51 protein-coding genes and 1 tRNA gene (1 of these 52 running past the window's edge) are annotated in these 57,671 nt (G+C 38.1%); 35 read left to right on the plus strand and 17 right to left on the minus strand.

The window, feature by feature from the left end; genetic code table 11:
- The 4 genes from AC1M9B_RS10275 to AC1M9B_RS10290 form a co-directional block, all read left to right on the plus strand.
- Positions 1–446 (plus strand): DUF2345 domain-containing protein (locus AC1M9B_RS10275; RefSeq protein ID WP_481609041.1); only part of this gene is annotated, 446 nt, incomplete at its 5' end.
- Positions 418–1,068 (plus strand): hypothetical protein, encoded by a 651-nt coding sequence (locus AC1M9B_RS10280; protein ID WP_481609042.1) that lies wholly within the window; start codon positions 418–420, stop codon positions 1,066–1,068. The genes AC1M9B_RS10275 and AC1M9B_RS10280, both read left to right, overlap by 29 nt.
- Positions 1,061–3,538 carry a T6SS effector BTH_I2691 family protein gene (locus AC1M9B_RS10285; RefSeq protein ID WP_481609043.1) on the plus strand — a complete coding sequence of 826 codons (2,478 nt, stop codon included), beginning with the start codon at positions 1,061–1,063 and terminating at the stop codon, positions 3,536–3,538. The genes AC1M9B_RS10280 and AC1M9B_RS10285 overlap by 8 nt, the downstream gene beginning before the upstream one ends.
- A gap of 7 nt (positions 3,539–3,545) precedes the next feature.
- On the plus strand, positions 3,546–4,634 hold the full coding sequence (locus tag AC1M9B_RS10290; protein WP_481609044.1) for a hypothetical protein: 1,089 nt from the start codon (positions 3,546–3,548) through the stop codon (positions 4,632–4,634).
- Between the two features lie 27 nt (positions 4,635–4,661).
- On the opposite strand, the gene AC1M9B_RS10295 is transcribed toward AC1M9B_RS10290, so the two are convergent.
- From AC1M9B_RS10295 to AC1M9B_RS10325, 7 genes are all read right to left on the minus strand, one after another.
- Positions 4,662–6,077, minus strand: a complete 1,416-nt coding sequence (locus AC1M9B_RS10295; RefSeq protein ID WP_481609045.1) for an efflux transporter outer membrane subunit — start codon at positions 6,075–6,077, stop codon at positions 4,662–4,664.
- Positions 6,078–6,089: 12 nt separating this feature from the next.
- The gene (locus tag AC1M9B_RS10300) at positions 6,090–8,066 is read right to left on the minus strand and encodes a MacB family efflux pump subunit (RefSeq protein WP_481609046.1); all 1,977 of its coding nucleotides are present in this window, start codon (positions 8,064–8,066) and stop codon (positions 6,090–6,092) included.
- A gap of 2 nt (positions 8,067–8,068) precedes the next feature.
- The gene (locus AC1M9B_RS10305) at positions 8,069–9,421 is read right to left on the minus strand and encodes a MacA family efflux pump subunit (RefSeq protein WP_481609047.1); all 1,353 of its coding nucleotides are present in this window, start codon (positions 9,419–9,421) and stop codon (positions 8,069–8,071) included.
- Positions 9,422–9,544: 123 nt separating this feature from the next.
- Entirely contained in the window at positions 9,545–10,531 is a 987-nt protein-coding gene (holA, locus tag AC1M9B_RS10310) for a DNA polymerase III subunit delta (RefSeq protein ID WP_481609048.1), read from the minus strand.
- 6 nt (positions 10,532–10,537) lie between these two features.
- Positions 10,538–11,101 (minus strand): LPS-assembly lipoprotein LptE, encoded by a 564-nt coding sequence (locus tag AC1M9B_RS10315; RefSeq protein ID WP_035270158.1) that lies wholly within the window; start codon positions 11,099–11,101, stop codon positions 10,538–10,540.
- 243 nt (positions 11,102–11,344) lie between these two features.
- On the minus strand, positions 11,345–13,966 hold the full coding sequence (gene leuS / locus AC1M9B_RS10320) for a leucine--tRNA ligase (RefSeq protein WP_481609049.1): 2,622 nt from the start codon (positions 13,964–13,966) through the stop codon (positions 11,345–11,347).
- A 122-nt stretch (positions 13,967–14,088) separates the two neighbouring features.
- Positions 14,089–14,448, minus strand: coding sequence for a DUF4124 domain-containing protein (locus AC1M9B_RS10325; RefSeq protein ID WP_481597929.1), 360 nt, complete (start codon positions 14,446–14,448; stop codon positions 14,089–14,091).
- A gap of 554 nt (positions 14,449–15,002) precedes the next feature.
- Here AC1M9B_RS10325 and AC1M9B_RS10330 point away from each other — a divergent pair.
- The 20 genes from AC1M9B_RS10330 to AC1M9B_RS10425 all read left to right on the plus strand — a co-directional run bounded on the left by AC1M9B_RS10330 (position 15,003) and on the right by AC1M9B_RS10425 (position 34,539).
- Positions 15,003–16,730, plus strand: coding sequence for an acetolactate synthase 3 large subunit (locus tag AC1M9B_RS10330; RefSeq protein ID WP_035265632.1), 1,728 nt, complete (start codon positions 15,003–15,005; stop codon positions 16,728–16,730).
- Positions 16,727–17,218 carry an acetolactate synthase small subunit gene (gene ilvN / locus AC1M9B_RS10335; protein WP_035265631.1) on the plus strand — a complete coding sequence of 164 codons (492 nt, stop codon included), beginning with the start codon at positions 16,727–16,729 and terminating at the stop codon, positions 17,216–17,218. The genes AC1M9B_RS10330 and ilvN overlap by 4 nt, the downstream gene beginning before the upstream one ends.
- A gap of 104 nt (positions 17,219–17,322) precedes the next feature.
- On the plus strand, positions 17,323–18,339 hold the full coding sequence (gene ilvC / locus AC1M9B_RS10340) for a ketol-acid reductoisomerase (protein WP_035265630.1): 1,017 nt from the start codon (positions 17,323–17,325) through the stop codon (positions 18,337–18,339).
- A 72-nt stretch (positions 18,340–18,411) separates the two neighbouring features.
- On the plus strand, positions 18,412–18,939 hold the full coding sequence (locus tag AC1M9B_RS10345) for a DUF2971 domain-containing protein (RefSeq protein WP_481609050.1): 528 nt from the start codon (positions 18,412–18,414) through the stop codon (positions 18,937–18,939).
- A 112-nt stretch (positions 18,940–19,051) separates the two neighbouring features.
- Positions 19,052–19,252 (plus strand): hypothetical protein, encoded by a 201-nt coding sequence (locus tag AC1M9B_RS10350; RefSeq protein ID WP_481609051.1) that lies wholly within the window; start codon positions 19,052–19,054, stop codon positions 19,250–19,252.
- A gap of 400 nt (positions 19,253–19,652) precedes the next feature.
- On the plus strand, positions 19,653–20,651 hold the full coding sequence (locus AC1M9B_RS10355) for an XAC2610-related protein (RefSeq protein WP_481609052.1): 999 nt from the start codon (positions 19,653–19,655) through the stop codon (positions 20,649–20,651).
- A 109-nt stretch (positions 20,652–20,760) separates the two neighbouring features.
- Positions 20,761–22,038 (plus strand): glycosyltransferase family 4 protein, encoded by a 1,278-nt coding sequence (locus tag AC1M9B_RS10360; RefSeq protein WP_481609053.1) that lies wholly within the window; start codon positions 20,761–20,763, stop codon positions 22,036–22,038.
- A 155-nt stretch (positions 22,039–22,193) separates the two neighbouring features.
- Positions 22,194–23,465 (plus strand): glycosyltransferase family 4 protein, encoded by a 1,272-nt coding sequence (locus AC1M9B_RS10365; protein ID WP_481609054.1) that lies wholly within the window; start codon positions 22,194–22,196, stop codon positions 23,463–23,465.
- Between the two features lie 19 nt (positions 23,466–23,484).
- Complete coding sequence (locus tag AC1M9B_RS10370) at positions 23,485–24,036, plus strand: phosphatase PAP2 family protein (RefSeq protein ID WP_481589259.1); 552 nt, start codon at positions 23,485–23,487, stop codon at positions 24,034–24,036.
- A 111-nt stretch (positions 24,037–24,147) separates the two neighbouring features.
- Positions 24,148–24,348, plus strand: coding sequence for a Fe-S cluster assembly protein IscX (gene iscX / locus AC1M9B_RS10375; protein WP_035265625.1), 201 nt, complete (start codon positions 24,148–24,150; stop codon positions 24,346–24,348).
- A 109-nt stretch (positions 24,349–24,457) separates the two neighbouring features.
- The gene (gene ndk, locus AC1M9B_RS10380; RefSeq protein ID WP_035265623.1) at positions 24,458–24,889 is read left to right on the plus strand and encodes a nucleoside-diphosphate kinase; all 432 of its coding nucleotides are present in this window, start codon (positions 24,458–24,460) and stop codon (positions 24,887–24,889) included.
- 122 nt (positions 24,890–25,011) lie between these two features.
- The gene (rlmN, locus tag AC1M9B_RS10385; RefSeq protein ID WP_481591681.1) at positions 25,012–26,247 is read left to right on the plus strand and encodes a dual-specificity RNA methyltransferase RlmN; all 1,236 of its coding nucleotides are present in this window, start codon (positions 25,012–25,014) and stop codon (positions 26,245–26,247) included.
- Between the two features lie 56 nt (positions 26,248–26,303).
- The gene (gene pilW / locus AC1M9B_RS10390; protein ID WP_081403237.1) at positions 26,304–27,104 is read left to right on the plus strand and encodes a type IV pilus biogenesis/stability protein PilW; all 801 of its coding nucleotides are present in this window, start codon (positions 26,304–26,306) and stop codon (positions 27,102–27,104) included.
- Positions 27,095–27,895 carry a helix-turn-helix domain-containing protein gene (locus AC1M9B_RS10395; RefSeq protein ID WP_035265612.1) on the plus strand — a complete coding sequence of 267 codons (801 nt, stop codon included), beginning with the start codon at positions 27,095–27,097 and terminating at the stop codon, positions 27,893–27,895. Before pilW ends, AC1M9B_RS10395 begins: the two co-directional genes overlap by 10 nt.
- Positions 27,896–27,913: 18 nt before the next feature.
- Positions 27,914–29,035 (plus strand): flavodoxin-dependent (E)-4-hydroxy-3-methylbut-2-enyl-diphosphate synthase, encoded by a 1,122-nt coding sequence (gene ispG / locus AC1M9B_RS10400; RefSeq protein WP_092767631.1) that lies wholly within the window; start codon positions 27,914–27,916, stop codon positions 29,033–29,035.
- A gap of 3 nt (positions 29,036–29,038) precedes the next feature.
- Positions 29,039–30,334 (plus strand): histidine--tRNA ligase, encoded by a 1,296-nt coding sequence (gene hisS / locus AC1M9B_RS10405; RefSeq protein WP_481609055.1) that lies wholly within the window; start codon positions 29,039–29,041, stop codon positions 30,332–30,334.
- A gap of 29 nt (positions 30,335–30,363) precedes the next feature.
- Positions 30,364–31,065, plus strand: coding sequence for a YfgM family protein (locus AC1M9B_RS10410; protein WP_481609056.1), 702 nt, complete (start codon positions 30,364–30,366; stop codon positions 31,063–31,065).
- Entirely contained in the window at positions 31,065–32,213 is a 1,149-nt protein-coding gene (bamB, locus tag AC1M9B_RS10415; RefSeq protein WP_481609057.1) for an outer membrane protein assembly factor BamB, read from the plus strand. Before AC1M9B_RS10410 ends, bamB begins: the two co-directional genes overlap by 1 nt.
- 170 nt (positions 32,214–32,383) lie before the next feature.
- Entirely contained in the window at positions 32,384–33,796 is a 1,413-nt protein-coding gene (gene der / locus AC1M9B_RS10420; protein ID WP_035265604.1) for a ribosome biogenesis GTPase Der, read from the plus strand.
- A 98-nt stretch (positions 33,797–33,894) separates the two neighbouring features.
- Entirely contained in the window at positions 33,895–34,539 is a 645-nt protein-coding gene (locus AC1M9B_RS10425; RefSeq protein ID WP_481607940.1) for a 4'-phosphopantetheinyl transferase family protein, read from the plus strand.
- A gap of 38 nt (positions 34,540–34,577) precedes the next feature.
- Here AC1M9B_RS10425 and secF read toward each other — a convergent pair whose 3' ends face one another.
- The 7 genes from secF to queA form a co-directional block, all read right to left on the minus strand.
- Positions 34,578–35,555 carry a protein translocase subunit SecF gene (gene secF / locus AC1M9B_RS10430; protein ID WP_481596076.1) on the minus strand — a complete coding sequence of 326 codons (978 nt, stop codon included), beginning with the start codon at positions 35,553–35,555 and terminating at the stop codon, positions 34,578–34,580.
- A 7-nt stretch (positions 35,556–35,562) separates the two neighbouring features.
- Complete coding sequence (secD, locus tag AC1M9B_RS10435) at positions 35,563–37,464, minus strand: protein translocase subunit SecD (protein WP_481609058.1); 1,902 nt, start codon at positions 37,462–37,464, stop codon at positions 35,563–35,565.
- 53 nt (positions 37,465–37,517) lie between these two features.
- Positions 37,518–37,847 (minus strand): preprotein translocase subunit YajC, encoded by a 330-nt coding sequence (yajC, locus tag AC1M9B_RS10440; protein WP_035265599.1) that lies wholly within the window; start codon positions 37,845–37,847, stop codon positions 37,518–37,520.
- A 97-nt stretch (positions 37,848–37,944) separates the two neighbouring features.
- Positions 37,945–39,075 carry a tRNA guanosine(34) transglycosylase Tgt gene (tgt, locus tag AC1M9B_RS10445; protein ID WP_035265598.1) on the minus strand — a complete coding sequence of 377 codons (1,131 nt, stop codon included), beginning with the start codon at positions 39,073–39,075 and terminating at the stop codon, positions 37,945–37,947.
- A 285-nt stretch (positions 39,076–39,360) separates the two neighbouring features.
- Entirely contained in the window at positions 39,361–39,936 is a 576-nt protein-coding gene (locus AC1M9B_RS10450; RefSeq protein ID WP_481591688.1) for a LemA family protein, read from the minus strand.
- A gap of 18 nt (positions 39,937–39,954) precedes the next feature.
- On the minus strand, positions 39,955–40,929 hold the full coding sequence (locus tag AC1M9B_RS10455; protein WP_481609059.1) for a hypothetical protein: 975 nt from the start codon (positions 40,927–40,929) through the stop codon (positions 39,955–39,957).
- 70 nt (positions 40,930–40,999) lie between these two features.
- Positions 41,000–42,037, minus strand: a complete 1,038-nt coding sequence (queA, locus tag AC1M9B_RS10460; protein ID WP_180028870.1) for a tRNA preQ1(34) S-adenosylmethionine ribosyltransferase-isomerase QueA — start codon at positions 42,035–42,037, stop codon at positions 41,000–41,002.
- 182 nt (positions 42,038–42,219) lie between these two features.
- Here queA and AC1M9B_RS10465 point away from each other — a divergent pair.
- The 4 genes from AC1M9B_RS10465 to AC1M9B_RS10480 all read left to right on the plus strand — a co-directional run bounded on the left by AC1M9B_RS10465 (position 42,220) and on the right by AC1M9B_RS10480 (position 47,713).
- Positions 42,220–42,306, plus strand: a tRNA-Leu gene (locus AC1M9B_RS10465).
- 358 nt (positions 42,307–42,664) lie between these two features.
- A complete protein-coding gene (locus tag AC1M9B_RS10470) occupies positions 42,665–43,945 on the plus strand; it encodes a sensor histidine kinase (protein WP_180028869.1) in 1,281 nt (426 codons plus the stop codon).
- A gap of 65 nt (positions 43,946–44,010) precedes the next feature.
- Entirely contained in the window at positions 44,011–46,752 is a 2,742-nt protein-coding gene (gene glnE, locus AC1M9B_RS10475) for a bifunctional [glutamate--ammonia ligase]-adenylyl-L-tyrosine phosphorylase/[glutamate--ammonia-ligase] adenylyltransferase (protein ID WP_481609060.1), read from the plus strand.
- 34 nt (positions 46,753–46,786) lie between these two features.
- Positions 46,787–47,713: a branched-chain amino acid transaminase gene (locus AC1M9B_RS10480; protein WP_035265589.1), complete on the plus strand. Its 927-nt coding sequence runs from the start codon at positions 46,787–46,789 to the stop codon at positions 47,711–47,713.
- Positions 47,714–47,750: 37 nt separating this feature from the next.
- On the opposite strand, the gene AC1M9B_RS10485 is transcribed toward AC1M9B_RS10480, so the two are convergent.
- Positions 47,751–48,920, minus strand: a complete 1,170-nt coding sequence (locus AC1M9B_RS10485; protein ID WP_481609061.1) for a nucleotide sugar dehydrogenase — start codon at positions 48,918–48,920, stop codon at positions 47,751–47,753.
- A gap of 168 nt (positions 48,921–49,088) precedes the next feature.
- On the opposite strand from AC1M9B_RS10485, the gene AC1M9B_RS10490 reads away from it, so the two are divergent.
- The 7 genes from AC1M9B_RS10490 (at position 49,089) to AC1M9B_RS10520 (ending at position 56,062) form a co-directional block, all read left to right on the plus strand.
- The gene (locus AC1M9B_RS10490) at positions 49,089–49,859 is read left to right on the plus strand and encodes a glycosyltransferase (protein WP_481609062.1); all 771 of its coding nucleotides are present in this window, start codon (positions 49,089–49,091) and stop codon (positions 49,857–49,859) included.
- A 26-nt stretch (positions 49,860–49,885) separates the two neighbouring features.
- Positions 49,886–50,629 (plus strand): hypothetical protein, encoded by a 744-nt coding sequence (locus tag AC1M9B_RS10495; RefSeq protein WP_481597944.1) that lies wholly within the window; start codon positions 49,886–49,888, stop codon positions 50,627–50,629.
- 3 nt (positions 50,630–50,632) lie between these two features.
- Entirely contained in the window at positions 50,633–51,436 is an 804-nt protein-coding gene (locus AC1M9B_RS10500; RefSeq protein WP_481597945.1) for a glycosyltransferase family 25 protein, read from the plus strand.
- A 19-nt stretch (positions 51,437–51,455) separates the two neighbouring features.
- Positions 51,456–52,520, plus strand: coding sequence for a glycosyltransferase (locus tag AC1M9B_RS10505; RefSeq protein WP_481609063.1), 1,065 nt, complete (start codon positions 51,456–51,458; stop codon positions 52,518–52,520).
- A gap of 22 nt (positions 52,521–52,542) precedes the next feature.
- A complete protein-coding gene (locus tag AC1M9B_RS10510; protein WP_481609064.1) occupies positions 52,543–53,421 on the plus strand; it encodes a glycosyltransferase family 2 protein in 879 nt (292 codons plus the stop codon).
- A 15-nt stretch (positions 53,422–53,436) separates the two neighbouring features.
- A complete protein-coding gene (locus AC1M9B_RS10515) occupies positions 53,437–55,338 on the plus strand; it encodes an acyltransferase family protein (protein WP_481609065.1) in 1,902 nt (633 codons plus the stop codon).
- Between the two features lie 244 nt (positions 55,339–55,582).
- On the plus strand, positions 55,583–56,062 hold the full coding sequence (locus AC1M9B_RS10520; protein ID WP_481609066.1) for a glycosyltransferase family A protein: 480 nt from the start codon (positions 55,583–55,585) through the stop codon (positions 56,060–56,062).
- 517 nt (positions 56,063–56,579) lie between these two features.
- Here AC1M9B_RS10520 and AC1M9B_RS10525 read toward each other — a convergent pair.
- Both AC1M9B_RS10525 and aspS read right to left on the minus strand, forming a co-directional pair.
- Positions 56,580–56,798 (minus strand): hypothetical protein, encoded by a 219-nt coding sequence (locus tag AC1M9B_RS10525; RefSeq protein ID WP_481593534.1) that lies wholly within the window; start codon positions 56,796–56,798, stop codon positions 56,580–56,582.
- 108 nt (positions 56,799–56,906) lie between these two features.
- On the minus strand, positions 56,907–57,671 hold the final stretch of the coding sequence (gene aspS, locus AC1M9B_RS10530; RefSeq protein ID WP_035265578.1) for an aspartate--tRNA ligase. 1,020 nt of this gene lie beyond the right edge of the window; the window shows 765 of its 1,785 coding nt (coding positions 1,021–1,785); its start codon lies beyond the right edge, outside the window; the stop codon is at positions 56,907–56,909.

Raw genomic sequence — 57,671 nt, forward strand, 5'->3', positions numbered from 1 at the left:
GGCAGATCAACCAGATTGCACAAGGAAGCATTAACACCAGCACGCAAGACAGCATCATCGGACATGCCAGCAAAAAGATCAGCTTATTTGCCGCTCAAGAAGGAGCACGATTGTATGCAGGGAAAGGGAAGATCGAGATTCAAGCTCAAGGGGATGGTGCTGATCTGATTGCAAGAAAGGGTGTGCAGATTATTTCGACGGAGGATACGATTTATATCACTAGTCCGAATGAAATTAATCTAACCGCAGGCGGCTCACAAGTGAAACTAAATAGTTCTGGGATATTACCAACGACTGGCGGGAAGTTTGAGGCGAAAGCGGGGCAACATAAGTTCGTAGGACCTGTGGTAAGTAATAATATAAATTTAAGTTTACCAAGTCTTATGTGTGAGTATAAAGCATTAGATGCATCAGACAGTGGAAGTGCCGCAATTGAACTCGATTGATACAATAAGCCAAATTACTTTAGATTTTAATCAATTTACTGAGGCTAATTATGCAATCTTAGAGTCTGGTTTTTGGCCAGAACTGCATAAACTTTTTGATGAATTTGGTTTAACATATTATTTTGTGGGCTTAAATGTTTTTAAAAATAAAAATATTTGCCCTATATTAATTGATTTGAACAAAATTTCTTTTGATAAGAAAAAAATGATATGGGATGATTTAATTTCAATTACTACGCATTCCTATTTTTCTGAATTTGATAAAATTTATTTGTTGCAAAATTTAATAGAAACTAAATTGAATTTTGATGAGTTTTCTTTATTTCTTGATTCTATTATATCCTTTAATAAAAAAAATGTTTTTAGGGTTTACGATCCGAGAGTTGCTCTTCATTTAGCTGCTGTATTTCCGAATTTTTTGAATCTATCAAATAAAATTGAACGTTGGAGTATATCTATAAATGGTGGTTGGTACAGGTTAAATCTTTCGAAAAAAAATAATTTTAAAATAAATCTAAGTGATGTTGAAATAATCAATGAGAAACTTAGATATGAAGTAGATAATTCAGTATTAGATGTAAATTTAATATTGAGTAAAATATATGGTGAATATGATGTCTAAACTTCCAGACAATTCAAATTGTAAAACATGTAATAAAAAGGGATTGCCAATATATTTAACTAGAATTGGATATCACTCATCTACAAATAGAAAGTTAATTATAAATAAGCCTAATAATTATCCAGATCTTTCTGGCAAAGGTTCGTATGAATTAAAAAGTCTAAGAAATTTAGGGTATATATATGTTTATGATGAGTTAAAACCTAAAGAGATAACCTGTTATAGCAGACATGGTTTAACAAATACATTAAAAGTTAGTCAATTATCATCAACTAATAACACAATATGTAAAATTTGCTCCACTGATGGCAGTCGAGTACTAAATGGAATGTTAATTACCGTTCCTCAAGCTAACACTAAACGCAATGTCTGGATATGTTTTAGTGCACATAAATGGACAAAAAAAACTATCGATAATCATATCAAAGATTCAAAGTTTCGTAGTCATATGACTAAGATATCAATAGGGTCTACTACAGGTTTAGAATATGTTCCAATTAATAAAATAATGGAAATTCAAGATGAGGTAATAAGTAGATTCAAAAAAAACTTATTTAATACAGCAGAAAGATTGAATAAAGGAAAAGGATTATTGGTTGCATTACATGATCCAGTCATGTTATTGGCAGAAATTGAAACTGCTGTTGAGAAAAAATATGTAGCAGTTAATTCTATTAAAGGATACGAAAAGCAATCATTTACTCATCAAACTTTATTAGCTCTTGAAGAGGGTGTAAGAGAAGGGCTTGTATTAAATTATAAGTTTGGTGAGGTTAGAGATAAAGAGACTCAAAGATCTCGAGCTGCAGATTTAGTTTTAAAATCTGGTGATGTATGGAAAAAAAGTGACTATGATTTTGAAATTAGCAAACATCAGGATTTGAGAAAAAAGATCGAAGAAGAATGGAGAAAATATCATAGTAAAATTGATCATTCAGAAAGAAAGGAATGGCTGAAAAAATTTTCTGATGAAAAGAAGAGGCTACATGAAAATAATGTTTTACCCTTGTCAAAAATTTATGAAAAATGGTTGGATTGTAATAGAGTAGTAGCATACTTTTCTAATCAGTTTGATTCATCTGATATGAATAGTGGCATAGCTTACGGTAAAGAAATTATTTTGATGTTAGGTAGTATGGGGGTGCTTGATAATATTCAAAATAAATTGTTAAAGATGATGAGCTACAATGAATTCTCTTCAAAAAATTATATGCTAAATGTTTTTGTATTGAATCAAGATGTTTTAAAGGCGAAGGTGAGAGATTCATTTAAAAAACTAAAACCAGAAGTTGAAAATAAGTTTAGAGATATACCCTGGGATGGGCTTTGGGGAAGTTTCGCAGGTGCATTTCAAAATACTGTTGAGGGTCATGTTGATAAATTAGGTAGTGGTTTTGCAGTCGTTTTTGGTTCCTTATATATACTGTTAGCTCAAGGTATATTAAATGGATTAAATACAGGTTTAGCCGCAATCAGTTATGCTGGATTGTACAGAGTGAAATTCGAACCATTTATTACAAATAACATCAGAACAAGTAAATTGGCTTCAGTGTTAAGAAAAGAGATGATTCTAGCAGCAGCCAGAGAAAATCCTGCTTTAGCGCAGAGTATTAAAACAGATCCAAGAAATTTAAAATTCATGATTGATCAACATATTTTGGATTTAGCAACAAAAACAAATTTGAAAAAACATGTGGTGAAAAGAAACCTTGTAATTGTAAAAGGAGTTTTTAAGAACGTTACAAGTTTTGAACAAGCTTTAAAAGCGGTGACAGTAGATAATATAGATCTTAAAAATGCAGTCTCAAGTGACTTTGATCTGCAATGGCGTGATAGAGTAAAAACGTCAGTTCAAGAAACTCTAAATAGATCTGCCCCCAATGTAACTAAGATGTTTTTAGCTGGTAGTTCTTTAATTATTGGTGCATTCCAAACTTGGGTTTTTGTAAAGTTATGGGATGATGCCTATGGTGATGAAGTGATGGCGCATGATGCCCAGAATAATAGTTACAGAGCTTATGCAGGTGCGATGGCAGCAATTGCTTCGTTTGCACAGTTTGGTGATGCTCTTACAAAACAAGCTGGATTTATGAAAACTTCACTTAATCTAAGTGCTAGATTGTTAGGAGGAAGTGCATCTATTGCTGTCGGCATCATGGATTTATTAGATGCTCCGGATTCTTTTGCAGAAGGTAATTACACATTATTAAGTATGCAAATGGTAAATGGTTTTTTAGGTGTGGGGCTAGGATATGCATTATTGAGAGGATTAACTGTTTTCGGGGTTTATGGATTAATTATCGCAGCTGTAATGATTGGGTTATCAATTATGATAGCTAAATATAAGGACAATGCTCTTCAAGATTGGGTGGAAAGGAGTTCATTTGGAACTTTAAGAAATCAAAGGTATAAAACTTTAGATCAATTGAAATCTCAGTTTGATATATCATTAAAAGCAATTGCAGCATAGGAATAATATGATTAATCACAGGCTTTATGGTGTAACCACTAAATACCCGAAAAAAAAAGAAAATTATCAAGGTGGATATTATCCTATAAAAGATTTACCGATTGTAGAACCAACTGATTATGGCTATATTCGAGAGCTAAACGAAAATTATATTGAATTTTATGATAAAAGTTTTTTTGCAAGAGGTGGTGTTGTTGGGTTGGGTTTAATTTGCCTATTTTTTTTATTAACGCCACTAACTTATTTATTACCTGATCTTTTTACAAAAACAATAAGTGATGATTTTTTTATAATATTATTTTTAACAATATTTGTTATTGCTGGATGTTTTTTATTTAGTTGGTTTGCTGGATATAAAAACTTTATTTCATTTCGTCAATTTCCCATTAGATTTAATCGGAATTTAAAAAAAGTATATTTCCCTAAAATTGATGATAAAGAGTTTGTTGTTGATTGGGATGATTTAAATGTGACTGTAGAAAAAATAAATATAAAGTCAGATATCGAATATCATGAAATTAAATTTAAGTCTAAGGAAGATATTGAGCAACCTTTTTATTTAGTTAGAAAAGTCAGTGATGAAAAAGATCTTTTAAAATTTTCATCTTGTTGGCAATTTGTAGTGAATTATATGGAAGGTGAAGAATATAAACATATTAAGAAAAAAAATTATTATTCAAAAGTGTTTGGTATAATTAAAAAATCTTGGTATACACTCTTTGATAATGATTATGTTTTCAAGGAAAATAACGTTAATTCGAAATATGAATATGTGGTTGATGAGGTTGGAAGTTTAAAAAGAAATAAAATTATTGACTATGCTCGATCTTTCTTTTTCTTTTATTATCTTATTTCATTATTAGGTAATCTATTTATTCATGTGTTTAATAGAAGTTATTCTTTTAAAGATGATCATGATGCTTGTGAGGTTGAAGGTGTTAGCTTAAATTCAAATAAATTTGGACTCACTCACTATTTAATATGTATTCTATGCGCTTATATAGGGTTATTGTGTTTTACTTCGTTTATTGAATTCATTATGCAAACACGAGGACGTGGGTTTGATAATTATTTGAAGTTTTGGAATTTTCTATAATAAAAAAGCCCTTTCGGGCTTTTTTGTTTAAGGCAATTGCTGAATCGGACTTCCACCCAATGCTTGCAATAACGTCACATAAGCATTGTACTGAGTTTGTTTGGCTTGAACCAAACTTAAACGTGCTTCACGTGTCGTGCGCTGGGCATCGATCAAATTTTTCAGCGCCACAGCACCATTTTTATAACGGACTTGGGTGAGTTGTTCCGTTTTCTCAGCGAGTTGAACATTACGTTCTTGTAAAGCGACTTGTTTGTCTATTTCATTACGTGCGGATAACGCATTTTCAACATCGGCAAATGCTTTATATAGCGTCTGACGGTATTGAATAATAGACTTTTCATATTCAAGTTCATTGACACGCAAATCACGCTTCATGTCATTCCATTGCAGGAAAGGGAGCGTAAGACCCGCACCCAATATCGCAGCAGGATTCGACAGCACGTTGCTGAGTGATGTGCTTGCGCCTCCTGTGCTAATGCTGCCAGTTAAATTAATCGAAGGATAATAGCTGGCCTTATTGGCATCTTTGTTCGCCAATGCTTTACGTAAACGTAACTCAGCTGCCTGCAAGTCAGGACGACGGGATAAAAGTTCAGCAGGTAAGCCCGATTGAATTTGAGGTAGGGCAGAACGTGGTAAGCGCTGTGGCTCCGCAATATTCAACTGTTGAACAGGTTGATTCAGTAAAACTGCAAGAGCAGTCCGTGTTTCAACTTTTTGCTGTTCGATCTGGCTTAACGTAGCTTTTTGACTTTGAACTGCTTGTTCGGCTGAAGTCAAATCAAGTCCAGAGACAGCCCCAGCACGATATTGGGTACGCACCAATTCATAAGTTTTCTGCGTACTCGCCAAATTTTGTTGAGCCACAGATAGGCGTTCATTAAGATATCCCAATTGCCAATACAATTGTGCAGTTGTTGCAATCAGGCTTTGTGCAGTGGCTTGTAAATCTTGCTCAGTCGCAAGTGCTTCCCATCGAGATGCTTCAGTTTGATTGGCCAATTTACCGAATAAATCCAGCTCATAGCTTAAGCCAGGATAGTTCAGTGAAATACCATTTGAAGAATCACCATCACCATCTAAACTAAAACGATGACCGACCGATGCACCTGCATTGCCAATACGCACACCTTGCTGACTTTCAGATTGCTTGGCTTGAATGCGTGCTTGTTGCAAATTAATCCCAGCAACAGCTAAATCAGTATTACGGGCAATCACTTGTTCAACCAATTGGTTGAGCTGTGCATCACCAAATAATGTCCACCATTGATCATGAAAAGCCTGTTGGTGGATATTTTGGCTGTGTTGTTGGCTGTTTTGAAAGCCCTGTGGAATATCGGCTGCAGGAGCTTGATAAGGCGTTTTCACTACAGCCGCACAGCCGACTAAAGAGCCTGTTAATGCTAAGGTCATGAACAGTTTATGAAGTTGATTACGCATAGTTATACCTTATTATTCTCTTGACAGTGCATCGACAGGATTTAAACGAGCAGCATTTCGTGCTGGGATAAAACCGAATACGATCCCGATTAAACTTGAACAAACGAATGCAGCTATTATTGATGTGGTTGAATACGCCATTTGGAACGTGCCACCAGCAAAGTGTGTAATCAGCTGACCAATTCCCAGTGATAATAACACCCCAAGGATACCGCCTAAAATACACACTAATACGGCTTCAATCAGGAATTGTTGCAAAATATCGCTTTGTCGAGCACCCACGGCCATTCGCACACCAATTTCTTGCGTTCGTTCAGTGACAGACACCAACATAATGTTCATGACACCGATACCACCAACGACTAAAGAAATCACAGCAATCGCAGAAATGAGTAAAGTCATTGTAGCGGTAGTTTGCTGGATGGTTTCACGAATACTGTCCGCATTTTGAGTGAACACGTCTTGCGCCCCGTGGCGTTGAACGAGTAAATTCAAGATTGCATTTTCAGCAGCAGTGCTTGAATATTCATCTTTTACACGAACGATGATGCTTCTCACATTCGACTGTCCAAGCATTCGACTCATGACGGTTGAGTAAGGGAGATAGACATTAAGACTATCTGAATTACCCATTGCACCTTGTTGAGCATCTACGATACCAATAATACGACTAGGTACACTGCCCAATAGAATTACTTGTCCAATAGGATCCGTACCATCGCTAAAGAATGTCTTTTGGGTATTGGTATCAATCACAACATCTTGGGCTTGTTCAGTAACACTATGTTTGTCAAATGGTTGACCTGATTTAAACGTTAAACCACGCACATAGAAAAAGTCTTCACTCACGCCATTGACTGTCGTGGATGCCTCTACATCTTTATATCTTCCCGTGACAGAACTATTGACTGAAGGACTGACTCCATCGACATAAGGCTGTTCCGCTAATGCATCAGCATCAGCAGGGATTAAGGTCTTGGCCTGAGAAGATCGGGAGTTATCACCAAAACCACGTCCTTGGTAGACCGTAATGGTATTGGTGCCCAAACTACTAATATTTTCTAAAATTTGTTTTTGTGATCCATTACCAAGTGCGACAACCGAAACGACAGATGCGATCCCGATAATGATTCCGAGCATGGTCAAAAAAGTACGCATTCGATGAGCATTCATGGCCAGAAGCGCCATGCGGAAAGCTTCACCTAAACGGTCTAAAGCTGAACGCCAAGACGATGTTTTCTTTTGCTCAGCACGAATCAATTCTTCACGTTCAAAGCCATCATCAATCTCAGGAACATTGGGTTCATCAGAAATAATATTACCGTCTGAAATCTCAATAATACGAGTCGCATTTTTGGCAACATTGTGATCATGAGTAACGAGAATGATGGTATGACCTTTGGCATTCAGCTCGCGTAAAATACGCATCACTTCAATACCGCTGTTTTTATCTAATGCCCCAGTAGGCTCATCGGCGAGAATAACATCACCGCCATTCATCAACGCGCGAGCAATCGAAACACGCTGTTGCTGACCACCTGAAAGTTGACTTGGGCGGTTTTGGGTTTTTTCACCTAGCCCTAAATCGGACAAAAGTTGAACCGCACGATCATGGCGTTCAGAAGCATCAGCGCCGGCATAGATCGCAGGGACTTCGACATTACCAGCTGCATTTAAGTCACCAAGTAAATGGTAGCGCTGGAAGATGAATCCGAAATATTCACGGCGTAATTGAGCAAGTTCATCAGGTTCTAGCTCACGTGTTTCGCGGCCCTTAACCTTGTAGCTACCATTGGTCGGTTTATCTAAACATCCTAAGATGTTCATCAGTGTTGATTTTCCTGAGCCTGACTGACCTACAATGGCAACCAATTCTCCAGGATAAATCTCAAGATTTACCCCTTTTAGAATTTGCACAGTAGATTCACCAGCAGGGAATTCACGGGTCAGGTTTTTGACCTCGAGTAGAGGTGTTCTCATCTGACTCATAATTACATTCTCATTGGACCAGCGCCACCACGTGCGCCACGTTTAGCTGAGTCATTTGATGAATCAGAGCCATCCGCAATTACAACTTTATCGCCTAATTTTAAACCGCGTAAAACTTGTGCTGTTGCACGGTTATTTAGACCGATAAGAACAGGGGTCGGTTTGGCTGTGCCATCTGCTTGAAGTACGCGTACCATAGCCATGGAAGCTTTACCTTGATCGACTAATGCCTTTTCCTCAGCGGTTAATTCTAAACGCTTAGGACGATCAGCTGATGAACGTTCGGCACGCCCTTCACCACGAGCTTGTTCATTACGTTCTTGGGCATTTGAACCCGCATTTGCACCACGCTGGCGAGCAGGACGATTAGAGCTTTGAACAGCAGAAGATGGAATAGTCAGTGCATTCTTTACTTCATCTAACACGATATAAACTTGAGCAGTCATATCAATACGCAATTTTCCATCTTCATTAGGAACATCGAATAGAGCGTTGTAATACACAGCTGTGCTTGATGAAGATGAATTTGAGTTGTTGGTTTCTGTATTGATGGAGTTAGGTGCAGGTTCAACTTGACGCAGTGTTGCGTAATGCTTTTTCTCGCTATTACCTAAAGTAGTGAAATAAACAGTTTGACCTTCCTCAACACGCATAACATCTGCTTCAGAAATTTCAGCCTTAACCGTCATGGTGTCAAGTTTTGCTAATTTCACGATGGTTGGCGCGCTTTGATTCGCGTTCACTGTTTGACCTTCTTCAGTCACAATTGCCACAATTGTGCCATCCATCGGAGCAACGATACGGGTATAGCCTAAATCTTCTTTAGTCGTAGCCAGAGATAAACGAGATTGCTCGATTTGAGCATTCATCGCGACGATATCGGCTTGAGCAGTTTTATAACTTGCTAATGCGGACTCATATTCGGCACGAGAAGTTGCATCTTGGGCATACATGGCTTTTTGGCGATTATATTCCGCCTCAACTTTAGTCAGATTTGCTTGTTTGACTGCCAATTGAGCCAACTGATTTTTAATACTGGCTTCAGCTGTTTTTAGATCATTTTCCTGACGAACGGAATCGATTTGAGCAATCAGTTGACCTTGTTTAACTTGATCGCCCAGTTGTACATACATTTTTTTCACCTGACCTGAAACCTGTGCACCAACGCTAACCATTTTGGTCGCTTCTAATACACCTGTTGCAAGGACAGAGTTTTCAATATCACCACGTGTCACTTCAGCGGTAATAAACTGAGGTTGCTCATCTTTAGGTTTAAAAAAATACCAAGCTAAAGCGATAGCTGCAATCGTAATGATCGCGATGATAATCAATTTCGTTGGTTTTATTTTTTGCATGGCGATATTGAAAAATGACAGAAATTGAGAGAATTATAATGATGAAATAAGGATAAAAAGTGTATTTTTCTTAAATAAAATCAATAATCATTCTTATATTTATAAATAAACCTTGCTGGTTAACTAAGCAAACAAGGTTTTTCCACATAATTCAGCAATCGCTTGTTGTATGAGGTGTTCTGGATTTTCAATATTTTTGCCCTTGATGGCAGCATCGATTCTTAATAGCAACTGTGGCCATGTGAGAAATTGCTTGGGATTAAGACGTCTCAAGGCTTGTTGGTAAAGACTGACTTTGGTTTTCCAAATGCCGAGTTGTAATGCATTTTGTGGTTGCTCAAAGAGTTGCATTAATAAGCGCATTTCTTTGCTTACCGTCCATAATACCAAACTATGTGGTTCGCCAGCTTCGACTAAATATTGATATATTTTAATCGCTTGGCTTAGGTTGCCTGAAATCAATGCATCGCTTAAGTCAAAAGTGGTATAGCGTGATTGATCTTGTAAGCATTCGAGCAAATGTTGCATTTCAAGATGCTGTACATCGGGGAACGTGTCTGCCAGACGCATTAAGCTGTTTTTAGCAGCCAATAAATTATGTTCGTGGTGGACTTCGAGCCATTGCCATGCATCTTGGCTCAGTTGAATCCCAATTTTATCAGCTTCTATGCTGAGTATACGCTGACGATCTTGCGCATAAGTTGCTGTAAGAGGAACCAAGACGCCATTGGCTTCAATCGTTTGAAAAAACGCCGACTTTAAGCTACTGCTATCTTGCTTAGGCATAATGATCAACAACAAGTTGTGTTCATTATGCTGGATATAATGCTTGAGTAACTTTAACGCATTGGCATCTGGCTTAATGTTGCCATGGACCTCTACTGCGAGATTTTGTGAAAAAAGAGAAAGGCTGTTGAGTGCATTAAATACATTTTTCCAATCAGCAACGCTTTGGATGTCATAGCGTTCTCTTTCCACGTGATTGATGATCCAACTTTGACGGAAAGCATCTAAAAGATTTTGCTCAAGTAAAGGTTCTTGACCATGTAATACCCATGCACCACGTGCTTCGTTTACACGTTTTAATGCTTGTAGATAATCTAACTTCATTCTGAGTTACGGATTTTCAGAGGCAGTAGGTTCAAAAGTTTGTTGCACAGGTAACAGTACATTTGCTTCTGCTTTTGGCAGACGGTTTGCAGCAATTTGACGAGAGATCTGTTGAGCGACATCGTCAATTAAGATTTCACTGAGATATTTATTTTGTTGATCATCCGTGTTCACGGTTGCAACATTATATTGATATGTGCGTGTCGCAGTTAAAGTTCGAGGTTTTGTTACCAAGTTACCTTGACGATCTTCGATTTGGAAAGTCACAGAAAGTCTAAGTAGAACTTCAATGAGTTTGCCGTTGAGCTCGTGGCGAATTGGCTTATAGTCGATGATACGTAATACATATGCATCGTTGGAATTACTCAGTTGCACACCTGCAGCAGTGAGATAAACACTGAGTTTACGTTCTAAATCAGAAGTATTGGCAGGGAGTGCTAATTCAAGCTTTGTATAAGCCAGTGGTGTTGAAGTTGGATTGGTCCCTTTTAGATGAAATCCACAGCCGACCATAGTTGCGCTTAAGCCTAAAGTTAGAACAGCAATAGCTAAACGTTTGCTCAAATGCATTGTAGATCCTCTGTGTATTTCCTGAGACTCAGGATAAATTTTGAATATTCTGATTGTATGTGCAAAGCCCGTTGACTGGCAACGGGCTTTGTTTGGGAATTGTGAAATCCTTATATTCCCATCTTTTTAAAAGAGGTGAGAAGCAATGCTTCGCAAGGGAAATTAAATCCCTCCAAACCTCCCTTTCTTGCGCTTTGATCTAAAGCTGTGCTTTATATCTTACTCAGGGAGGCTTTAAGGTTCTTAAACCACCAAATTCACTAATTTATTCGGAACAACGATTTCTTTCTTGGTTGGACCTGTTAAGAATTGTTGTACTTCAGGCAATGCTTTTGCTTGCGCCAGAATGTCATCTTTCGATGCATCTACAGACACTTCAAGTTTGCCACGAAGCTTACCGTTCACTTGAACCACAATGGTTTGTGTATTACGTGTTAATGCAGATTCATCCACTTGAGGGAATAATGTTGCATTTAACTCGATACCAAACTGCGCCAATAACGTTTCACTTAAATGCGGTGCAAATGGAGCAAGTAAAGTTAAAAGCGTCGTAATCGATTCACGTGCAACAGCAACATCGTTATCATCTTTCGCTTCAAACTTATTGTTTGCATTCAGAAGTTCCATCATCGCTGCAATCGCAGTGTTAAATGCATGACGACGTTCGATGTCATCACCCACTTTTTGGATGGTTTCGTGAGTCTTACGACGTAAGTCTTGAGCCGCAGTTGAAAGCGCAGCTTTATCAATCGCTGATGCAGTATTACCTTGTTCAAGGAAACCAGTTGCCAAGCGCCATACACGTTTTAAGAAACGGTTAGCACCTTCTACACCTGCATCAGACCATTCTAAAGATTGATCTGGTGGCGCAGCAAACATCATAAATACACGTGCCGTATCTGCGCCGTATTGGTCAATAATAGATTGTGGGTCGATACCGTTATTTTTCGATTTCGACATTTTTTCTTGACCGCCAACGATAACGTCTTGACCATCACCTTTGTATTTTGCAGATGTGATACGACCTTTTTCATCACGCTCAAGTTCGATATCCGCAGGGTTGAACCACGTTTTCTTACCTGATTCAGATTCGCGGTAATAGGTATCAGCAAGTACCATACCTTGCGTTAACAAGTTGGTGAATGGTTCGTTACCTTGTACTACACCTTCATCACGCATCAATTTGTGGAAGAAACGTGCATATAACAAATGCAGAATCGCGTGTTCAACACCACCGATGTATTGGTTTACAGGCAACCACGTTTGACCCGCTTCAGGTTTAACCATACCACCAGTATAGTCAGGAGATGCATAACGCGCATAGTACCAAGATGATTCTACAAATGTATCAAGTGTATCTGTTTCACGACGTGCGTCGCCGTTACAGCTTGGACATTTCGTTTCATAGAACTCAGGCATCTTGTTGAGAGGGTTACCTGAACCATCTGGCACAACGTCAGTTGGAAGTACAACAGGAAGTTGATCTTCAGGTACTGGCACTTGACCACAAGTTGGACAGTTAATCATTGGAATTGGACAACCCCAATAACGTTGACGAGAAACACCCCAGTCACGTAAACGGAATTGAACTTTTACATTGGCAAGACCTTGAGGTTCTAGTTTCGCTAAGAATGCATCGAATGCACCTTGGAAATCTAAACCGTCAAATTCACCTGAATTAACCAGTTTGCCGTCTTTTGAGCCGTACCATTCTTGCCACTGAGTTGCATCAAAGTCTGCATCATCAGCACCTTTAGCATCAATCACTTGCTTGATGGTTAAACCATATTTATTGGCAAATTCAAAGTCACGTTCATCGTGTGAAGGCACCGCCATCACCGCACCTGAACCGTATGACATCAATACATAGTTTGCGATCCAAACAGGAACTTCTTCACCTGTTACAGGGTGCTTAACTGACAAACCTGTTGCCATGCCTTTCTTTTCAGCAGTAGCGAGGTCGGCTTCTGCCACAGAACCCATACGACATTCTTCAATAAATGCAGCCAATTCAGGGTTAGTTTCAGCAGCTTTAAGCGCCATAGGGTGTTCTGCTGCAACTGCAACATACGTCACGCCCATTAAGGTATCGGCACGCGTGGTAAAGACTGTTAAGCCATCTGCATAAATTTCAGGATTTGCTGAAGGGAAGGTGATTTCCATCCCTTGTGAGCGACCAATCCAGTTACGTTGCATGGTCAACACTTGTTGTGGCCAACCGTCTTTTAAGGTATCTAAATCGTCAAGTAATTCTTGTGCATAATCGGTAATGCGGAAGTAGTACATTGGAATATCACGTTTTTCAACCAAGGCACCTGAACGCCAACCACGACCATTTTCTACTTGTTCATTTGCAAGTACAGTTTGGTCTACAGGGTCCCAATTTACCGTTGAAAGCTTACGGTAGATTAAGCCTTTTTTATAAAGCTGAACGAATAACCATTGTTCCCAGCGATAATATTCTGGTGTACACGTTGCAAATTCACGATCCCAATCAACCGCAAGACCTAATTTTTTAAGCTGATTACGCATGTAATCGATATTTTCAAAGGTCCATTTTGCAGGTGCAACTTGGTGTGCAATCGCAGCATTTTCAGCAGGTAAACCAAACGCATCCCAACCCATAGGTTGTAATACAGTTTCACCTTTTAAACGGTGGAAGCGGCTGATCACATCACCAATCGTGTAGTTACGTACATGACCCATATGCAGTTTGCCACTTGGGTAAGGGAACATCGAGAGGATATATCGACGTGGACCTTCTACAGTGTCGGCAACTTTAAAGGCTTTGCGAGATTCCCAGTCCTGTTGAACTTGGGGCTCAATCGCACTGGCTTGGTATTCAGAGTCAATGTGAGTAGTCATATACGTAATACAAGAGAACGGTTAAAAAATTTAGCGCACAGCATAGCGCAAAACGCACCTAAAAGTGAATTTTACAGACTGAAAATGGATGCAAAACTTAAATTAAGATCAAAAAGACAATTTCACTCATTTGAAACTTGAGTTTCGCTTAATGGAGCAGCATTTGTGTTTTGTGACTCAGTATTTGAAGCACCGTTTGTGTGCTGTTGCGTTGGTATCGTTTGAGTCTGTGAGGTTTGAGGAGCTTCGCTCGGGTTTGTATTGGTATTGACTGAGGTTGTTGGTGCTTTCCAACCATATGTTTCAACTTTACCTTTCTTTTTTGCTGATTTTGGTGGCGGGGTAGTGGTGTAGTGGGTTGAACCATTTTGATCGACCCATTTGTAATATTCTTTTGCCTGCACCATAGATGAATAAATAGAAACGAAAACAACCGTTGATGCTAAACAAGAAAGTTTTAAAGATGATGCTAGTGAATTCATGACTTCACCTATAAAGAAATATGAGGGGAGTGAGTTCTTTTACACGTTTATATCGCAGCATTTTGCTGGATACTGATGAAGGTTAATTGGTTTTATTTTAATCAAAAAAATCATTTTGCGTATAAATTGTTTTATATAAATATTAAAAATAAATGTTTGAAATTTTTTTTATAAATCATCCAGCCAAAAGTTATCGTTTGAAAAATAATCGGTTGGTAAATAAACAATAAAAAGGTTTCGGCAAACCTTGACTTTGGTCGTGAAAAAACTAAAAATGCTGCTCTAGTTTTATATGTTTTGTTCGATCACCCTTCGAATAAATATCATGGCTTGCAATAACGTTGTCTCTAAGCCGAGACAATGAAATAGCAGAAATATGTTTATCCCAACATGTTGAATATGCAGTCGCAACTCAAACGGTTGTGATCGAAAAATTTTATTATTGCAGCAAAAACGATGAAATATGTGTGCTATAACAGTGCATACAAACGAATGAATGAAACACGACTTATGTCTCCCATAACCGTCGTGGAAATAAGATTAGGGTGAATACGTTGGAACTTTTATCTGGTGGTGAAATGCTTGTTCGCGCATTGGCGGACGAAGGCGTTGAACATGTTTTTGGATATCCAGGCGGCGCAGTTTTACACATTTACGACGCGCTATTCAAACAAGACAAAATTAATCATTACCTCGTGCGTCATGAGCAAGCTGCTGGTCATATGGCAGATGCATACTCGCGCGTAACAGGTAAGACAGGTGTTGTACTGGTGACTTCGGGTCCAGGTGCGACTAACACTGTGACACCAATTGCGACAGCTTACATGGACTCAATCCCAATGGTGATTTTGTCTGGTCAGGTTGCAAGCCATTTGATTGGTGAAGATGCATTCCAAGAAACGGATATGGTTGGTATTTCTCGTCCAATCGTGAAACACAGTTTCCAAGTGCGTCATGCGAGTGAAATTCCAGCGGTTATTAAAAAAGCTTTCTATATCGCGTCATCAGGTCGTCCAGGTCCTGTGGTTGTTGATATTCCAAAAGATGCAACAAACCCTGCTGAAAAATTTGCATACGAATACCCTGAAAAAGTAAAAATGCGCTCTTACCAGCCGCCACATCGTGGTCATACTGGTCAGATCCGCAAAGCTATTGATGAATTGATCAATGCTAAACGTCCTATTATTTATACGGGCGGTGGTGTTGTTCAAGGCAATGCATCACATTTATTGACTGAATTAGCACATCTATTGGGTTATCCAGTAACCAATACATTGATGGGGCTAGGTGCATTCCCTGGTAATGATCCTCAATTTATTGGTATGTTGGGTATGCATGGGACATATGAAGCGAACATGACCATGGGTCACGCTGATGTGATTCTATGTGTTGGTGCGCGTTTCGATGACCGTGTAACCAATAATCCTGCAAAATTCTGTCCAAATGCGAAAGTGATTCACATTGATATCGATCCTGCGACGATTTCAAAAACAATCATGGCGCATATCCCAATCGTGGGTGCGGTAGAGCCAGTTCTTCAAGAAATGTTAGCGCAATTAAAACAGCTGAATATTTCTAAGCCGAACCCTGAAGCTATTGCGGATTGGTGGAAACAAATCAATGAGTGGCGTCAGGTTCATGGTTTGAAATATGAAAAACCAACTGACGGTACGATGAAACCTCAACAAGTTGTTCAAGCTTTAGATAAAGTAACGAACAGCCAAGCAATCATCACTTCTGACGTTGGTCAACATCAGATGTTTGGTGCGTTGTATTACAAATACACACGTCCACGTCAATGGATTAACTCAGGTGGTTTAGGCACGATGGGTGTTGGTCTTCCATATGCGATGGCGGCTAAGCTTGCATTCCCTGACCAACAAGTTGTTTGTATTACAGGTGAAGCATCCATTCAGATGTGTATCCAAGAGCTCTCAACATGTAAGCAATATGGCCTAAATGTTAAAATCTTGTGCTTAAACAACCGTGCTTTAGGTATGGTGAAACAATGGCAAGATATGAATTATGAAGGTCGTCACTCAAGTTCATATGTTGAGTCATTGCCTGACTTTGCGAAGTTGATGGAAGCTTACGGACATGTAGGTATTCAAATTGATCATGCGGATGAGCTTGAATCGAAGCTTGCAGAAGCAATGGCGATTAATGATAAATGTGTATTCATCAACGTGATGGTTGACCGTACTGAGCATGTTTATCCGATGTTAATCGCGGGTCAATCTATGACAGATATGTGGTTATCTAAAGGGGAGCGCACAGCATGAGACATATCATCTCTGTTCTCATTGAGAACGAATCTGGCGCGCTTTCACGTTTAGTGGGTTTGTTCTCACAACGTGGTTATAACATTGAAACTTTGAACGTTGCGCCAACAGAAGACCCAACAATGTCTCGTTTGACATTGACGACTTATGGTGATGATCACAAGATTGAGCAAATCACAAAACAACTCAACAAACTTGTTGAAGTGGTTAAAGTGGTTGACCTTTCTGAAGGTTCACACATTGAACGTGAATTGATGTTAATCAAAGTAAAAGCTTTGGGTTCTGCGCGTGCTGAAATTAAACGCACAGCAGATATCTTCCGCGGACAAATCGTGGATGTAACACCAACGACTTACACGATTCAAATCGCGGGTACAACTGAGAAAATTGATGGTTTTATTGATGCTTTGGCAGAGAATACCATTCTTGAAGTTGTACGTTCAGGTGTGTCTGGTATCGCACGTGGCGAAAAAGTTTTAACAATCTAATTTTTTATTAACAAATTCTTCCCTCCTCCGAGAGGAGGGGGTTGGCGAACCACATTAACATTCGCTAATCAAACGGAAGCCAAAGCATTTTAGCGGAGACAGCAATGCAAATTTTTTATGATAAAGACTGCGACTTATCTATCATCCAATCTAAGAAAGTAGCAATCATTGGTTACGGTTCACAAGGTCACGCTCACGCGCTTAACCTTAAAGATTCTGGCGTTGACGTAACTGTTGGTTTACGTGCTGGTTCTGCTTCTTGGAAAAAAGCTGAAAATTCTGGTCTTAAAGTTGCTGAAGTTCCTGCTGCTGTAGCTCAAGCTGACGTAGTAATGATCTTGACTCCAGATGAATTCCAAGCTCAACTTTACCGTGATGTAATTGAGCCAAACATCAAGCAAGGTGCTACTCTAGCATTTGCTCATGGTTTCTCTGTTCTTTATAACCAAGTTGTTCCACGTGCTGACTTAGACGTAATCATGGTTGCTCCAAAAGCACCTGGTCACACTGTACGTTCTGAATACCAACGTGGTTCAGGTGTCCCTGATCTTATCGCGATTCACCAAGATGCTTCTGGTAATGCACGTAACCTTGCGCTTTCTTACGCTTCAGGTGTTGGTGGCGGTCGTACAGGTATTATCGAAACTTCATTCCGTGAAGAAACTGAAACTGACCTTTTCGGTGAGCAAGCAGTTCTTTGTGGTGGTGCTGTTGAACTTGTTAAAATGGGCTTCGAAACTCTTGTTGAAGCTGGTTATGCGCCAGAAATGGCTTACTTCGAATGTCTACACGAACTTAAATTGATCGTTGACTTAATGTTCGAAGGCGGTATCGCGGACATGAACTACTCTGTATCTAACAATGCTGAGTACGGTGAATATGTTACTGGTGTCGAAGTAATCAACGAACAGTCTCGTGAAGCGATGCGTAATGCGCTTAAACGTATTCAATCTGGTGAATATGCGAAGATGTTCATCCAAGAAGGTGCATTGAACTACCCATCTATGACTGCTCGTCGTCGTCAAAACGCTGCTCACGGTATCGAAGTCACTGGTGCTAAATTGCGTGCGATGATGCCTTGGATTCAAGCAAACAAAATCGTAGACAAAGAAAAGAACTAATTTTCTTATCTAGCTGATTTTTATGCTATAAAAAACCCTGCGAAAGCGGGGTTTTTTTGTGGGATAAGAATAATGATTTTATATAAGTATGTGGGTTTTGAGGCGGGTTTAAAAATATTAGAGACAAATAGCTTGGGGTTTTCAAATCTAGAAGATTTGAATGACCCATTTGAATGTACAGGATTTGGTTTTTATAATTTAGATGTTCCAGTGTCAGTTGCTATTAATGCATTTAGAATTAATTTCTCAAGAAAATATGCGGTCTTGAGCTTAACAAGATCTGCCCTTAATCCATTAATGCGGGCACATTATGGTGATAGTCATAGAGGAATAGTTATTGGTGTAGATACAAAAAAAGCAGGTTTTGATGATGATAATAAATTTATTATACCTTCAACCAAAGGAGAGCTTAGATATTTAAAGACTGTTCCAAAAGGAGTTTTAAAAGCCAATATTGATGACCTAATGATTGTGGGAGATTCTGAAAACTTGAATTGGCGTACTAAGGAGGATTTATTGAAGCATGCTTTGCTATACAAGATGCAAGAATGGGCTTACGAGGAAGAAATCCGAATTGTAAAAAAATTTAAGTTCTGTTGAGTTTGGATATCATTCTTCTAAGCTTACTGAAGCGATAATCGATAATCAGATTTGGAGAAGAGTTCAACTGGAAACACGACCAATTTATACATTGCAATTGCCTGCAGAATCCATGGTGGAAGTGTATGTTGGAAAAAATGCTTATATTGATCAACGTAGAAAGCAAGACAAAATCAAACCAATCATAGATCATAAAGTTGAGAGGATTGAACAGTTAAAAATGATTTGTCAGCTAAGACAAATACCATTAAAGGGTGTAAGTGTGAACTTAGAAACTTGGGCTTTGCAAAGCCGAATAATTAGTTTGGATTAATTCTTAATTTTAGTTGTCTATTTCTTATTTTTAAATTCTATCCTTTTTTATATCTCCCAAAAGCTAAATATAAAGTGAAGGTTCATATCTTATTTGGTGAAATTATTTTTATATTGCTAAACCCTATTTAGGCCATTTACTGATTAAATCCAAAACTAATTTTAATAATTTTCATAACCTCAGGATATTGATAATAAGTCACCGATATTTTAGGAACTTTGAATTCTGAGACTTGTCTTTTTGTAATGCATTGAAAAAAAAGACGACAGGCATGATAAAAATAGTCATTAAAAAGTAACTCAATGACAGGTAGATTAAGTTGCAGTCGACAGAGGCTTAGCTAAACACAATAATCAGTATCTAACAAGAACACTTAATAACTCAAGGATTGAGGTTGGGAATGAAATTAACGTTTGTATGTTACTTATTGGCGATCTTGCCAATCTGTGGATGGGCGCAACAAACAACTGATATTGAGCAAAAAACGCCAAATAGTGATGCTGAGCTTGTCTTAGATAATGTTCGCATATCAATGCAGCGGTTATTGAGGTCAACAGACAACGAATATTTTTTGAGTCTTTATATGGATGTGCTTCATCCAAATGCAACGCTTACTTCCTTCAAAGACAACGTCACTATCCAATTAAAAGGGGAGCAAAAAGGCGATCAAGTTCTTTTTAAAGCAGAACAACCGAGTGATGATTCAAATGCAATTCAAGAGTTGAAAGGACAGCTTAACTATAAAACGAATGTATTTAAATCTACATTGGTCAATCATGCGGGTGTGATTCGAATAAAGAAATTCGAGCCTGCTTTTAAAATAAAAAATATGTCTGATGTGAGTTTTAATTTCTATGGCATATCTAAAGCTAACTATCCTTTCAAACGATTTATGACACGTATCGAGGTGTTTGACAAAGCCAATCAAAAAAGCATGCAAATACTTGAAGGCTTTCAAGCGTTTCCCAATAGTATTGGTTATATGGATGTGAATTTTGATGGTTACTATGATGTAGTGCTCTCTGATCTGTCAGAGGATAAAACGCTTCAAGATCGTCGTTTTATTTACTGGATTTATGATTCTGTTCAACAAAAATTTAACCGTGCAGAGCAGTACGAGCAAATCGTTGGATTTCCACTGTTACATGGTGATAAACAGCACATCGATTTTTCTAATGGACAGGTTTATACAATTGTTGAAGGCAGTTTGAAACCAGTTGCAGTTAACGCTGAACAAGAAACTAAACAATTAGAAGATCGGACATCATCAGAATCCTCTGTAGCACTTCAAGGAGAAAACTTGGAAAAACGGATTGAAGAACCACCAGTTAACTCTGGTCAAAAGCAAGAGAATGAGCTAGGCAGTGATGTAGATCGTGTTCAAGAGCAAGAGCCTTAAAAATGTGAAAATTTGAATGAGCCTTATGACAAGGCTGTCATGAAACCATCATCATATTGAAATTATGTTCTTTTAAATTTTAGGAATAACATTAATAAAAGGTGTGATGATGGCACTCCTAAACATGCAAGTAATAAAACAAAAAAAACTCTTTGAATTATTGGATATCAAAAAAAATACGTCATTTGAGGATTTTATTCTTCTCCCTGAGGCTGATCAGCCTAAACGACATCCTCAATTAAAAATTGCCATTGTGACTGAGACATGGTCACCAGAGATTAATGGTGTTGCAAACTCGCTGATGAATTTATGTCTGGGTTTGCAGAAGCGAGGTCATCAAATTTTGTTGATACGTCCTCAACCCAAAGTGAAATGTAAACGGTTTAAACCTGATGCAGAGTGTTGGGTGCATGCTCAAGCGATTCCGAAATATCCCACCTTACAGTTCGGTTGGCCACAGTTTTCTAAAATCTCAAAAGCGGTTGAGGTATTTAAGCCAGATGTTGTGCATATTGTGACAGAGGGACCATTGGGATTTGCGAGTCTAATGGTAGCTAAATCTCAGAATATTCCTGTTTCAAGTGGTTTTCACTCTGCCTTTCAAGAGTTTAGTCGATACTTTGAGTTTCCTTTTCTCGTTAAACCTATCTCAAAATATTTAACATGGTTTCACAATAAGACAGACGTGACTTGTGTGCCAAGTTTAGATACACAGCATGCTTTAAAACAAATGGGAGTAAGCGGTGAGTTAAGGGTGGTGGGGAGAGGTGTTGATACCCAATTATTTAATCCGAATAAAAGATCGGAGTTGCTCAGAGAGCAATGGAATGCAAATGAGCATACACGAGTACTGATTTCTGTTGGTCGGTTGTCACCTGAAAAGGAAGTAGACCTGATTATTCGGACTTTTTTGAAAATGCAAGGTGAGGTTGAGCATCATACTAAATTGGTCATTGTCGGAGATGGACCAGATCGAGTAAGGCTTGAAGCTCTTGCGGGTCATCATCCCGATATTATTTTTATGGGAAGTTTGACTGGCGATGATTTGGCATGTGCATATGCCAGTGCAGATGTGTTTATCTTTCCAAGTCAAGTTGAAACCTTTGGAAATGTCGCGATTGAAGCATTAGCAAGTGGTTTGCCAGTGGTGGCTTATGATTATGCATGTGCCAAACTGCATGTTGTGCATGATGAAACGGGATGGTTGATCCTTCTCGGTGATGTAGAAATGTTTGAACGAGCAATGACAGCAACATTGAATCAACCCGATTTAAAAATAATGGGTGAGAAAGCGCATCTTGCAGTTGCTGCAACAGGATGGTTGAAACCTATTATTGATTTTGAGCAAGCGTTATTTTTTGCTGTGCATCGTACTTTATTTCACTAAGTTATCTTGAATTTGTAGATTCTTGTCGCGTGTTTGAGGGTGGTCGGTGAATCAGTCATCTATTCTAATTATGACAAGTATTTAATGAAATCATCATCATAATGAAATGATCCATCTCTAAAGTAAAAGTATGAAAAAAATACAAAAGAGGTGTGATGATGGGAATCATGGACACTGTATTGCCTAGATCGACAACGCAATATGATCACCAGAGGCTAAAATTTAAAAATCAAAACTCCGATCGTGATGTATCGGTGCTTGAGCAATTGGGGCGATCTAGATTAAAAATAGCTGTCGTTACGGAGACATGGCCGCCAGAACTGAATGGTGTTTCATTGTCTTTACTACAGATTTGCAAAGGTCTACAGAAACTTGGTCACAAAATTCTATTGGTACGACCTTCACAAAAACAAATATGTTCGGAATTTTCACCGAACCGTGAGTGTTTGGTGAATGGTCAAACCATTCCGAAGTATGCCCATATGCAATTTGGCTGGCCACAGTATGGCAAAGTGGCTAAAGCATTTGATGAATTTCAACCAGATTTGGTGCATATCGTGACGGAAGGACCATTAGGTTTAGCGGTACTTCAGCTCTCAAAAAACAAAAAGATTCCTGTGAGTAGTGGTTTTCATTCTGCTTTTCATGACTTTAGTCGTTTTTATGATCTTGCATTTATGGTCAAGCCGATTCAGCACTATCTCAAATGGTTTCATAACAATACGCAATTGACCTGTGTACCAAGTCAGGACTCGGCTGATGCGATACGTAACTTTGGTGTTACATGTCAAGTTGAAGTGATTAAGACTGGGGTGGATGTTGAAAAGTTTTCACCTACTTTTCGAAGTGTGCAACTCAGACGACAATGGGATGCTTGTGAGAATACAACTGTGCTGCTTTATGTTGGTCGTGTTTCACCTGAAAAAGAAATTCAGGTGTTAATTGATGCCTATTTAAAACTTAAAACACGAACAACGCGCAGATTTAAGTTGGTCATCGTGGGGGATGGGCCCGATTATTCACGTTTGGTTCGTCACAGCAAACATACCGATATCATCTTTACTGGAAGCTTAAGTGGTACAAATCTTGCTGAATCATTTGCAAGCGCAGATGTATTTGTTTTTGCCAGTCAAGTAGAGACATTTGGCAATGTCGTGCTTGAAGCGATGGCGAGTGCATTGCCTGTGGTTGCTTATGATTATGCTTGTGCTAAGCAGTATTTAGATGCGGAAACAGCATGGTTAGCACCTTTGGGTGAGCCTGCAACCTTGATTCAATATATTGTTAATCTGCCCCAAAACAAACGCTTGCATGCAATGGGGATGCAAGCAATGAAAAAAGTACAACAAGTCGGATGGCAACATCCAGTTCAACAACTCGAACATGCATTTTATCGTGTCGTGCAGCAGAAAACGCTTACGGCCTGAACGATAGGAGTAGAGTGTAATGAATTTTAAAAATACCAAAATAAAAATACTCGATCTTGATCTAAGAGGATGTCTCTATTTCAATAATCTATCGCATACACAAAGTATTGCGCTCATATTTAAAATTATTAGTCGGCTCGGAGATGGAGTTTTTTGGTACATGATGGTGGCGTTGGTGTGGCTACTGCAAGGACCGCAATACACTATTCAAATTTTATATATTGTTGTTGCTGCTTCGTTAGGTACGCTGATTTATAAAATTTTAAAAACAAAAACAGTACGTCCACGACCATACCAAGTTCACCAAGTTATTCATATCGGCGAAAGACCACTAGATCATTTTAGTTTTCCATCTGGTCATACATTGCATGCAGTAATGGCAACAATCGTATTGGGTTATGTAGAGCCTGTCTTGCTGATTATGATGATGCCATTTACCATTTTGGTTGCGTTGTCGCGCATGGTATTGGGATTGCATTACCCAACTGATGTTTTAGTTGGTGCCTTAATTGGGGCGACGGTTGCGAGTGGTATTATCTTGGCTGCTCCAGTATTGAATATCATATTGTGAGGGTAAGTTGATTGCATGGTAAGGCGTACAAAAGCAATATAATTGTACGTGTTGATTTGCTTTTTGCTAAAATTAAGCCATGAATTTACCAAAGATGATTTAGGAATAAGTATGGGTTTACGTTGGACAGACACCCTTGATATCGCAATTGAACTGTATGAAGCCCATCCAGATGTAGATCCACAATGGATCCGTTTTACTGATCTTCATGCATGGGTTTGTGCGCTTCCAGAGTTCGAAGATGATCCAAACAAATCAACAGAAGGATTGTTAGAAGCAATTCAAATGGCTTGGATTGACGAAGCTCGATAATTCATCGATCGAAAAAAACCATTTTTTTACACGCGAAAAGCAGATAATCGCGCATTATTCGGTATAATGCGCCAAAATTTTCATGTCAATTTGACTAAAGGAGCCAATCATGGCTATTGAACGTACTTTATCTATCGTTAAACCAGATGCAGTTGCTAAAAACCACATCGGTGACATCTTTGCTCGTTTCGAAAAAGCTGGTCTTAAAATCGTTGCGACTAAAATGAAACATTTAACTCAAGCTGAAGCTGAAGGCTTCTATGCTGAGCACAAAGAACGTGGTTTCTTTGCTGACCTCGTTGCGTTCATGACTTCTGGTCCAGTTGTTGTATCAGTTCTTGAAGGTGAAAACGCAGTTCTTGCTCACCGTGACATCCTTGGCGCTACTAACCCTAAAGAAGCTGCTCCAGGTACAATCCGCGCTGACTTCGCTGTAAGCATCGACGAAAATGCTGCTCACGGTTCTGACTCTGTAGCATCTGCTGATCGTGAAGTTAACTACTTCTTCGCTCAAACTGAGATCGCTCCACGTACTCGTTAATTCGCAGTATTCAAACCAGATAAGTGCTATACTGCTTATCTGGTTTTTTTATTTCTGAAAGATTTTATTGCTTGAAAATTGAGCATGTTCTTTTATCCCACATTATGGTTTAGGTAATACTCATGAATTCTGAAGTTGTCGCTTCATCCGTCAATTTAGATGAACAACAGCCCACTACTGTTCAAGTACAGCAGGCTGATACTGTACAGAAAGTGAATTTACTTGGCCTGTCACGTCCGCAAATGGAAAAATTCTTTGAGGATATGGGGGAGAAAAAGTTCCGTGCGGGTCAGGTGATGAAATGGATTCATCAGTTCTTCGTTACTGATTTTGCTGAAATGACTAATATTTCAGGGAAATTACGTGAAAAACTTGAAAAGATTTGTGAAATTAAAGCACCAGAAGTCGTGCATAAAAACTATTCTAAAGATGGAACACGTAAGTGGGTATTCCGTGTAGGTGATGGTGCGGGTTCTTTGGTTGAAACAGTACTGATTCCTGCTGAGGATAAAACGGGTTCGCGTAAAACCTTATGTATTTCATCACAAGTCGGTTGTGCTTTGGACTGTTCGTTCTGTTCAACCGGAAAACAAGGTTTCCAACGCGATTTAACTCAGGCTGAAATTATTGGTCAGTTGTGGATGGCGAACTATTCCTATATGGAAGATGTGCCTGTTGCTGAACGTGAGCGCTCTGTGACCAACGTGGTAATGATGGGTATGGGCGAACCATTATTGAACTATGATGCTGTGCTTAACTCAATGCGTATCATGCTTGATGATTTCGCCTATGGAATGTCTAAACGCCGTGTCACACTGTCAACTTCAGGGGTTGTGCCGAAGATAGATCAATTGGCTCAAGACATTGATGTTGCTCTTGCAATTTCATTGCATGCAACCAATGATGAGTTACGTAACGAATTAGTACCAATTAATAAAAAATATCCGTTAGACCAACTCATTGCAGCGTGTCAGCGTTACATCACTAAAGATGGTAATGAAAGTGCACGTAAGCATGTCACAATTGAGTATGTCATGTTAGACGGGGTCAACGATCATCCTGAACATGCACAGCAGATGATTAAGTTGTTGAAAAATTTACCAAGTAAAATTAACTTGATTCCATTTAATCCATTCCCACATGCACCATACGGGCGTTCGAGCCGAAATCGCATCATTTCTTTCCAAAAAACTTTGTCTGATGCTGGTTTTGTGTGTACGATTCGTCAGACACGTGGGGATGATATTGACGCAGCTTGTGGTCAATTGGTAGGTCAAGTGGCTGACCGTACTCGTCGTGCAGAACAATGGAAGAAAAAAGTGCTAGAACGTAATGAAATTATGCGTTCACAAGGCTAGTTGTATCATTTAGATGTGAATGATTAAAAAGAGGGAGGCATCATTTGAGCAAGCCGATGTATAAAAAAATAGTCATGACGATGACAGTCGCTTTATCTGGATTGCTTTTCTTTGGATGCCAAACTACCAGTGGCGATACGAGCAAAAAGGATCCTGAGAAATCAGTGAAAGTTCGTACCCAAATGGCGGCTGAATATATTCGGAATGGGAATTTAGATGCTGCCAAACGTGTGCTTGATCAGGCATTAGAGGTTAATTCGCGCGATTCAACTGCAAATATGATGATGGGGGTGTTGCTTCAGCAAGAAGGAAGTGACATCAACATGCAACGTGCAGATCATTATTTTTCTCGTGCTATTTCAATTGATCCTAAAAATGCGCAAGCACGTAACAACTATGGTACGTATTTGTATCAAGTGAAACGATATAATGATGCTGTTAAACAGCTTTCAATTGCAGGCGCAACGCTTGGATATGACCAACGTCATCGTGCATTAGAAAACCTTGGACGGATTTATCTGATTCAAGGGGATATACCGAATGCTGAAAAAACGTTCAAACAAGCACTGCAAGTCAATCGTGACTCCACTGTTTCAATGATAGAGTTAGCAGAGATATTTTATCTGCAAAAGAATAATATTGCCGCGCGTCAGCTATATGAGCAATTTGTACTCAAAGTTGGCCAGCAAAATCAAGGTGCGCGAGCACTCTGGATTGGTTTACGTATCGCACGTGCCAATGGTGATAGAACGGGAATGTATGTGCTGGTGAATCAGTTGCGTACTTTATTTCCAAATAGTCAAGAATTTCAACGTTATTTGCAATTACAGTTCAATACTGAGGCCGTATGGAAGTAAATCCTAATTCACAGCAACCTACTGGTTCAAACGTAGCACCTAATGCTTTAGGAAATATTCAACGCCCTGGCGAGTATTTGCGTCAAATCCGTATATCTCAACAACGTGATCTGGTCAAAGTTGCTGGTGATTTAAAAATGCCAGTAAAAACGCTTGAAGCGTTAGAGCAAGACGAATACAAATCTTTGCCAGAAGCGACTTTCATTAAGGGATATTATCGTTCGTATGCGAAGTATCTCAAAGTTGATGCCTCTGCTTTAATTCAACGTTTTGATGAAATCTATCAAAATGATACAGGTTTACTGCCAAATCATGCTTTGAACAATTCTCCAATTAAAATTATGGGGAAACTTCCTGGCTCGAAAAGTGTACGTAACCGCAAGTGGATTAAACGCATCGTGATTGCGTTAATTATTTTGGGCGTGGCTTGGCTATTAATCTCCGCAATCCAAAAATGGGCGGCTAAAGGCGATTCGTCAAATACTGATACGAATCAGTCCAATAATGTCCAAATTCTGACCTTAAACAATGGTACAGGCACAACTGAAGCAGTATCAGGCGATACGATGAATCTCAGTTTTAGCCGCCCTACATCAGTACACATTGTGGACAGTACGGGTAAAGTTTTAGCAACTGGACGCCAATCAACTGCGATTAGTTTGAATGGACAGTCTCCATTCCAAATTCGATTAGATGATGCTCAAGCCGTTTCATTAAGTTTAAATAATGAAAATATTTCATTGTCACCATATACCGTAAACGGAAAAGCTGAATTCCGTTTATCACGTTAATGGGTTAAAGGTAAAACGATGATCGAGAATCCGATTCGACGCAAACCAACACGTAAAATTCGCGTAGGTTCTGTGTATGTGGGGGGCGATGCGCCAATCAGTATTCAAAGCATGACCAATACTGAAACTTGTGATGTAGCTGCAACAGTTGCACAAATTCAACGTTGTGTGGATGCTGGCGCAGATATTATGCGTGTGTCTGTACCGAGTATGGAAGCCGCTGCTGCTTTTGGAGAAATCCGTAAACAAGTGCAAGTTCCACTCGTTGCCGATATCCATTTTGACTATAAAATTGCTTTGGCTGTTGCAGATTTGGGTGCAGATTGTCTGCGTATCAACCCAGGGAATATCGGTTCAGAAGCAAAAATTCGCGAAGTGGTTGCTGCTGCTCGTCACAACGATATTTCAATGCGAATTGGTGTCAATGCAGGCTCTCTCGAAAAAGATATTCAAAAGAAATATGGTGAGCCAACAGGTCAAGCTTTGCTTGAGTCAGCAATGCGTCATATTGATATTTTAGATCGTTTGGATTTCCAAGAGTTTAAAGTGTCAGTGAAAGCATCGAATGTCTTTTTGACGATGGATGCTTATCGCTTGTTGTCACAACAAATTGACAACCCGTTACATTTAGGAGTGACTGAAGCTGGAATTTACCGTACTGGTTCGGTGAAGTCGGCAATTGCACTGGGCGGATTGTTAATGGAAGGCATTGGCGACACCATGCGAATTTCATTAGCAGCGGAACCTGAGGAAGAAATCAAAATTGGTTTTGATATTCTTAAATCTTTGGGCTTACGTTCAAATGGTATTAACTTTATTGCTTGCCCAAGTTGTTCACGTCAAGAATTTAATGTCATCAAAGTGATGCAAATGCTTGAAGAGCGTTTGGAAGATGTACGTACTCCAATGGATGTTTCTGTCATCGGGTGTAAAGTCAACGGTCCTGGTGAAGCTAAAGAAGCTGATATTGGCGTAGTGGGTGCAAGTCCACGTTCACTGGTGTATCGTAATGGTGAAAAGAGTCATTTAATTGACACAAATCAATTGGTTGACGAAATCGAAAATATGGTTCGTCAACGTGTTAACGAGCTTGAAAAAGCTAAATCAAAAGAGATTATTCGCACAGGTTTTTCTGAGTAGATCATGAGTTCAATCGTCGCAATCAAAGGTTTTAATGACATTCTCCCAACGCAAACCCCAGCTTGGAGACGTCTTGAACAGCATCTGTCTGGTTTGATGGATGCCTATGGCTATCAACAAATTCGTTTGCCGATGGTTGAACAGACAAACTTGTTCAAGCGTTCTATTGGTGATGCAACGGATATCGTTGAAAAAGAGATGTATACGTTCTTAGATAAAGGTAATCCTCCTGAGTCTTTGACTTTACGTCCTGAAGGTACTGCGGGTTGTGTACGTGCTATGCTCGAACATAATTTGCTTCGTGGTGCGACACCGCGTGTTTGGTATATTGGACCGATGTTCCGTTATGAAAAACCGCAAAAAGGTCGTTACCGTCAATTTCATCAATTTGGTGTGGAAACGTTTGGTGTTGCAACTCCTGATCAAGATGCTGAACTGATTTTGATGACTGCGCGTCTGTGGAAACGGATGGGTGTTGCGGACAAAGTTCAATTAGAGCTTAATACTTTAGGTGAGTCAGATGAGCGTGCAGCTTATCGTGCAGCCTTGGTTGAGTTTTTAGAATCACATAAGTCAGATTTAGATGAAGATTCGCAACGTCGTTTAACGACGAATCCACTGCGTATTTTGGACTCTAAAGATGCAAAAACTCAAAGCATTTTAGAAAATGCGCCTAAACTTCATGACTTTATGGGTGAGGAGACGCTGGCACATTTCCAACAATTACAGCAATATCTAACTGATGCAGGTATTTCATTTGTCATTAACCAAAAGTTGGTTCGTGGCTTGGATTACTATAATAAAACTGTATTTGAATGGACGACGACACATCTCGGTTCACAGGGTACGGTTTGTGCTGGTGGTCGTTATGATGGTTTAGTGGGCCAGTTAAAAGGTAAACCAGATCAATCGGTTCCTGCGGTTGGTTTTGCAATGGGTATTGAGCGTTTATTGCTTCTTTTAGAACAAGTAGAAGACAATACACCAGTACGTGATTGTGAAGTATTTTTACTTGCAGATCCTGCGACGCAAGGTAAAGCTTTAGTTTTGGCTGAGCAAATTCGAGATCAACTTGAAGCTGCAAGCAGTTCAGTGCGTCTGAAAGTTGGCTCTCAAGGTTCGATGAAAAGTCAAATGAAAAAAGCGGATCAGTCCGGTGCAATTTATGCCTTAATCTTTGGTGAGCGTGAAGCTGAGGCGCAACAACTTTCAGTCAAAGAGTTGGCTACAGCAGAGCAGACACAAGTAGCGGTCAATGACATTGTGCCGTTCATCATTGATAAACTATCTTCAAAATAAATTTAAGAACATAAGGAAAGGGCGATCATATGAGCGCAATGACTGACGAAGAACAACTGCATACAGCAAAGTCGTTTTTTAAGAAATATGGATCGGCGTTGATTACGCTGATTCTTCTTGCCCTGATCGCCTTTTTCGGATGGGAATATTGGAAGAAGAAAAACGTAGCAGAAGATCAAATACAGACTGCTAAAGTACAGCTCTTAGTTGATGAAGCGAAAGCTGCAACAACTGATCCTAAAGTAGCGACTGCTTTGGATGGAACTGCTGAAAAAATTGTAAAAGAAAATCCTGATTCGATTCATGCGGTTCAAACGCAATTTGTAATGGCAAAATTGGCTTATGAGCAAGAGAATTATGCTAAAGCTGAACGTGAATTGAAAAAAATTGAAAATGCTCAAATCAAAGATGAAGGTTTACAACACATCATTAAGCTTCGTTTAGCAGATGCTCAACTGGCACAAAAAAAATATGATGAGGCTTTAAAAACACTGTCTGGGTTAAATTTGCCCGCTTTCAAAACAACTGTAGATGAAGCACGTGGCGATATTTATATTGCTAAGAATGATATTGAAAATGCGAAAAAAGCTTATCAGAGCGCATGGGATAACTTAATTGCAACTAAACAAGAACGCCAAATCTTACAAATTAAACTCGAAAGTGTTGGCATATTAGTAGATGATCCTGAAATTGAGCGCCCAATTTTAGATATACAAACGGATGAGTCTTAATGGATAGAAAGTATAAAATTTCTTTTGTTCTAGCGACATTGTCGTGTGCACTAATGGCGTGTACAAGCAATACGGTGAAAGAAGAAAAGGTGAAACCTAATCCGTTGCCTAAAATTCAGCAATCGGTGAGCTTAGCACCTATTTTTTCACATAATGTTTCAGCGACGGATACTGCTGATCCATTGCGTTTGAGAATGGCGAATGATCAAGGTGTTTTATACTTTTTAGATCCTAAGGGACAGGTTTCTGCATATCAAGGTAAGCAGCGTGTCTGGGAAAAACAAGTTACCAAGCTTGGTTTAAGTTCAGGTGTTGAAGCGGCCAATGGGTTAGTGATCGTCGGCAACAAGAAAGGTCAACTGTTTGCTCTCGATCAAAAAACGGGTGATATCCGTTGGACTGCGCAATTAAGTGGTGCAATTTTGAGTGCGGCGCTCATTCAGACTGGTCGAGTGATCGTTGTTGCAAATGACGGTACGGTGTTTGGTCTGGATGAAAAAACAGGTCAACAAGTGTGGACCTATCGTATGCCAAACGAACAATTGAGCTTACGCGGTCAAGCTTCACCTGTGCGCTTAGACCCACGAACAGTGTTAGTGGCCTCGTCAAATGCATACGTGTACGCAATTGATAGTCTCACTGGAACTTTGCGTATGCAAAGACGTGTGGCAGTCAGCGATGGTCGTTCTGATATACAGCGTTTAGTTGATGTGGATGCAGATCCAATCGTTGCAGGACAATTGGTTGTAACCACTAGCTATCAAGGCCAAGTCACTGTACTAGATCTAGTTTCGCAACGTGTGATTTGGAGTGAAGATGCAAGCAGTATTAACCGTGCTGAAGTTGCAGGTCGCCAAGTCTTCGTCACGCAAACAGATGGTAAAATTGTATCGTTTGATCTGGTGACGGGTCAGCCGTTATGGACTAATGATCAATTGCTTAACCGTCAATTAAGCAACCCCGTAATGTTGGGTCACTATTTAGTGGTAGGTGATTATGAGGGGGTACTCCATCTTGTAGATCCTAAAAATGGTCAACTTGTTGGTCGCGAAAAAACGCGTGGTGAAGTACGTTCGTTGCGTGTATTGAACAATCAGCTTTACTCAGTGACACGTACAGGCGCACTTACAATTTGGCAGAATCGTTAATTTTTTCTCTGCTTATGGTAAACTAGTCGCTGAATACATATTTTAAGTTCGGGGTGTTGAATTTTCAGACCCCGACATTTTTATTTTTAAGTAGATGATTCGTCTAACTTCTTCCACAGTTTCTGATGCTCAGGCCAATTGAGTTGGCTGATCTTGTTAAAGGTTAATCTATGAAACCCGTTATTGCGCTCATTGGTCGTCCGAACGTCGGAAAATCAACGCTGTTTAACCAGATTACCAAAAGTCGTGACGCGCTTGTTGCAGACTTTGCCGGTCTTACTCGTGACCGTAAATATGGTGATGCAGTTTATCAAAATAAATCATTTATCGTTGTAGATACTGGCGGTATCGGTGAAAACGAAGGTGGGATCGACTCTTACATGGCAGAGCAGTCTAAAACTGCGATTCATGAAGCAGATATGATTATCTTTGTTGTCGATGCGCGTGCAGGTCTTCTAGCTTCTGATGAACAGATTGCGCGTGAGTTACGTACACTCGGTAAAAAAGTATTTTTAGTTGCCAACAAAGTCGATGGTGTCCATGCAGAGGCAGCATTGGTTGAGTTTTTTAAGTTGGGTATGGGTGAACCGATGCAAGTGGCTGCAAGCCATGGGCGTGGTGTTCAACAAATGCTCGAAGAAGTGCTTGAAGATGTGCCAGAAGATGACCTAAGTGAACAGCGTGATGAAGATACTGGGCTTCGTCTAGCGATTATCGGTCGTCCGAACGTAGGTAAGTCAACATTAGTTAATCGCCTGTTAGGTGAAGAACGTGTCGTTGCTTTTGACCAGCCTGGTACTACACGTGACTCAATTTACATCCCATTTGAGCGTGATGGTCGAAAATATACGCTCATTGACACTGCCGGTGTTCGTCGTAAAGGTAAAGTGGATGAAATGATTGAGAAATTCTCAATCGTAAAGACTTTACAAGCAATGAAAGATGCCAACGTTGTCGTTGTTGTTGTTGATGCGCGTGAAGGTATTGTTGAGCAAGACTTGCATTTGATTGGATATGCGATTGAAGCTGGTCGTGCGATGGTGATTGCGATCAATAAATGGGACAATATGTCAGAATATGATCGCAAACAATGTAAATTGGATGTTGAGCGTCGTTTTGACTTTATTCCATGGGCAAAAATCCATTTAATTTCTGCTTTGCATGGTACAGGTGTGGGTGAGCTTTATCCTTCAATCCACCGTGCATATGAATCTTCACGTTTGAAAGTATCTCCAGCGAAAATCACTGAGATCTTAAAAGATGCAACAGACGCGCATCATCCACCTAAAGTTCAAGGCCGTGCAATTAAAATGCGTTATGCGCATATCGGTGGTCAAAACCCGCCTACGATTGTGATTCACGGTAATAAAGTTGATAAAACCCCAGCTGACTATCGTCGTTACTTAGAAAACGTGTTCCGTAAAGTGTATAAACTAGAGGGTACACCTGTAAAAATTGAATTTAAAACTTCAGAGAACCCATTTGAAGGTCGTAAATCTCAAATTGACGAGCGTACTGCGGCACGTAAACGTCGTTATGTACAGAAGTTTAAGAAAGCCGAGAAGAAGTTCAAACGCGGTTAATCAATTGTAAATTTAGTCCAGAAAGCCCAAATGTGAAGTTTGGGCTTTTTTTATCATGCGAATAAATTAAGATAAATGGAATCACTGAGAACGTTATTATGACCCGTCATATTCAAATTGATATTTCAAAAATTTCTTCTTTTTTTCAAGTTCCTGAAAATCTCACACGCACAGAAGAAATTAGTCTTAGAAAAAAAATGATTTACCAATATCGCAACAGATTACTAGGAAGTAAATTAAACAGAACAATAAAAAATGAGGATATTGACCAAACGAAAGATGGAAAACCTTTTTTGAAAAAAATCTCAAACTTTGAGTTTAACCATAGTCATAGTCAACATTATTATGCTTTAGTTACATCACATCATATTCGAGATTTGGGTGTGGATATTGAGGAGCTGAATCGATCAATTCGATTCGAAGCTTTAGCCAAACATGCATTTCATCCACTGGAATATGCGGTATGGGCAGAATTGGATTTTGATTCTCGCTATTGGTTTAAAGTCTGGACCATTAAGGAAGCAATTTTGAAGGCACATGGGATGGGAATCCGTATGAGCTTAAATGAGTTGAATACCAATGCCCATACCACACACATGGGTGGGGTTTGTGAGCATCCAGTCTTAGGGGTATTTGCTTATCAGAATTTTGAAATCATGGATTGTATGCTGACAGTCGCATGGCGAAGTGAATACTCTTGCCGTGGTTTTGCAATTCCTCAAATTCAAATCACTCAACATTAAAAAAGCCCATCATTTGATGGGCTTTTTGTATTGAATGTTTATTGAGGAATTTCTTCTTCCTCTTCAAATTCAGGTTTTACTTGAACAATAAAGTCTTGGCGGTTCAGACCACGCCACAATGCAAATGCAGTACCGATATAAATCGAAGAATATGTTCCGACAAAAACACCGACAAACATTGCAATCGAGAACCATTTCAAACCATCGCCGCCCATGATCATCATAGCAACGACCACAAGCAATAGCGTCATCGAAGTGTGGATGGTACGACGTAAGGTTTCAGTCAATGCAATATTGATGATCTCAAGAGGTTCTGCCCCACGAATTTTACGGAAGTTCTCACGAATACGATCCGAGACAACAATATTATCGTTTAATGAGAAACCAATAATCGCTAGAAGAGCAGCTAAAACGGTTAGGTCAAATGGCCACTGCATCAATGCAAAAATACCAAGAGTCACGATAATATCGTGAAATAGCGATAGAACTGCACCCATTGCCAACTTGAATTCGAAGCGAATCGTCACATAAATCAGCATGATAATCAGAGCCAAAGCCACAGCACCTGCTGATTTAATGTAAAGTTCGTTTCCGACTTGACCACCAACAACATCTACCTTAGGTACAGTCACGGTATTATTGTCTAATTGAACTGCGGTGGTAATTGATTTGGTTAGATCTTCCGCTTCAATATCTTCTTGTACGGGCATACGAACCATTAAATCTCGTTCAGAACCTAAGGTTTGAACAACCGCATCATTAAAACCCGCATCACTTAATGCTTGCGTCACTTCAGAGGGTTTTACAGGATTGGCATAATTCAGTTCAGCTGCAACACCGCCAGTAAAGTCTAATCCTAAATTCAGACCTTTAGTCGCGATAAAGAAGATACTTGCAATAGTCAGGATGATTGAAAGCCAAGCTGCTGGCTTTGCAATCTTCATGAAAGGAATTACGCGTTCGTTGTCTGGACGGCCGTATTGTTTTGATTCGAGTTGAGTATTTTCAGTCATGATAGATCTCCTAAATGCTCAACTTTTTCAAGTTACGTTTTTTACCGTAAATGATCTGTACAATTGCACGGGTTACTGTAATCGCAGTAAACATCGAGCAAACAATACCAATCATGAGTGTCACGGCAAATCCTTTGATCGGACCAGTACCAATGGCAAAGAGGATAAATGCAACAAGGAATGTGGTTAAGTTCGAGTCAAAGATGGTGTTATAAGCTCGATCATAACCTGCAACAATCGCCTGTTTAGGCGATGCTCCCCATTTGATTTCCTCGCGTATTCGCTCGCAAATTAGAACGTTTGCATCCACCGCCATACCGATGGTAATAACGATACCTGCAATACCTGGCAGCGTTAATGAAGCACCGATCCAAGACATAACCGTCAAGATCATTGCTAAGTTGAATACTAGAGCGAAGTTCGCAATGACACCGAATAAGCGGAAGAATACCACCATCCAAATTGCGACCAAGATGAATCCAATTTGAGTGGATAGTACACCCTTATCGATGTTTTCTTGACCTAAGCTTGGACCGATAACACGCTCTTCAACAAAGTACATTGGCGCAGCGAGCGCACCTGCACGAAGCATTAAAGCTAGCTCAGCTGCTTCTTGGGGTGAATCTAAACCAGTAATACGGAACTGTGAACCCAGTACTGCTTGAATATTTGCTGCATTAATGACGACAGATTCAGTATATGGTGTGCGTACTTCAGTTTGTGCACCTGTTTCAGGATCTTCAACGTAACTGATACGTTGTTTATTCTCAATGAACAGTACCGCCATACGCTTACCAACAGCGCTACGAGTCGCATCTGACATTAACTTACCACCTGCATTATCAAGGGTAATGTTAACTTCTGCTGTACCACTATCTTGTCCAAAGCCTGAAGAAGCATTTTGTACACGCTCACCCGTCAGAATACGATTACGGTTAAGTAAAAGTTCACGACCACTGTCTAAAGATTCATAGGCGAATACTTCTGTCCCTGGAGGTAAGGGTTGACCATTATATTTCCCTGAATAAGGATCAATATATTGATCATTTAGATCAGACACCAAACGGAATTCTAAGTTTGCTGTACGACCTAAGATACGTTTTGCTTCAGCTGTGTCTTGGACACCTGGTAATTCAACCACAATACGGTTGCTACCTTGGGTTTGAACCAATGCTTCTGCAACACCAAGTTCATTAATACGATTACGAAGTGTTGTTAAGTTTTGATCTAACGCATACGACTGAATTTCTTGCTTTGTGGTATCTGTATAGGTTAAACGAAGACTGGCACCATTTTCAGTTGCAAGTGCTTGTTGAGTATATTTATTGCCGTTACGACGAAGTTGATCCATCGCTGCTGCACGATCTTCATTGTTAGCAAATTGAACAATGATCGCATTGTTATTCAATGAAAGACTATTGAATTTGATCTTGTTCTCACGGAATTCGCGTCGCAAATCAGCAGCCGATGTTTCCATGCGCTGCGCAATCGCTTTGTCCATATCCACCTCAAGGAGGAAGTGGACACCACCACGCAAATCAAGACCAAGTTTCATTGGTCGTGCACCGATTTTCTGTAACCATTCAGGTGTTGTTGGCGCGAGGTTTAATGCAACAACATAGTTTTCACCCAGACCTTCACGTAGGATATCTTTTGCTTTTAATTGGGCTTCAGAACTGTCTAAACGTAGAAGGGCAGCATTTTGAGTAAAGCTGTTATTGTGGGATTGGATATTGTTGCTTTTTAATAGTTGCTCTGCTTTTTGAATCACTGTGTCATCAATGACAGAACCAGCTTTTGCACCAGAAATTTGGACAGCTGGTTCATCAGGATACAAACTTGGCAGGGCATATAATGTACTCACGACTAGTACAACTAGAATGAGTAAATATTTCCATGCTGGGTAACGCATTCGCTTTCTTCTTAAAATGAAAAAAGTCGTGCAGCTGCACGACTATTTTATAATTAAAGGTTATTTAGAGTGCCTTCAGGTAATACTGAAATCACACTTGCACGCTGAATTTTAACTTCGTTGCCACGGTTTAATTCAACCACAGCGAAATCACCTTCGAGTTTAGTAATACGGCCCATTAAACCGCCTGCAAAAACGATTTCGCTGCCAACGCCTAAGCTCTCAACCAAAGTGCGATGTTCTTTCGCACGTTTTGCTTGAGGGCGCCAAATTAAGAAGTAGAAAATTGCAATGAATACTGCAATCATCAATAAGTTAGCAACTAAGCTTGGTTGTTGTGCAGCTTCACCAGCTGCGTGTGCAGTCGAAATAAAAAGGCTCATTTCATTTTCCTAAACTAAAAATATCAAAAAAGATGATAAAAAATCGGCTTGTTCAGCAATTTACATTGTCTTTTTGCTCAGCGCAAATACTGATGTATTAATCTTGCGGACAAGGAGGTACTTCAAGCCCACGGCGTGCATAAAAATCGTGAACAAAATCATCAAATGTTCCGTTATCTAATGCATCACGCATCATTTCTGCTAAACGCAAGTAATAACGAAGGTTATGGATTGTGCCAAGCATTGATGCAAGCATCTCACCACATTTTTCTAAATGGTATAGATACGAACGGGTAAAGTTGGTACAGGTGTAACAATCGCAATGCGGATCAAGTGGGCTTTGATCATGGCGGTATTTCGCATTTCGTATACGCACTAAACCGTCCGTAACAAAATAATGTCCATTACGTGCGTTACGAGTTGGCATTACACAATCAAACATGTCTACACCACGACGAACAGCTTCAACGATGTCTTCTGGTTTGCCAACACCCATTAAATAACGTGGTTTATCCGCAGGCATTTGCTCTGGAAGATAATCAAGGACCTTGATCATCTCTTCTTTTGGCTCGCCTACAGAAAGACCGCCAATCGCATAACCATCAAAACCGATTTCTTTTAATCCATTTAGTGATTCTTGGCGGAGGTCTTCATACATGCCGCCTTGAATAATACCAAACAGAGCATTGCGGTTTTTTAACACATCATGATGTTGAGTCTTACAACGCTTTGCCCAACGCAATGAAAGTTGTAGAGATTTCTGAGCTTCTTCGTGAGTCGCTGGATAGGGTGTACATTCATCAAAAATCATCACGATATCTGAATTCAATGTATGTTGAATATCCATCGAAATTTCAGGAGAAAGAAAGACTTTAGAGCCATCAATTGGAGAGCGGAATGTTACGCCGTCTTCTTTGATACTACGCATTGCGCCTAAGCTAAATACTTGGAAGCCACCAGAGTCAGTCAAAATTGGTTTATTCCATTTCATAAAACCATGTAGACCACCGTGCTCACGAATGACATCTAGACCAGGGCGTAGATATAAATGAAAGGTATTTCCTAAAATGACCTGTGATTTAATTTCTTCAATATCACGTGGGAGCATGCCTTTAACAGTACCGTAAGTTCCGACAGGCATAAACATCGGTGTTTCAACGACACCATGTTCCAAGGTTAAGCGTCCGCGTCGAGCGCGACCAGACTGACCTAATTTTTCAAACTTCATAAATTGTCCAAATCGAGGCGAAAAAACAGTTCGCTGATTGATAGCGATAAAGCGCTCTATTTTCCTAGATTCGCGCAGTTTATGCTAGAAAAATTACATTATTCTTAACGACTTGGATTTTTGTTTATGAAAAATTACAAGAGATTCATGATCTTGCTAAACAATGAAGATATCTGCTTATTTTTCGCCCAGCTATACAGTTTTTAGCATATCTTAATATGAATAAATCGTAATGGATAAACAACGTGATTCTCTAAGATATTGCCACTTTTTAAGGTGGAATCCTTATTTGAAATTAGGGCGATAATCAAAATTTTGTTGAGCTTGATGATCTGTAAATGGGCGAATAGGTTTCTTTGCGAGGCTGATACTGTTGATTAAGTTATTTGGAAAAATTTGAATCAAGTTATTAAACTCTTCGACATTTCGATTGAATATTGAAATTGCAGCACTGACATTTTCATTTTGCTCTTGAATGTCATGCATCATTTGGTTGTAAAGCTGATCAGCTTTGAGATCTGGATAATTCTCAACAACCACATTTAAACTTTTCATTAACGACTGACTTAGCGCTTCAATATGCTGAAGCTGAGCTACATCAGTTGATTGTGTATTGAGATTTAGGATTTGTTGGCGTAAGGCTGTGATATTTTCTAATGTTGATTTTTCAAACTCAGTGTATTGAGATAAATTTTGCTCAAGATGCTCTAATGTTTTAATTTTCTGACGTTCAAAATTTGCGACATCTGACCAAGCACGCTGAGAAGCATTCAAATATCTAACGATATTATTTCGAACCCATATTCCCCAAACAATAATCAAAACAAAGATGGAAAGAAAAATGAATAAGCCCACACGCATTACCTAATATGATCGTTATTATGCAACTAAGTTTAGCATGCTCTGTTTGAGTTGTTGATAATTTGGCATGGTTAATGTTCTTAAGTAACCGCGCAAAGCGGATATATTTTTAATGTCTTTGATTTCAAGCTTGTGCGTGACTTCAAATAAATCGCGCTCTCCCAAATAGCACATGATTTGGTCATGAGGGTGGAAAATTAAGTCGCCCTGGTGAAGTCGATAAAATTCAATTAGTTTGAGTGTGGTTGATGGCGTCATGATCTTTGCGAGTTGTAAGCGGTCTGTACCGTAAATCTGAACTTTTTTACGTAGCTCTAAATCGCTGCTCTCCCAGTGCTCTGTATATGGTGCTGTGAACCCTTTCTTTCTACTGGTTGTCGCTAATCCTAGTGGTGATATATCAAATACAAATACGCCCCAATGATGACGTTCAATTTTTTTTAATTTTTGTGGTGTTTTGTTTTGCTCAGGCAGATTGATTTCATCAATAAATCGGTAATGAAAAAGCATAACAGGAAAATCTTGATTTTGCGCGTTTTTCCACGTGGTGGAGGCAAACTTTAAAATATCATTGGCATGGTTACCTTGGTTAAACAAAGGAAATTTTTGCCTTAGCTGACTTATGATCAAGGTGTTATGTCTATTTGTTCCAAGGTGTGATGGCGTTGAATAAGCTTCTATACCGAATTTAAAACCAATCATTCGCTCTTCAAGAAATGAAATCACTTCATGAATAGGTTTATTCGGTTCATAAATTATATATGCAATCAGGATAAGTATCGCCGATGCGCTATATGCCATCCATTTTAATGTGTCAAAAATAGGAAAGAGCGAAAAAACACTGAATATGATGGCAAGCGTAACTAAAAATTTAGGTATGCCATTGTGAAAAAAGAGTTGGGTATTCGAACCCCATGGATGTAATCCTTGCAGGATGTCATCAGAATGTTGAGCAGAACGTCCAAGAGCCCAAAGCCGATCAACACTGGCCATAATTTGCTTGTTCTTTCGGGTGCGAAGGTGAAGCAGTTGCTGAACAGAATCAATCGGCATAGATCAGATCCTAATCTTTTGCTTGGTCAATCAACATTGCGTCACCATAACTAAAGAAACGATAGCGTTCTTTTACAGCATGTTGATACGCATTCAAAATATAATCACGATTGGACAGGGCTGAGACAAGCATTAATAATGTTGATTCTGGAAGGTGGAAGTTAGTAATTAAGCGATCTACTACTTTAAATTCATAACCAGGATAAATAAAAATCTGAGTATCACCAGTCCAGCCCTTCAGTTGGCCATCATTGGCTTGAGCCGCACTTTCAGTTGCCCGTGTTGCAGTCGTTCCGACGGCAATCACTTTATTGCCTCGATCTTTAGTCGCCTTAATCAACGCCATAGCTTCATCGCTGACTTGGCACCATTCACTGTGCATGATGTGATTTTCGATATCAGTGGTGCGTACTGGTAAGAAGGTACCTGCACCCACATGTAAGGTGACAAATGTCTTGTTTACACCTTTATCTTCAAGTTTTTTTAATAGTTGTTCATCAAAATGTAGAGACGCCGTTGGAGCAGCAACGCTAGCAATTTTTGTAGGATCATTAAATACGGTTTGATAACGAACAGTATCAATATCTTCTGCTTCTCGGTTGAAGTAAGGTGGAATAGGCAATGCACCATACTGATCCAATACATCTAAGATTGGTTTGGAAAATTCCACCACATAGAGATTTTCATGGCGCCCTTGAACCGTAACTTTAACCTCATCTGATCCGACAAAAAGCTCAGCACCTGGTTTTGGTGAGTTACTTGCTTTGATATGGCAATGAGCAATAAATTGATCAAGCATTCTTTCAACCAGAACCTCAATCGCACCACCCGAAGCACGCTTACCTTTCAAGCGAGCTTTCATTACCTTAGTATCATTGAGAACTAATAAATCACCTTCATTAAACAGGTCTAAAATATCGGTAAATTGGTGATCGTCATATTGACCATCGGCTTTAAGATGAAGTAAGCGAGAAGCGCTTCGCTCTTCAAGAGGGTAACGGGCAATAAGTTCGTCAGGGAGTTCAAAGTTAAAATCAGAAAGTTGCATAAGAATATAAAAATGGAATCAGCAAAAATTTTGGCATTAGTATATGCTTTTTTTGCCCAGTTCGAGTTGAGTTTGGTGGTTAAAAAAGCATAATGCATGCTATTGATTTAAAAATAGGCGCTTGAGTCAGGTTTTGCATTGACAAAGAAAAGAAAAACGATATTATACCGAACACAACCTTTCCCGAGGTGGTGAAATTGGTAGACGCGGCGGACTCAAAATCCGCTGTCAGAGATGACGTGTCGGTTCGAGTCCGACCCTCGGGACCAAATACTTAAAGGCCTTCAAGCATATTCAGACTTGAGGGCCTTTTTATTTGTTTTAAATAAATAAAGGAATTTTAAAATTTCAAATGAAGATTTGATGAATAATATAAGATAAGGATTGAGTAAATTTTATTTTAATAATAAATAGTTATGGTTTATTCAATCGATCTTCACTAGATGCTTACGTTTTATAAAGTACGACTCATGCTTTAGCTAGATATTCAGTCCTCAAAAATGCACTTTCTTAATATTTGAGAATGTATTAGTCTTGATGAAATAAGGTTTCATTTCTTTACTGTGAAATGAAAAAATAAAATGTAATCGATCATTATTCCCCTTTACTCCATGGCAGGATGTAGACATGAAAATAGAATTTATAGATGTCGATCAAGCTGATCAGCTCAGTGCCTGCAAAATGTCTCTTTTACTCGGTGTATCAACGCCAAAAAATCAACTTGAGAGTTTTTTAAGATTTGCGCGTGGCATTTTAAATGCGGAGTCAGCAATCTTAGCTTTTCATGATGAACCATATGTGTGGCATTCTTCTCCAAATGGATTTAAAGCTTTTAATGCCAATAAAAAAGCAAAATTATTACCATATTTCGCGGGTCAAACTTCGATCAGTCGTGATCATCCTAATTATTCATCTTTTTCAGCACATATTCATCAACTCGGAGTTGATCACGAGCGAATTATAGCCATTGATTTAAAAGTGAATGATGATTTTTCAATTGGTCAAGTGATTTTATTTGATAATCAGCACCAACCTTTTGATGATCAAAATTTAGAACTGGTTTATGATTTTTCAATGAGCTTAATTCGTATATTAGAGCTTCATTCGGATTATGCGGAACTCAAAGAATTATATGAACAACAATCGGCGCTTAATTTCAGTAAAACAAAATTCTTTCAAATCATTGCACACGATTTACGCGCACCATTTCATGGCTTATTAGGTTTTTCTGATGTATTGGCCAATGAACGTGAAAGTTTGGATGAGGACAGTGTACAGAATATCGCTGAGTATCTACATGATACCGCTCAATCGACTTATAACTTATTGGAAAGCCTATTAAATTGGGCAATGGCTGAAGGCGGGAGATTTGTCTATCACCCTATTCAGTTTGAGCTTAAACAGGTGACAAAAATCGTTTTTGATGTTTTAAACACGTTGGCTGTGAAAAAAAATATTCAATTAATTGAAAGTGTGCCGCAAGAGTTAAAAGTCTTTGCCGACATTAATATGATCACATCAGTGATTCAAAACTTGGTATCCAATGCTTTGAAGTTTACTCATGTGGATGGAACTGGAAAAGTTTATATCGAAGCATCAAAATGCGATCAAGGTGTCGAAATTGCCATTCGCGATACAGGTTTAGGTATGACATCACAGCAAATTGAGAAGCTTTTTCAACCGGATTTGAAGGTATCTATTCGTGGTACATCTGGTGAAAAAGGTGCTGGTTTAGGTTTGGTGTTATGTAAAAGATTTGTTGATTTGAATCATGGTGAAATTTGTGTCAGTTCTCAACAAGGTCAAGGTACGACTTTTAAAGTCATATTACCTGAAGCAGACACTCATGCAGCGTTACCTGCCACCCCAAATACGAGTAATCAAACATCTTTGGAAAAAGTGAACTAAATAGTCCACAAATTGCGTAAGGACTGATATAAAAGAGTTTTAGATTTATTCAGGCTTTTTTTCAAATGAATGCTGATCAGTTGCAAAAAACTCTTAGAGCCAGTCAATACGCGGAACAAGTTTATAATTTACATCAAACATTATTAGAACAAGATTATTCATCTGATCAATTTAATAAATTTTTAAGTACTGAACAAATCTATCACATTGTACGAAAAGAACTTGCTGACATTCAGGATGAAAAAGAATGGATGCAAAAAATTCGAATTTTGCGAGCACGTTTAATGTTTCGGTGGATTTGGCAGGATGCGAACCGCCTCATTTCAGTTATTACATTGACTCGTGAGCTTTCAGACTTTGCCGATGCCAGTATTGATGCAGCCAAAAGCTTCGCTTATCGTCCATTGCAAGCCAAACATGGAGAGCCGATCGGCTATAACGGTAAGCTTCAAGACCTTATCGTGATTGCAATGGGTAAATTGGGGGCTCAGGAACTTAATTTATCCAGTGATATTGATCTTATATTTGCCTTCGATGAGCAAGGTGAAACCAATGGTCGTAAATGTATTGATGTTCAGCAATTTTGCATCCTTTGGGGGCAAAAAATTATTTATTTGTTGGAACATATCACCGCAGATGGATTTGTATTCCGAGTGGATATGCGATTACGACCATGGGGTGATGGTTCAGCACTTGCAATCAGTCATGCGGCACTCGAAAAGTATCTCAGTCAACATGGGCGTGAGTGGGAGCGTTATGCATGGATAAAGGCGCGTATTGTTACAGGAGGAAAGGAAGGGGATGAGCTTCTGGAAATGACTCGACCTTTTGTATTCCGCCGTTATGTGGACTACACTGCTTTTGCAGCGATGCGTGAAATGAAAGCGATGATTGAGCGTGAAGTTCAACGTAGAAATATTGAAGATGATATTAAACTTGGTGCAGGTGGTATTCGTGAAGTCGAGTTTATCGTTCAAGTTTTCCAGTTGATTTATGGTGGTTCAAAACTTGAGCTACAAGACCGTCAATGTTTAGTGAGTCTACATCATTTGGGGGTTGTTGGATTACTTGAACCTGAAGTGGTAGATGAGCTTGAAAATGCTTATTTATTCTTGCGTCGTGTGGAACATGCTATTCAAGCCTTAAATGACCAACAAACGCAATCACTGCCTACTGAGGTTGACCAAAGAAATCGCATCGTAGAAACACTTGGATTTGAAAGTTGGGATGCGTTCTTAGATGTTCTCAATGAGAAGCGCGCTATAGTAACTTATCAGTTTGAGCATTTAATTAAAGAAAAAGAAGTAGATCCATTGGTTGAAAGCTTTAGCCAAATAGAGCAGCAATTGAATGAAGTTTTAGATGAGTCTGCTAAAAATTTGGTTCGTGAATTTTGGTATGGACATGCCATCAAAAAATTACCCGCTAAAGCAGTTAATCGTTTAAAAGAGTTTTGGCCTCATCTGATTCAAGCTGTTCTTGAATCGGATAATCCACAAGTCGCTTTGGTAAGGCTGATGCCACTGGTTGAATCTGTGATGCGGCGAACAGTCTATCTAGTGATGTTAATTGAAAGCAAAGGAGCATTACAGCGACTCGTTAAAATGGCGACTGTAAGCCCATGGATTTGTGAAGAGCTAACCCATTATCCAGTTTTACTCGATGAGTTTTTATCAATGGATTTTGAGCTACCTAAACGCCAAGATTTGGAGGATTCACTCAGACAGCAGCTGCTGCGTATTGAAATTGATCAAGTGGAAGATCAAATGCGCGTATTGCGCTTATTCAAAAAATCGAATGTTTTGACTGTAGCAGCAAGTGATGTATTGGCTGAAAGTCCACTGATGCGTGTGTCTGATGCGCTCACCGATATTGCTGAGGTTTCAGTTCAAGCAACTTTGAATTTAGCATATCAAATTACAGCAAAAAAACATGGTTACCCAGTAGATGCAGATGGTCAGCGTTGTTCAAAAAATCATATGGCATTCAGTGTCATTGGGTATGGGAAATTAGGCGGTATTGAACTTGGGTATGGTTCAGACCTTGATTTAGTCTTTATCCACTATATGGATGAGCAGGCAGATACAGATGGCTTGAAACCAATTAGTGGTTTTGAATTTGCGATGCGTGTTGGGCAAAAGCTCATGTCGCTGATGACAACCCAAACTTTAGATGGTCGTGTGTATGAGATTGATACACGATTGCGTCCTTCAGGAGAAGCTGGGCTTCTCGTCACAAGCCTTAAGGCTTTTGAGCAATACCAACTTAAAAATGCATGGCTTTGGGAGCATCAAGCGATTGTTCGTGCGCGTAGTATAGCGGGTGAGCAAAGCTTAAGAGAAAAGTTTGAGGAATTACGCTGTCGTATTTTAACTTTGCCTCGAAATGAAGAAACGGTGAGAGCAGAAGTGCTAAAAATGCGTCAAAAAATGAAAGACCATTTAGGCTCATCAAATGAGCAAAAAAAAGATGGAATTTTTCATTTAAAACAGGATGCAGGTGGTATCGTTGATATCGAATTTATGGCACAGTATGCAGTATTAGCATGGAGTGGGACGAATCCTGATCTCGCCCATTACTCCGACAATGTACGAATCCTTGAGGATGCCGCAAAAACTGGCTGCTTATCCAGCGCCGATGCGACAGCATTGATTCAAGCTTATCTCCGTGAACGTGCCGAGAGTCATCGTTTAGCCCTTGCAAATCAATCCATGCAAGTGAGTGCTGCGAATTGGCTCGATACCCGTAAGGTCGTTTGCAAGCTATGGCAAAGATTAATAGATCCAACTGCATCAGTAGTTGGATAGAAATGACTGTGTATAAAAATTTGGAGTTTAGGTCATGAATTTGGCTGATCGTGATGGTTTTATTTGGCAAGATGGACAATTAGTTGATTGGCGTGAAGCAAAAACTCACGTCTTAACACACACTTTACACTACAGTATGGGTGTGTTTGAGGGTGTCCGTGCCTACGAAACTCCGAATGGAACGGCAATTTTCCGTTTAAAAGAACACACTAAACGTCTTTTAAACTCTGCCAAAATTTATCAAATGAAAGTTCCGTTTGATCAGGCGGCATTAGAACAAGCTCAAATTGATGTGGTGCGTGAAAATAAATTAGCTTCTTGCTATTTACGTCCAATTATCTTTATTGGTTCGGAAAAGCTAGGTATTGCAGCGACGGATAATACAATTCATGCAGTGGTTGCTGCGTGGAGCTGGGGCGCTTACCTTGGTGAAGAAGCAATGGCGAAGGGTATTCGTGTAAAAACTTCTTCTTTTACACACCATCACCCTAACGTGACGATGTGTAAGGCGAAAGCATCAGGAAACTATACGCTGTCTATTTTGGCACACCAAGAAGTTGCGCACTCAGGTTATGACGAAGCAATGTTACTTGATCCACAAGGTTATGTGTGTCAAGGTTCAGGTGAAAACGTATTCTTAGTGCGTGATGGCGTGATTCATACCCCTGATATCGCTGGTGGTGCTCTTGATGGTATTACTCGTCAAACCATTATTACGATTGCGAAAGACCTTGGATATGACGTTGTAGAGCGCCGTATCACACGTGATGAATTCTATATCGCTGATGAGGCATTTTTTACAGGTACAGCGGCAGAAGTAACGCCAATCCGTGAATATGATGATCGTCAAATCGGTGAAGGTGTTCGTGGTCCAATCACAACACAAATCCAAAAAGCATACTTCGATGCCGTACAAGGTAAAGACCCTAAATATGCTCACTGGTTAACATATGTGAAGTAATTAATGCTTTGAAAAAAGGACTCAATTGAGTCCTTTTTTAATCATCTTTACCAAAAATATCTCTGGTATACACTTTATCTGCAACATCATTTAGTTTATCGCAATGACGATTACTAATAATTAAATCTGCTCTTTTTTTAAATTCTTCCAGTGTTTTGATGATTTTTGAGTTTTGAAATTTTTTCTCTGAAAGTGTGGGTTCGTAAATAATGATCTTGATTCCTTGTGCTTTGAGACGACGCATAACACCTTGTATTGCTGACGATCGAAAATTGTCTGAACCACTTTTCATGACCAAACGATATATCCCAACAACGCTAGGGCATCTCTCCAAAATAGACTGTGCAATAAAATCTTTGCGAGTAATATTCGCATCTACAATGGCTTGAATTAAATTGCTTGGAACTTGGTCGTAGTTGGCGAGTAATTGTTTAGTATCTTTAGGAAGACAATATCCGCCGTAACCGAATGATGGATTGTTATAAAATTTACCAATTCGAGGATCTAAACAAACACCCTCGATCATTTGGCGAGTGTCCAATCGGTATATTTGAGCGTAAGTATCTAGTTCATTGAAGAATGCAACGCGCATAGCTAAATAGGTGTTTGCAAAAAGTTTGATTGCTTCTGCCTCGGTGGAGTCAGTGAACAAGACTGGACAATCTTTTTTATAAGCACCCTCTATGAGCATGTTTGCAAATTGATGTGCTCGTTCAGAATTTTCACCCATTATAATTCTTGAAGGATATAAGTTATCCAGCAATGCTTTTCCTTCTCTGAGAAACTCAGGTGAAAATATAATATTCTGTGTTTCAAATTTACTTTTTAGTTGTTGGGTGTAACCTACAGGAACTGTCGATTTGATAATGATCGTCGCTAATGGATTGATACTTAAAATCTCAGTGATCACAGATTCAACACTTGAAGTGTCAAAATAATTGGTTGTAGGGTCATAATCAGTTGGTGTCGCAATAAGAATATAGTCTGCCTGAAAATATGCATCCACAGCATTAGTTGTTGCTTTAAAGTTTAATAGTTTATTACTTAGAAAATCAGAGATTTCTATGTCTTGTATAGGTGAGATTTTCTTGTTCAATAAATTTACTTTATTTTGATCAATGTCTAAGGCGGTGACTTCATGATGTTGCGCTAAAATCATCGCATTTGAGAGACCGACGTACCCAGTGCCGACAATAGTAATTTTCATTATTTTAGTTCAAGCCAGATTAAATTTAATTTGACAAAATAGGGTTTCTAAGACGTGACAATTTAATGAAGATTTGATTTCAATTTTGACGAGTTTGAATTCTTATCGTTCAAGAATATTTTAACTCTGTGGTATGATGCAGCTATTGATTAGGTGGAATAAAACGGCATGTCAATACATGAAAGCAATGTCTTATTAGAAGAAGAGATTGCACAAGAACAGAACATTGTTTTGTGTATGAAGTGGGGAACCAAATATGGTTCTGAGTATGTGAATCGTCTTTACAATATGGTGAAACGACACACGACTGTTGATTTCCAGATGGTTTGTCTCACTGACCGTACAGAAGGAATTGATCCAAATGTTAAATGCTTTCCTATTCCACCGTTAGCATTGCCTGAAGGCGCGCCTGAGCGTGGTTGGAACAAACTTTCAACTTTTGAGCCTGACTTATATGGCTTAAAGGGAAACGCGCTATTTTTAGATTTGGATGTTGTTATCGTTGATAACATGGATGATTTTTTCACTTATCCAGGTGATTTTTTAATTATTCACGACTGGAAACGACCATGGCGAATCACAGGTAATAGCTCAGTATATCGTTTTAAATTGGGCGCTTTCCCTGGATTATTACCATATTTTCGTGAGAACTTTGATGAGATCCGAAAAAAATTCCGTAATGAACAAGCCTATTTGTCATGGTATGTAGATAAACATGCGAAGCAAACCTATTGGCCAGATAGCTGGTGTAAAAGTTATAAATATCACTGTTTACAAAAAATCCCAATGGCGTTTTTTAAGCCACCAGTAAAACCTGAAGGTGCTAAAATTATTATTTTCCATGGTGAGATTAATCCACCTGATGCTGTGAATGGTGGCGGTGGTAAATGGTACCGCTATGTGTTGCCAAGTCAATGGATTAAGGATGCTTGGCAATAATAGTTGCCTTTTAATGGTGGTTTATAATGCCTGTTAGAAAAAAAAGTAAATTCGAACAATGGTTCTCCTTTAGTCGGCATCAACGTCGTTTTGGTGCAGATGAGGTCTATGCGCAATTTGAAGGTATAGATATTAATGCGTTGAAAGAAAACTTGATTGAAGGTGATGAAACACGCTATACCCATGGATCAGCGAAAGATTTGAAGCAGCATATAGAGCAGCTCAAAGATGAGTTCGTAGGTCAACCTGCGTTGAATCATTATCATGCTAGTCTAATTGTATTGATGCGCCGAGATGTTGATACGACAGATAACTATCTAAAATTTAAATCTTTATGGCTTAAAGAGCGAGATTTTTTACTGAAATCCTTAAATATACGATGGTTAATTTCAGCGTGTGATACTTTCATTGATCATGATGAAGATTCTCTTCTGAAAGCAATTTTGATGAATGCTGTGGTTCTTATTAATACTTTAAAGCTTCAGGAAACGGAACGCTATTTATGTGATCATCAGATGGAAGAAAATCTAGAGTGTCTAAATCATTTACAGTCACAACGTTATGCTCTATTTGATGGTACATCTGCTTTTGCAGTGGGTACTGATGATACATTGAGAAATATGCGTTGGCGTTTAGACCAGATATGTACTGATCATCCATTAGGTCAATTGGTTATTGAAATTTTTGAGCGGATTAATCAAGACGTTAATGATACTGTCTATGTGCGTTTTAAAAAAAGACATACGCGTGAAAAAACACGTTGGTGGTAATCCATGCAGATCTTGATTATAAATCTTGAGCGTTCAAAAGAGCGTTTGGCTTTTCAGACTCAACAGTTTGATGATTTGGGTTTATCTTTTCAGCGTTTAGCTGCTGTATCAGTTGATGATATCGATGATTCACAATATCAATTATTAGGGTTTGGTTGGCAAAGACCTTTGCGTAAGGTGGAGGTAGCATGTTTTTTGAGTCATCAGAAAGCTTGGGAAACTGTTATTAAAACTAATGAACCAGCATTGATATTAGAGGATGATGCAGTCTTATCATGTCATATTCCTCAGTTACTTGAAGAAATACAAAATTATAATTTTAAAGATATAGATTTAATTAATTTTGAAGTACGTAGTCGTAAAAAAATTATTTCTAAAAAACCAGAATATCAATTAGTCGCTGGACAAACTGCGCTATATACTCTATATCAAGACCGAACAGGTGCAGCAGGATATTTACTCTATCCATCGGGCGCAAAGAAGTTATTACAACGTTTAGCAGAAACCTCACCTGCAATTGCTGATGGTTTTATTTTTAGCCATTATGGATTGAAGAGTTTACAAGCTGAGCCTGCCGCAATTATTCAAGAAGATCAAATGGTAGCTTATGGTCTTGTACCTGCAGAGCAGTTTGAATCAGTGATCGGACGTTCAGAACATCACAAGCCAATTTATTCTTCTGCTATGGAAAAAAGAGTATTTAGAAAGAGACGGATCATCGGTCAGTTGGCTATGGGATGTCGCTATATGCAAGTCATATTTAAAGCGCAAAAGCGATTTATTCGTCTTGATAAGGCACATTTTTAACAATATTGAATATCGAATTATGAAGAAAAAAAAGGTTGTACTTGCTATTTTTACTTTACAAGGTAACGGTGCTGAACGTTTCGCATTAACTTTAGCCAAAGGTATAAATAATGCAGGACATGAAGCACATATTGTTTATTTCAAAGATATTATAGATTTACCTATTCCTGAGGGAGTGAAGATACACTTCTTTAATTATCAAAAATTTCGTGCTATACCTAAATTTATGCGTGCAAAAATTGCCGCGAGTTCATTTGATAAATTCGTTTTAGATCAAGTGGGTACTCCTGATTTGGTTTTATCTAATTTATTTCCTGTCGATTTTATTTTAAGTAGAAGCCAATTACCAAACGTTCATATGGTCATTCACAATACAACGAGTCAAGAATACGCTGGTTGCTTTAATGACAAATTACTAAATCAATTAAAAAAAATTTATTTATCTAAGCCATGTATCGGTGTAAGCCAAGGTGTAACTGAAGATTTTAAAAAATTATTTAATAGTGAAAATATTCAAACGATTTATAACCCAATTGATATTGATGATATTCAATCTTCCGCCAATGAGTTCATACCGGATATAGCAGGGCCATATATAGTTAATGTTGGAAAATTTAAATTTCAAAAACGACATGATATTTTAATTAAAGCCTACGCTAAGGCAAATATTCCCGAAAAACTAGTGCTAGTTGGTACAGGAGAATTGGTAGATCAAGCTAAGACATTAGTTAATGAATTAAATATTCAACATAAAGTAATTTTTACCGGGTTCAAGAAAAATCCGTATCCCTACATGAAACATGCTTCTTTTATGGTGCTATCGTCTGATTTTGAAGGGCTAGGCCTAGTAATATTGGAGTCATTGGCTTTAAATGTGCCAGTAATTAGTACCAATTGCCCTTCTGGGCCTAATGAAATATTGGATGAGGAATATCTAGTTGATGTTCAAAATATAGATCAATTAGCTAAATTAATACAAAGTGCTAGTTTGAAAGGATTGAATCCTTTGAAGTTAGAAAAAAAATTTGGTCAAATATTTGCAGTAAGTTCTTATTTAAAATTAACTGAAATGTTTAATAGATAAGCGAATTAAAGGAATAATCGAAGTGTTAAAATTCGGGATTGTTACTCCTACGTATAATAGACCAGATCTTTTAAAGAGGTGTATTGAAAGCGTAAAAAATCAATCTTATAGTAACTGGCTTCAAGTTATAGTCGATGACTCAGAGCAAGTTAATGGTGAATTAATTAAATTAATAAATGAAAAGCATCACTACTTAAAAAATTCAAAAAATCAAGGGGTTTGTTACTCACGTAATAAAGGAATAGAGTATTTATTAGAAAATAATGTCGATTTCATAGTTTTTTTAGATGATGATGATTTCTTTGATAAAGATACTTTGAAAAATGCATTAAAAGAGATAAATGAATTTAAAAGCTTTGAGTGGTTTGTATCAAGAAAAATTGATCATCAATCAGAGAAATCACTTACTCAGCTGAATAAACTTCAGGGTAGCTATAATTATGTAGATGACTATCTGATTGGAAAAAGTATTAGAAGAGATACAACACATTTCTTGAAAGCTAATTTGTTGAGAAGAACAAATATTCGATTTAATGAGAAAATTCGTGGTGGTGGAGAATGGCGTTTTTTTGCAGCATTAAGCGAATATGTGAATTTTAAATTTTTTGAAGGGGGGATAACATTCATTGAATTTCAAACACACGGTTTAACTCATAAAAATAAAAATAAGAAATTTATTGCAACTGAAAGAGCTGATTTAGTGGTGTATCTAAATAATAAGAAAAAGTTTAAGTTAAAACAAATTGAATATGGTGCAAGTGTATTGAAACACTTTATTAAATTAAATGAATATAACTTGTTGAATGATTTTAAGATTAAGTTTGTTAATCGTCAAAATTTTATCATTCGAATATTATTCAAGATTGAGTTTTTAATTTTAAAAGTATTTAGTAGACTGTAATGAATTTTAAATTTTATGAAGTCAATTTATAGAAATGATATTCAGGGTTTAAGGGCTATAAGTGCTATCTTAATCGTCATTTGTCATATTTGGCTTGAAAAAATATCTGGTGGTGTAGATATTTTCTTTGTTATATCAGGTTATTTTATGACAGCAGTTCTGATGAAGATGAGTTCGTCAAGCTTGTTGAACATATTTCTTGATTTTTGGAAAAAAATATTATCAAAAACATTTATTCCTGTAGCTTTGGTTGTTAGCCTTACTCTATTTTTTTGGTTTGTATTAGATTTAGGTAATAGACTTGAAATAATAAAACATGCTTCAAAAAGTATTGGTTTTAGTGAGAATTTGTACATAATTCGTAATAATTTAAATTATTTAAACTCTAGTTTTTTGAACCCTTTTCAGCAGTTTTGGGCCTTATCTATTCAATTTCAATTTTATTTATTTTTGCCATTTATATTTTATTTTTCTAAATTTAATATTAAGAGAATTTCTTTTGTTGCAATTTTAATAATAATTTTTTCTTTTTTTTATGGTTTGTATGAAACCTATACTGATGAATCATATGCTTACTTTCATCCCTTGACGAGAATATGGGAGTTTTTTTTTGGTGTATTGGCTTATTTAATTGTATTAAATAAAGGTGATAAAAAAATTATTTTATTTACAACATTTGGCATACCTATTTTAATCTTAATTCTTATAATTAATGCATTGTTTGTTCCTAATTTACTACCTTACCCTGGATTTGCATCAATTTTACCTGTAGTTGTTGCATTAGTGGTATTGTTGGATAATGAAAAATTTTGGGGTGTTAGTTTTTTAAAATTAAATGTATTTCAAATAATTTCAAAATATACATTTTTAATATATTTAGTACATTGGCCAATACTTATAATTTATAAGGCTTATTACGGCCTGGCTAAAATAAACTTTATTAACGGGATGGTTGTAGTTTTATTAACAGTATTTTTTGTATTAATAGTAAATTTTTTGAATGGGTTAATAACTATTAATAATGCAAAAAAAGTGAAGTTCTATGCCATAATTCTATCTATTATATTAGCTTTTTCGCTTACCTTTTCCTTATTGAGAAATATTGAGAGAGAGCGCTTAAAACTAGCATACGATGACTGGTATTTAAACAATACAAAAGATTTTGAATTAATTGATGCTTTAAAAGTGGTTGAGGGTATTGGGTTAAAACATCAAATTAAAGATTGTTCAATATACGGTGATAGTTCTGATTTAAAAATTTGTACACATGGTGTTCAAGGTGCAAATAAAACGATCTATGTTGTTGGTGGATCACATATTGAACAATGGATTCCAACAATTATTAAATTTGCAAATGAATTCAAAGTTGAAATTGTACAAATCACTAAGAGTGGTTGCCCTCTAGGGGCTAATTTTGAAAATGAATTATACGATTCAAGTTGTCTAGAGTGGAATGAGAAACTACTTGATTTCTTGGGTAGTCGCCAAGTTAACTATCTTATAACTAACTCTACTAGAACTTATCCTGATGAGTCCAGTTTGAAGGAAAATGTTCCAATCTCTTATGTTAAGGCGTGGAAAAATATTATAGATAAGCAAGAGCATGTAAAAATTATTGGAATACGTGATAATCCAAGATTCTCCATTTCACCAAACTATTGTTTAATCAATAATTTCAACAATCCTGAAAATTGTGCTTATAAAAAGGGAAGCTATTTACAGGATACTGATCCATCTCAAAGATTGGCAGACCTCATTATTTCACTTGATTGGAATGAATTGTTTTGTAAGGGGGATGAATGTTTGACATATGAATCTAATATACCAATTTATAGGGATGATGATCACATTACGTCAATGTATGCAGAAGCTATATATCCTAGAGTGAGGAATGAATTAATAAAAATTATTGAATAGCTATTTTTCAACATAGTGAAGTTCTTAAATGATAATTTAAGAACTTCATTTTAGGCTCATGTTTAAAAAATTAATAAATTATAAACACTATTACAATTTCCTAAATTTTATTTATTTTTAAATTTGACCAGTATATTTTTATATACAAAAAGTTTTCTTACAAAAAGATTAATTATTTAATAAACTATTATTAGCCTAGGAAATCATATAGAAAATTATTACCCAACTATTCAATGCGATCACAATGTATAATAAATCTGAAAAAATTATTTTAAGTATTATTGTTCCTGTTTATGGAGTTGAAGATTACATAGAGGATTGTATTCATTCTTTATTCAATCAACTTACTTCTGAAGTGGAGTGTATTTTTGTTAATGATGGTTCTCAAGATCAATCTATTCCTATATTGAAAAATTATTTAGAGAGTCAATCTGAACTAAAAAATATTTTAATTATAAATCAAGAAAATCAGGGTCTGAGTATGGCTCGAAATAATGTTCTTGATTTGGTTATAGGTGATTATATAGCTTTCTTAGATTCTGATGATAAAGTGATGGAAAATTATATTGGTGAAATTATTGCTATTTTAAAAAGTAAAAAGAATATCGATTTGATTCATTTTAATGCAATTGAACAGAGTCGACATAACTTCAATAAAGAGCTAAATTTAACTGAAAAAACTGGTTTGGTCGATCAGGTTGATCAATATTATTTACTTCAATAATTTAAAAGAAATAGATGGTATGCATGGTTGAGGATTTATAAAAGATCTTTTTTTATACATATAAATTTCCTAAAGATTTATATTTTGAAGATATGTTATGTGTACTCTTTATTTATAAAAAAATTTAAAAATATTTGAATTAAATAAACCGCTTTTATTTTATAGATATCGAGAGTCCAGTATAACTAACTGTACTATTAGTGATAAGCATGTTAACAGTTTATATCATGGGGTCAAATTATTTAGATCTGAAAGAGATGTTAGCCAGATTAAAGAGGTTTACTCACATCTTGATATTGTGCTTTTTAATACATATATAAAGCTTAGTTTTATAAAATACTGTAAATTTTTAAATCAAATTAAAAACAATGATTTAAATTTTATAAGAGCCAATGCTAGTCATTTCCACTGGAAGGTGAGGTGGATGTTGAAAACCCCTAAATTTTTTACCTATACAAAAATTGGCTAGGACTTAGAAAACATAAATAAATATAATAGGGGTATTTACAGTATTCTATTATTTATTATCCGCATTTCCTTTAATCACCATATAAATCAATGCAGCGATTGAACCAAACGCGGCAATAAAACTACTCGTACTAAAGAACACGATACGCTGATAAGTAGTGAGGTTAAATAGTTGTTCATTCAAGATATAACGCATAAATGCCCATTGCACGATGCAAAATACAATAATAATGATTGTATGACGACGAACATCAGGACGCATAGCCATATGAATTAACTCTTAAATATTTTCTGCGATTATGCCATTTTTAAGCATGTATCTCAATGAAATAAAAAACCCTGCAGTTGCAGGGTTTTTATTTAGATCAACAAAACTTTATTCTTGTGATTCAGCTTTTGGTTTTTCACGTAAGCGAATACCAAGATCACGAAGTTGAGTTGATTCAACTGGTGCAGGTGCTTGTGTTAAAGGACATTCCGCAGTTTTCGTTTTCGGGAATGCAATCACATCACGGATTGATGAACCACCTGTCATTAACATCACAAGACGGTCTAAACCGAATGCCAAACCACCGTGTGGAGGTGCACCATAACGTAAAGCGTTCAATAAGAAGCTGAATTTCTCTTCTGCTTCTTCTTCACCAATACCTAAAGCTTCAAAAATTGCTTTTTGCATTTCTAGGTTATGAATACGAAGCGAACCACCACCGATTTCAGTACCGTTAAGTACCATATCGTAAGCAACAGACAATGCAGCACCTGGGTTGTTCTTCACTTCTTCTACGCTAGATTTAGGCAGCGTGAATGGGTGGTGAACAGAAGTCCATTTTCCATCATCAGTTTCTTCAAACATTGGGAAATCAACAACCCAAAGTGGTGCCCACTCGCAAGTTGCCATCTTCATGTCATGACCGACTTTGATACGTAAAGCACCCATTGCATCGTTTACAACTTTCGCTTTATCTGCACCGAAGAATACGATATCGCCATTTTCAGCACCCACACGTTTTAATAGATCAAGAACGATTGGCTCGATGAATTTCACGATAGGAGATTGTAAGCCTTCGATACCTTTTTCAAGTTCGTTAACTTTGATATACGCCAAACCTTTTGCACCGTAGATGCCAACAAATTTAGTGTA

Source organism: Acinetobacter sp. ANC_7513, from assembly GCF_056779915.1.

Excerpts from the sequence above, each read along its gene's own strand:
- AC1M9B_RS10325 (WP_481597929.1), bottom strand. The coding sequence starts at position 14,448 with ATGAATTCACTAGCATCATCTTTAAAACTTTCTTGTTTAGCATCAACG.
- AC1M9B_RS10455 (WP_481609059.1), bottom strand. The coding sequence starts at position 40,929 with ATGGCCAGTGTTGATCGGCTTTGGGCTCTTGGACGTTCTGCTCAACAT.
- AC1M9B_RS10520 (WP_481609066.1), top strand. The coding sequence starts at position 55,583 with ATGTATAATAAATCTGAAAAAATTATTTTAAGTATTATTGTTCCTGTT.
- glnE (WP_481609060.1), top strand. The coding sequence starts at position 44,011 with ATGAATGCTGATCAGTTGCAAAAAACTCTTAGAGCCAGTCAATACGCG.
- hisS (WP_481609055.1), top strand. The coding sequence starts at position 29,039 with ATGAGTTCAATCGTCGCAATCAAAGGTTTTAATGACATTCTCCCAACG.
- AC1M9B_RS10285 (WP_481609043.1), top strand. The coding sequence starts at position 1,061 with ATGTCTAAACTTCCAGACAATTCAAATTGTAAAACATGTAATAAAAAG.
- AC1M9B_RS10370 (WP_481589259.1), top strand. The coding sequence starts at position 23,485 with ATGAATTTTAAAAATACCAAAATAAAAATACTCGATCTTGATCTAAGA.
- AC1M9B_RS10410 (WP_481609056.1), top strand. The coding sequence starts at position 30,364 with ATGAGCGCAATGACTGACGAAGAACAACTGCATACAGCAAAGTCGTTT.
- AC1M9B_RS10450 (WP_481591688.1), bottom strand. The coding sequence starts at position 39,936 with ATGCGTGTGGGCTTATTCATTTTTCTTTCCATCTTTGTTTTGATTATT.
- AC1M9B_RS10425 (WP_481607940.1), top strand. The coding sequence starts at position 33,895 with ATGACCCGTCATATTCAAATTGATATTTCAAAAATTTCTTCTTTTTTT.
- AC1M9B_RS10315 (WP_035270158.1), bottom strand. The coding sequence starts at position 11,101 with ATGCATTTGAGCAAACGTTTAGCTATTGCTGTTCTAACTTTAGGCTTA.
- AC1M9B_RS10495 (WP_481597944.1), top strand. The coding sequence starts at position 49,886 with ATGCCTGTTAGAAAAAAAAGTAAATTCGAACAATGGTTCTCCTTTAGT.
- AC1M9B_RS10355 (WP_481609052.1), top strand. The coding sequence starts at position 19,653 with ATGAAATTAACGTTTGTATGTTACTTATTGGCGATCTTGCCAATCTGT.
- leuS (WP_481609049.1), bottom strand. The coding sequence starts at position 13,966 with ATGACTACTCACATTGACTCTGAATACCAAGCCAGTGCGATTGAGCCC.
- AC1M9B_RS10515 (WP_481609065.1), top strand. The coding sequence starts at position 53,437 with ATGAAGTCAATTTATAGAAATGATATTCAGGGTTTAAGGGCTATAAGT.
- ilvN (WP_035265631.1), top strand. The coding sequence starts at position 16,727 with ATGAGACATATCATCTCTGTTCTCATTGAGAACGAATCTGGCGCGCTT.
- AC1M9B_RS10480 (WP_035265589.1), top strand. The coding sequence starts at position 46,787 with ATGAATTTGGCTGATCGTGATGGTTTTATTTGGCAAGATGGACAATTA.
- holA (WP_481609048.1), bottom strand. The coding sequence starts at position 10,531 with ATGAAGTTAGATTATCTACAAGCATTAAAACGTGTAAACGAAGCACGT.
- AC1M9B_RS10360 (WP_481609053.1), top strand. The coding sequence starts at position 20,761 with ATGGCACTCCTAAACATGCAAGTAATAAAACAAAAAAAACTCTTTGAA.
- AC1M9B_RS10290 (WP_481609044.1), top strand. The coding sequence starts at position 3,546 with ATGATTAATCACAGGCTTTATGGTGTAACCACTAAATACCCGAAAAAA.
- rlmN (WP_481591681.1), top strand. The coding sequence starts at position 25,012 with ATGAATTCTGAAGTTGTCGCTTCATCCGTCAATTTAGATGAACAACAG.
- ndk (WP_035265623.1), top strand. The coding sequence starts at position 24,458 with ATGGCTATTGAACGTACTTTATCTATCGTTAAACCAGATGCAGTTGCT.
- tgt (WP_035265598.1), bottom strand. The coding sequence starts at position 39,075 with ATGAAGTTTGAAAAATTAGGTCAGTCTGGTCGCGCTCGACGCGGACGC.
- AC1M9B_RS10345 (WP_481609050.1), top strand. The coding sequence starts at position 18,412 with ATGATTTTATATAAGTATGTGGGTTTTGAGGCGGGTTTAAAAATATTA.
- secD (WP_481609058.1), bottom strand. The coding sequence starts at position 37,464 with ATGCGTTACCCAGCATGGAAATATTTACTCATTCTAGTTGTACTAGTC.
- queA (WP_180028870.1), bottom strand. The coding sequence starts at position 42,037 with ATGCAACTTTCTGATTTTAACTTTGAACTCCCTGACGAACTTATTGCC.
- AC1M9B_RS10350 (WP_481609051.1), top strand. The coding sequence starts at position 19,052 with ATGGTGGAAGTGTATGTTGGAAAAAATGCTTATATTGATCAACGTAGA.
- bamB (WP_481609057.1), top strand. The coding sequence starts at position 31,065 with ATGGATAGAAAGTATAAAATTTCTTTTGTTCTAGCGACATTGTCGTGT.
- der (WP_035265604.1), top strand. The coding sequence starts at position 32,384 with ATGAAACCCGTTATTGCGCTCATTGGTCGTCCGAACGTCGGAAAATCA.
- AC1M9B_RS10500 (WP_481597945.1), top strand. The coding sequence starts at position 50,633 with ATGCAGATCTTGATTATAAATCTTGAGCGTTCAAAAGAGCGTTTGGCT.
- AC1M9B_RS10305 (WP_481609047.1), bottom strand. The coding sequence starts at position 9,421 with ATGCAAAAAATAAAACCAACGAAATTGATTATCATCGCGATCATTACG.
- ilvC (WP_035265630.1), top strand. The coding sequence starts at position 17,323 with ATGCAAATTTTTTATGATAAAGACTGCGACTTATCTATCATCCAATCT.
- AC1M9B_RS10505 (WP_481609063.1), top strand. The coding sequence starts at position 51,456 with ATGAAGAAAAAAAAGGTTGTACTTGCTATTTTTACTTTACAAGGTAAC.
- pilW (WP_081403237.1), top strand. The coding sequence starts at position 26,304 with ATGTATAAAAAAATAGTCATGACGATGACAGTCGCTTTATCTGGATTG.
- AC1M9B_RS10300 (WP_481609046.1), bottom strand. The coding sequence starts at position 8,066 with ATGAGTCAGATGAGAACACCTCTACTCGAGGTCAAAAACCTGACCCGT.
- AC1M9B_RS10470 (WP_180028869.1), top strand. The coding sequence starts at position 42,665 with ATGAAAATAGAATTTATAGATGTCGATCAAGCTGATCAGCTCAGTGCC.
- AC1M9B_RS10490 (WP_481609062.1), top strand. The coding sequence starts at position 49,089 with ATGTCAATACATGAAAGCAATGTCTTATTAGAAGAAGAGATTGCACAA.
- AC1M9B_RS10295 (WP_481609045.1), bottom strand. The coding sequence starts at position 6,077 with ATGCGTAATCAACTTCATAAACTGTTCATGACCTTAGCATTAACAGGC.
- AC1M9B_RS10525 (WP_481593534.1), bottom strand. The coding sequence starts at position 56,798 with ATGGCTATGCGTCCTGATGTTCGTCGTCATACAATCATTATTATTGTA.
- yajC (WP_035265599.1), bottom strand. The coding sequence starts at position 37,847 with ATGAGCCTTTTTATTTCGACTGCACACGCAGCTGGTGAAGCTGCACAA.
- AC1M9B_RS10365 (WP_481609054.1), top strand. The coding sequence starts at position 22,194 with ATGATGGGAATCATGGACACTGTATTGCCTAGATCGACAACGCAATAT.
- iscX (WP_035265625.1), top strand. The coding sequence starts at position 24,148 with ATGGGTTTACGTTGGACAGACACCCTTGATATCGCAATTGAACTGTAT.
- ispG (WP_092767631.1), top strand. The coding sequence starts at position 27,914 with ATGATCGAGAATCCGATTCGACGCAAACCAACACGTAAAATTCGCGTA.
- AC1M9B_RS10395 (WP_035265612.1), top strand. The coding sequence starts at position 27,095 with ATGGAAGTAAATCCTAATTCACAGCAACCTACTGGTTCAAACGTAGCA.
- AC1M9B_RS10485 (WP_481609061.1), bottom strand. The coding sequence starts at position 48,920 with ATGAAAATTACTATTGTCGGCACTGGGTACGTCGGTCTCTCAAATGCG.